Origin of the sequence: Streptomyces sp. NPDC051664 (genome assembly GCF_044453545.1) — a bacterium.
GTDB lineage: Bacteria > Actinomycetota > Actinomycetes > Streptomycetales > Streptomycetaceae > Streptomyces.
Genome location: NZ_JBITCU010000030.1, coordinates 1 through 57,204 on the forward strand (window position 1 = coordinate 1; position 57,204 = coordinate 57,204).

The 57,204-nt window shown below is 69.0% G+C and carries 47 protein-coding genes and 5 pseudogenes (1 of these 52 only partly in view); 30 read left to right on the top strand and 22 right to left on the bottom strand.

Features of this window, described 5'->3' with window-relative positions:
• Positions 1-180: 180 nt before the first annotated feature.
• On the bottom strand, positions 181-351 hold the full coding sequence (locus ACIA8E_RS33810; protein WP_399303949.1) for a hydrophobic protein: 171 nt from the start codon (positions 349-351) through the stop codon (positions 181-183).
• Between the two features lie 103 nt (positions 352-454).
• On the opposite strand from ACIA8E_RS33810, the pseudogene ACIA8E_RS33815 reads away from it, so the two are divergent.
• Both ACIA8E_RS33815 and ACIA8E_RS33820 read left to right on the top strand, forming a co-directional pair.
• A pseudogene (locus ACIA8E_RS33815) lies at positions 455-1,078 on the top strand (3-beta hydroxysteroid dehydrogenase); the annotation flags it as partial.
• 209 nt (positions 1,079-1,287) lie between these two features.
• Entirely contained in the window at positions 1,288-1,701 is a 414-nt protein-coding gene (locus ACIA8E_RS33820; RefSeq protein WP_399303951.1) for a contact-dependent growth inhibition system immunity protein, read from the top strand.
• Here the strand turns inward: ACIA8E_RS33820 and ACIA8E_RS33825 are convergent.
• From ACIA8E_RS33825 to ACIA8E_RS33855, 7 genes are all read right to left on the bottom strand, one after another.
• A complete protein-coding gene (locus ACIA8E_RS33825; protein WP_399303953.1) occupies positions 1,676-2,041 on the bottom strand; it encodes a hypothetical protein in 366 nt (121 codons plus the stop codon). The genes ACIA8E_RS33820 and ACIA8E_RS33825 overlap by 26 nt on opposite strands.
• Positions 2,042-2,105: 64 nt before the next feature.
• Positions 2,106-2,834, bottom strand: coding sequence for a glucose 1-dehydrogenase (locus ACIA8E_RS33830; protein WP_399303954.1), 729 nt, complete (start codon positions 2,832-2,834; stop codon positions 2,106-2,108).
• A 582-nt stretch (positions 2,835-3,416) separates the two neighbouring features.
• On the bottom strand, positions 3,417-5,468 hold the full coding sequence (locus tag ACIA8E_RS33835) for a TIM-barrel domain-containing protein (RefSeq protein ID WP_399303956.1): 2,052 nt from the start codon (positions 5,466-5,468) through the stop codon (positions 3,417-3,419).
• 34 nt (positions 5,469-5,502) lie between these two features.
• Complete coding sequence (locus ACIA8E_RS33840) at positions 5,503-6,339, bottom strand: carbohydrate ABC transporter permease (RefSeq protein ID WP_399303958.1); 837 nt, start codon at positions 6,337-6,339, stop codon at positions 5,503-5,505.
• A 5-nt stretch (positions 6,340-6,344) separates the two neighbouring features.
• Complete coding sequence (locus tag ACIA8E_RS33845; protein WP_399303960.1) at positions 6,345-7,295, bottom strand: carbohydrate ABC transporter permease; 951 nt, start codon at positions 7,293-7,295, stop codon at positions 6,345-6,347.
• Positions 7,296-7,315: 20 nt separating this feature from the next.
• Positions 7,316-8,536 (bottom strand): extracellular solute-binding protein, encoded by a 1,221-nt coding sequence (locus tag ACIA8E_RS33850; RefSeq protein WP_399303962.1) that lies wholly within the window; start codon positions 8,534-8,536, stop codon positions 7,316-7,318.
• Between the two features lie 106 nt (positions 8,537-8,642).
• Positions 8,643-9,632: a LacI family DNA-binding transcriptional regulator gene (locus ACIA8E_RS33855; protein ID WP_399303964.1), complete on the bottom strand. Its 990-nt coding sequence runs from the start codon at positions 9,630-9,632 to the stop codon at positions 8,643-8,645.
• A gap of 562 nt (positions 9,633-10,194) precedes the next feature.
• Here ACIA8E_RS33855 and ACIA8E_RS33860 point away from each other — a divergent pair.
• Positions 10,195-10,644, top strand: coding sequence for a MarR family winged helix-turn-helix transcriptional regulator (locus ACIA8E_RS33860; protein ID WP_399303966.1), 450 nt, complete (start codon positions 10,195-10,197; stop codon positions 10,642-10,644).
• A gap of 66 nt (positions 10,645-10,710) precedes the next feature.
• Entirely contained in the window at positions 10,711-12,435 is a 1,725-nt protein-coding gene (locus tag ACIA8E_RS33865) for an MFS transporter (protein ID WP_399303968.1), read from the top strand.
• A 74-nt stretch (positions 12,436-12,509) separates the two neighbouring features.
• Here ACIA8E_RS33865 and ACIA8E_RS33870 read toward each other — a convergent pair whose 3' ends face one another.
• From ACIA8E_RS33870 to ACIA8E_RS33890, 5 genes are all read right to left on the bottom strand, one after another.
• On the bottom strand, positions 12,510-13,184 hold the full coding sequence (locus ACIA8E_RS33870) for a hypothetical protein (RefSeq protein ID WP_399303969.1): 675 nt from the start codon (positions 13,182-13,184) through the stop codon (positions 12,510-12,512).
• A gap of 27 nt (positions 13,185-13,211) precedes the next feature.
• Positions 13,212-14,837 carry a hypothetical protein gene (locus ACIA8E_RS33875; RefSeq protein WP_399303971.1) on the bottom strand — a complete coding sequence of 542 codons (1,626 nt, stop codon included), beginning with the start codon at positions 14,835-14,837 and terminating at the stop codon, positions 13,212-13,214.
• 163 nt (positions 14,838-15,000) lie between these two features.
• Positions 15,001-16,515: a sodium:solute symporter family protein gene (locus ACIA8E_RS33880; protein WP_399303973.1), complete on the bottom strand. Its 1,515-nt coding sequence runs from the start codon at positions 16,513-16,515 to the stop codon at positions 15,001-15,003.
• Between the two features lie 21 nt (positions 16,516-16,536).
• Entirely contained in the window at positions 16,537-16,668 is a 132-nt protein-coding gene (locus ACIA8E_RS33885) for a hypothetical protein (RefSeq protein WP_399303975.1), read from the bottom strand.
• On the bottom strand, positions 16,665-17,591 hold the full coding sequence (locus tag ACIA8E_RS33890) for a 5-dehydro-4-deoxyglucarate dehydratase (RefSeq protein WP_399303977.1): 927 nt from the start codon (positions 17,589-17,591) through the stop codon (positions 16,665-16,667). The genes ACIA8E_RS33885 and ACIA8E_RS33890 overlap by 4 nt, the downstream gene beginning before the upstream one ends.
• Before the next feature lie 127 nt (positions 17,592-17,718).
• Here ACIA8E_RS33890 and ACIA8E_RS33895 point away from each other — a divergent pair, with 127 nt between their 5' ends.
• From ACIA8E_RS33895 to ACIA8E_RS33920, 6 genes and pseudogenes are all read left to right on the top strand, one after another.
• Entirely contained in the window at positions 17,719-18,717 is a 999-nt protein-coding gene (locus ACIA8E_RS33895) for a LacI family DNA-binding transcriptional regulator (protein ID WP_399303979.1), read from the top strand.
• A gap of 128 nt (positions 18,718-18,845) precedes the next feature.
• On the top strand, positions 18,846-20,474 hold the full coding sequence (locus tag ACIA8E_RS33900) for a hypothetical protein (RefSeq protein ID WP_399303981.1): 1,629 nt from the start codon (positions 18,846-18,848) through the stop codon (positions 20,472-20,474).
• Positions 20,475-20,705: 231 nt separating this feature from the next.
• Entirely contained in the window at positions 20,706-21,869 is a 1,164-nt protein-coding gene (locus ACIA8E_RS33905; RefSeq protein WP_399303983.1) for a hypothetical protein, read from the top strand.
• Positions 21,870-22,035: 166 nt separating this feature from the next.
• Positions 22,036-22,539 (top strand): annotated as a pseudogene (locus ACIA8E_RS33910) (amidohydrolase family protein); the annotation flags it as partial.
• 385 nt (positions 22,540-22,924) lie between these two features.
• Positions 22,925-23,740, top strand: coding sequence for a DUF899 family protein (locus ACIA8E_RS33915; protein WP_399303985.1), 816 nt, complete (start codon positions 22,925-22,927; stop codon positions 23,738-23,740).
• Between the two features lie 107 nt (positions 23,741-23,847).
• On the top strand, positions 23,848-24,366 hold the full coding sequence (locus ACIA8E_RS33920) for a hypothetical protein (protein ID WP_399303987.1): 519 nt from the start codon (positions 23,848-23,850) through the stop codon (positions 24,364-24,366).
• Between the two features lie 147 nt (positions 24,367-24,513).
• Here ACIA8E_RS33920 and ACIA8E_RS33925 read toward each other — a convergent pair whose 3' ends face one another.
• Positions 24,514-24,867, bottom strand: coding sequence for a VOC family protein (locus tag ACIA8E_RS33925; protein ID WP_399303989.1), 354 nt, complete (start codon positions 24,865-24,867; stop codon positions 24,514-24,516).
• 361 nt (positions 24,868-25,228) lie between these two features.
• Here ACIA8E_RS33925 and ACIA8E_RS33930 point away from each other — a divergent pair, with 361 nt between their 5' ends.
• A complete protein-coding gene (locus ACIA8E_RS33930; protein WP_399303991.1) occupies positions 25,229-25,852 on the top strand; it encodes a class I SAM-dependent methyltransferase in 624 nt (207 codons plus the stop codon).
• A gap of 140 nt (positions 25,853-25,992) precedes the next feature.
• Here the strand turns inward: ACIA8E_RS33930 and ACIA8E_RS33935 are convergent, their stop codons facing one another.
• Positions 25,993-27,081 (bottom strand): LacI family DNA-binding transcriptional regulator, encoded by a 1,089-nt coding sequence (locus ACIA8E_RS33935; RefSeq protein WP_399303993.1) that lies wholly within the window; start codon positions 27,079-27,081, stop codon positions 25,993-25,995.
• A gap of 193 nt (positions 27,082-27,274) precedes the next feature.
• On the opposite strand from ACIA8E_RS33935, the gene ACIA8E_RS33940 reads away from it, so the two are divergent.
• The 5 genes from ACIA8E_RS33940 (at position 27,275) to ACIA8E_RS33960 (ending at position 33,440) form a co-directional block, all read left to right on the top strand.
• The gene (locus ACIA8E_RS33940; RefSeq protein ID WP_399303995.1) at positions 27,275-28,201 is read left to right on the top strand and encodes a carbohydrate ABC transporter permease; all 927 of its coding nucleotides are present in this window, start codon (positions 27,275-27,277) and stop codon (positions 28,199-28,201) included.
• Between the two features lie 4 nt (positions 28,202-28,205).
• Positions 28,206-29,141 (top strand): carbohydrate ABC transporter permease, encoded by a 936-nt coding sequence (locus ACIA8E_RS33945; RefSeq protein ID WP_399303997.1) that lies wholly within the window; start codon positions 28,206-28,208, stop codon positions 29,139-29,141.
• A gap of 86 nt (positions 29,142-29,227) precedes the next feature.
• Positions 29,228-30,571, top strand: coding sequence for an ABC transporter substrate-binding protein (locus ACIA8E_RS33950; protein WP_399303999.1), 1,344 nt, complete (start codon positions 29,228-29,230; stop codon positions 30,569-30,571).
• A gap of 112 nt (positions 30,572-30,683) precedes the next feature.
• Positions 30,684-32,735: a beta-galactosidase gene (locus ACIA8E_RS33955; RefSeq protein WP_399304001.1), complete on the top strand. Its 2,052-nt coding sequence runs from the start codon at positions 30,684-30,686 to the stop codon at positions 32,733-32,735.
• A 294-nt stretch (positions 32,736-33,029) separates the two neighbouring features.
• A complete protein-coding gene (locus ACIA8E_RS33960; RefSeq protein ID WP_399304003.1) occupies positions 33,030-33,440 on the top strand; it encodes a VOC family protein in 411 nt (136 codons plus the stop codon).
• 340 nt (positions 33,441-33,780) lie between these two features.
• On the opposite strand, the gene ACIA8E_RS33965 is transcribed toward ACIA8E_RS33960, so the two are convergent.
• Positions 33,781-34,359, bottom strand: coding sequence for a TetR/AcrR family transcriptional regulator (locus tag ACIA8E_RS33965; protein WP_399304005.1), 579 nt, complete (start codon positions 34,357-34,359; stop codon positions 33,781-33,783).
• Positions 34,360-34,450: 91 nt separating this feature from the next.
• On the opposite strand from ACIA8E_RS33965, the gene ACIA8E_RS33970 reads away from it, so the two are divergent.
• From ACIA8E_RS33970 to ACIA8E_RS33980, 3 genes are all read left to right on the top strand, one after another.
• Positions 34,451-34,897 carry an anthrone oxygenase family protein gene (locus tag ACIA8E_RS33970; RefSeq protein WP_399304007.1) on the top strand — a complete coding sequence of 149 codons (447 nt, stop codon included), beginning with the start codon at positions 34,451-34,453 and terminating at the stop codon, positions 34,895-34,897.
• Positions 34,898-35,026: 129 nt separating this feature from the next.
• A complete protein-coding gene (locus ACIA8E_RS33975; RefSeq protein ID WP_399304009.1) occupies positions 35,027-37,132 on the top strand; it encodes a DUF4139 domain-containing protein in 2,106 nt (701 codons plus the stop codon).
• 8 nt (positions 37,133-37,140) lie between these two features.
• Positions 37,141-38,703 (top strand): DUF4139 domain-containing protein, encoded by a 1,563-nt coding sequence (locus ACIA8E_RS33980; RefSeq protein WP_399304011.1) that lies wholly within the window; start codon positions 37,141-37,143, stop codon positions 38,701-38,703.
• 164 nt (positions 38,704-38,867) lie between these two features.
• On the opposite strand, the gene ACIA8E_RS33985 is transcribed toward ACIA8E_RS33980, so the two are convergent.
• Positions 38,868-39,296, bottom strand: a complete 429-nt coding sequence (locus ACIA8E_RS33985) for a Fur family transcriptional regulator (RefSeq protein WP_399304013.1) — start codon at positions 39,294-39,296, stop codon at positions 38,868-38,870.
• Positions 39,297-39,903: 607 nt separating this feature from the next.
• On the opposite strand from ACIA8E_RS33985, the gene katG reads away from it, so the two are divergent.
• Together katG and ACIA8E_RS33995 are read left to right on the top strand one after the other, a co-directional pair.
• Positions 39,904-42,093, top strand: a complete 2,190-nt coding sequence (katG, locus tag ACIA8E_RS33990) for a catalase/peroxidase HPI (protein ID WP_399304015.1) — start codon at positions 39,904-39,906, stop codon at positions 42,091-42,093.
• Positions 42,094-42,282: 189 nt separating this feature from the next.
• On the top strand, positions 42,283-42,495 hold the full coding sequence (locus tag ACIA8E_RS33995) for a hypothetical protein (RefSeq protein WP_399304017.1): 213 nt from the start codon (positions 42,283-42,285) through the stop codon (positions 42,493-42,495).
• Between the two features lie 85 nt (positions 42,496-42,580).
• Here the strand turns inward: ACIA8E_RS33995 and ACIA8E_RS34000 are convergent, their stop codons facing one another.
• Entirely contained in the window at positions 42,581-42,925 is a 345-nt protein-coding gene (locus ACIA8E_RS34000) for a hypothetical protein (RefSeq protein WP_399304019.1), read from the bottom strand.
• 481 nt (positions 42,926-43,406) lie between these two features.
• On the opposite strand from ACIA8E_RS34000, the gene ACIA8E_RS34005 reads away from it, so the two are divergent.
• From ACIA8E_RS34005 to ACIA8E_RS34030, 6 genes and pseudogenes are all read left to right on the top strand, one after another.
• Positions 43,407-44,456 carry a LacI family DNA-binding transcriptional regulator gene (locus ACIA8E_RS34005; RefSeq protein ID WP_399304021.1) on the top strand — a complete coding sequence of 350 codons (1,050 nt, stop codon included), beginning with the start codon at positions 43,407-43,409 and terminating at the stop codon, positions 44,454-44,456.
• Between the two features lie 196 nt (positions 44,457-44,652).
• The gene (locus tag ACIA8E_RS34010) at positions 44,653-45,897 is read left to right on the top strand and encodes an extracellular solute-binding protein (RefSeq protein ID WP_399304023.1); all 1,245 of its coding nucleotides are present in this window, start codon (positions 44,653-44,655) and stop codon (positions 45,895-45,897) included.
• Between the two features lie 4 nt (positions 45,898-45,901).
• On the top strand, positions 45,902-46,900 hold the full coding sequence (locus ACIA8E_RS34015; protein ID WP_399304025.1) for a carbohydrate ABC transporter permease: 999 nt from the start codon (positions 45,902-45,904) through the stop codon (positions 46,898-46,900).
• A complete protein-coding gene (locus tag ACIA8E_RS34020; protein WP_399304027.1) occupies positions 46,897-47,784 on the top strand; it encodes a carbohydrate ABC transporter permease in 888 nt (295 codons plus the stop codon). Before ACIA8E_RS34015 ends, ACIA8E_RS34020 begins: the two co-directional genes overlap by 4 nt.
• Before the next feature lie 92 nt (positions 47,785-47,876).
• Positions 47,877-48,014 (top strand): annotated as a pseudogene (locus ACIA8E_RS34025) (SUMF1/EgtB/PvdO family nonheme iron enzyme); the annotation flags it as partial.
• Positions 48,015-48,151: 137 nt separating this feature from the next.
• Positions 48,152-50,740 carry a beta-galactosidase gene (locus ACIA8E_RS34030; protein ID WP_399304029.1) on the top strand — a complete coding sequence of 863 codons (2,589 nt, stop codon included), beginning with the start codon at positions 48,152-48,154 and terminating at the stop codon, positions 50,738-50,740.
• Positions 50,741-50,845: 105 nt separating this feature from the next.
• Here ACIA8E_RS34030 and ACIA8E_RS34035 read toward each other — a convergent pair whose 3' ends face one another.
• Positions 50,846-52,438, bottom strand: coding sequence for an alpha-amylase family glycosyl hydrolase (locus tag ACIA8E_RS34035; RefSeq protein WP_399304031.1), 1,593 nt, complete (start codon positions 52,436-52,438; stop codon positions 50,846-50,848).
• A gap of 45 nt (positions 52,439-52,483) precedes the next feature.
• Positions 52,484-53,287 (bottom strand): endonuclease/exonuclease/phosphatase family protein, encoded by an 804-nt coding sequence (locus ACIA8E_RS34040; protein ID WP_399304033.1) that lies wholly within the window; start codon positions 53,285-53,287, stop codon positions 52,484-52,486.
• Between the two features lie 215 nt (positions 53,288-53,502).
• On the opposite strand from ACIA8E_RS34040, the gene ACIA8E_RS34045 reads away from it, so the two are divergent.
• From ACIA8E_RS34045 to ACIA8E_RS34055, 3 genes and pseudogenes are all read left to right on the top strand, one after another.
• The gene (locus ACIA8E_RS34045) at positions 53,503-55,614 is read left to right on the top strand and encodes a glycoside hydrolase family 3 N-terminal domain-containing protein (protein ID WP_399304069.1); all 2,112 of its coding nucleotides are present in this window, start codon (positions 53,503-53,505) and stop codon (positions 55,612-55,614) included.
• A gap of 82 nt (positions 55,615-55,696) precedes the next feature.
• A pseudogene (locus ACIA8E_RS34050) lies at positions 55,697-56,008 on the top strand (DUF2264 domain-containing protein); the annotation flags it as partial.
• Positions 56,009-56,335: 327 nt separating this feature from the next.
• On the top strand, positions 56,336-56,935 hold the full coding sequence (locus ACIA8E_RS34055; protein ID WP_399304035.1) for a hypothetical protein: 600 nt from the start codon (positions 56,336-56,338) through the stop codon (positions 56,933-56,935).
• Positions 56,936-56,946: 11 nt separating this feature from the next.
• On the opposite strand, the pseudogene ACIA8E_RS34060 reads toward ACIA8E_RS34055, so the two are convergent.
• Together ACIA8E_RS34060 and ACIA8E_RS34065 are read right to left on the bottom strand one after the other, a co-directional pair.
• Positions 56,947-57,060: pseudogene (locus ACIA8E_RS34060) on the bottom strand (IS5/IS1182 family transposase); the annotation flags it as partial.
• A gap of 26 nt (positions 57,061-57,086) precedes the next feature.
• Positions 57,087-57,204, bottom strand: partial view of a phytanoyl-CoA dioxygenase family protein gene (locus tag ACIA8E_RS34065; protein WP_399304037.1) — the 3' portion only. It continues 716 nt past the right edge of the window; 118 of the gene's 834 nt are visible here — the last part of the coding sequence; its start codon lies off the right edge, out of view; the stop codon is at positions 57,087-57,089.

Genomic DNA, 57,204 nt, shown 5'->3' on the forward strand with positions numbered 1-57,204 from the left:
TCCCCGCCCCCCCCCCCCCCGCCCCCCCCCGCGGGGCGGGGGGGGCCCCCCCCCCGCCCCCCCCCCCCGCGGCGTGCCCCCCCCCCCCCCCCCCCCCCCCGCCCCCCCCCGGGGCGGGCCCCCCCCCCCCCCCCCCCCCCCCCCCCCCCCCCCGCATTACCGGGCCAGGACTGCATCTCTCTACCAGCGGTACCAGCGGCCACGACGACCACCGGCTCCGACGGAACGCATGGCAAATCCGAGCAGCCAGACGGCCAGCACGACCACGGCGACGATCCACAGGGCCTTCAGCGCGAAGCCGGCACCGAAGAGAAGCAGGGCCAGCAGGAGAACGAGAAGCAGGGGAACCATAGTTATCAACCTCCAGAGCATCGTGTGCCCTGGCACGACCCGGCCATGCGTCCCATCTTTATATGTTTCTTATTCGTCAGTATGGGCATTCGGTACCGTCCCCGCGCTCGCCGGCACTGATCGCCCCCTCGTCCTCGCCACCGGATTCATCGGCTTCCCGACGGGGCGCGCGGTGACCGAGCAGGATGCGCCCACCATCGACGGCTCACCGTATGTGATTCGGTCGGCCAACGCCCAGGCAGCGCTCGCGTTTGCCTCACGCGGCGTCCGCTCATCGGTGGTGCGGGTCTCTCCGACCGTCCACGGCGAGGGGGACTACGGCTGGGTGCCGCACCTGGTCGCCACCGCCCGTAGCAAGAACGTCTCCGCGTACATCGGCGACGGCGCCAACCGCTGGCCGGCAGTCCACCGCCTCGACATTGCACGGCTGTTCCGCCTGGCCGTCGAGAAGGCGCCCGCCGGATCGGCACTGCACGGCGTCGCGGAGGAGGGCGTCGCGCTCCACGACATCGCCGAGGCGATCGGCCGCCACCTCGACGTACCGGCGACCTCCGTGGCCCCCGAAGCCGCGGAGGAGCACTTCACCTGGCTGAGCCCCTTCATGAGCCTCGACGTCCCGGTGTCGAACACCCTGACCCGCGAACTGCTCGACTGGCAGCCCACCCACCCCAGCCTGCTCGAAGACCTCGCCAAGGGCCACTACTTCCACACCCCCGCCACCACCTGACCCGCCCCAAGGACGCCACCTGTCCGGCACCCGCCGACTCGCACGCAGTGCATGAACATCGGCACCGGAGCTGGCGGGTGGCACGCAGCTCGGCCCCATTTCCTGAGAGCTCCAGACAGGCAACACCGCCTGCCCACTGTGGTCGCTTGCCGCCCTGGGCGACAGCCGGCCGCAGTGGATGACGCCGATCCAAAGCGGAGAATCAACCCATGGACCACTTGCTGCACCTCGACCGCACCCTCGATGAGCTGGACCCGCCCCGCTGGCTGGCGCCGGACGCCGACGCGACAAACCTGATCCGCAGAGTGCATGAGTTGCGGTGCATGCCGCTGAGCGAACTCCGGCCGGCGGATCTGCGCATGCTGGTCGCCCAGAGGGTGGCATTGCCGTATGTCCTCCCACTCGCGGTGCACTTGCTGCTTGAAGAGCCGCTGCTGGACGCATCCTTCTACGAGGGGGACCTACTGCTCGCGGCCGTCAAAGCCCCGGCCTCGGCCTGGACCGTGCTGCCAGACCTCGCTACGCGGCTGCGCGCCGTGATCACAACTCTTCCGGAGGCGGCTGTCGCCGACCTGCCGCGCGGCGCCACCGAGGAACTCACCCGCTTCGTCGCGAGGTCCTGAACACCTTGCGGACCTGATGCACATGCCAGCGAGGGAAACCGAAACGCACGCCCGGGACTCTGAGCTGGGCGAAAACTTGGCGTTCACGAAAAGAACTGCGCGTCTGCTCCGTCGCCTGCTTGGTGACGTGCTGCGTCGGCAGCGCCAAGGCCGTACTCTGCGCGACTGCACCAGGTTCGCGGACGTCCACGGCGACCCGTACGTGGACGGGGACCGGCTGTGGCACCTCACGATCGGTGATCTCGAACGGCCCGCCGATGGAGATCACCTGCGCGGCCCGATTGGCACTCGCCTGTATCCCTGTCTTGAGGAGAGGGCCGGTCTGAATCTGATGCTCCACGCCGGCACGTGGTCCCGGCGGGCCCCGCGAACTGAACGACACTGTCAGATGCGCCGTCGCGGTATTAGATTTGCGCTCTGCCGCCGTCAACGAACAATTCGATTCCGGTGACGAAGCTGGAGTCATCCGAGGCCAGAAAGAGCGCCGCCTTGGCAACTTCTTCGGGCTCCCCCATGCGGCCCATCGGAATGGTAGACGCAATCCTCGCGATGGCGTCCTGAGGTTGCGTCGCTACAAGTGGCGTTTCGATCGGGCCAGGGCTGAGGACATTAGACCGAATACGGCGGTCCTTCAGCTCTACCGTCCACCCTCGAACAAAATTACGGATAGCAGCCTTGCTCGCGCCGTAGACCGAGAACGCGGGGGTTCCCTTGACGCTCGCAACGGAGCCCGTGAGGATGATAGATGCACCATCATTCAATAGCGGTAGGGCCTTTTGTACCGTGAAGAGCGCCCCCTTCACGTTGATGTTGAAAACTTTGTCGAAGTGCTCCTCCGTTACGTCTTCCAGTGAAGCGAACTCAGCGAGACCAGCATTGGCGAAAACGATATCGATTCGCCCCTTCGCCTTGACGGTCTCATAGAGACGGTCAAGGTCGGCCAGATCGGCCACGTCACCCTGAATGCCGGATACGTTGGCGCCGATCGCCTTCACGCCTTCATCGAGTTCTTTCTGCCGACGCCCCGTGATGAAGACATAGGCGCCCTCTCTGACGAAGAGCTTTGCCGTGGCCAGCCCGATCCCCGTGGTGCCGCCGGTAATGACCGCTACTTTTCCCTGCAACTTACCCATAGTCACTGCTCCCGATAGTGGCAAACACGGTGGGCCGGACCCGGATTCATCTCGGATGCCGCCAACAGCCTAGTTCGCACAAATCAGGTCGACCCGCCATATCCACGCCCAATGGCGGATTTAATCGCCGCCTGAGCGTCGGGATCCTTGGCGTGCTGCGTCCACCAGAGGTGAGTAACAAGTGACTCGAGACGCTACGCAGCGGTGCGTCGGCGTCTGCCGGAGTGGGCAAGTTGCCGGCATGGTCGTCGCGCCGGTGGTGGCGTCCTGGAGCCGCAGGTCGGGCAGCAGGAGCCGGGAGGCCACGGTGGCGAGTCCCGGCAACCCTGCTCTCCCGCTCCACGGACCAAGGAAAACTCCTCGCGCCGTCCCCTGCCGCGCCGACGGCGCCCCCACTCGCAGCCGACAGCCCTCTGCGAATGCGCCTGACCCCGGAGACCGACATCTGATGCGTATCGCTCGTGGGCAGTGAGCAGGATCGAGTCCTGACTTACCGTCACGTCCCGAACGGTTTTGTGCGCACTGCTCCAATACCCATCTGGTAAGTCGCAGGCCTTTCCGTCATCGGTCCGGCCCGCTCCGTCAGCCGACCGCCGGCAGCTGTGCGTCGTCGCGCAGCAGGAGCGGAATGCGGTCGAGTGGGGCATCGAGTGTGTGCCAGGTGCCGCCCTCGTACGTCGCGTCCGTCCAGGCGCACCTCCAGCGTGCTCGGGCCGGCAGGTACACCTCACGGCTCACCGCGCCTGCCGCCGTGACGGGAGCGACCAGGAGATCGGGGCCGAGCAGGAACTGGTCGGCGACCGTCCAGGCCGTCTCGTCCTCGGGGAACTCGAGGAACAGCGGGCGCATCGGGGGCAGGCCGTCACGGGCGGCGGCGGCCATCTGCTCGGCGATGTACGGGCGCAGGCGCTCGCGCAGCTCCAGGTAGCTGCACATGATCTCGTACGCCTCTTCTCCGTACGACCAGACTTCGTTGGGCCCGCCGGTCATCTCGCCGCCCAACGGCAGCCACGGCAGCCGGAAGCCGTGCAGCCGGAAGATCGGGCAGAGCGCGCCGAACTGGAACCAGCGGACGAGGACTTCGCGGTACGCCGGGTCGTCGGGGTCGCCGCCGTGGAAGCCGCCGATGTCGGTGGTCCACCAAGGGATGCCGGACAGGCCGATGTTGAGACCGGCTGCGATCTGAGCACGAAGGGCGGCGAAGTCGGTGCCGATGTCACCGGACCATACGGCGGTGCCGTAGCGCTGGCTCCCCGCCCAGGCGGAGCGGGAGAAGGACATGCCGTCGGTGTTGCCGGAGGCTGCCATGCCCTCGTGGAACAGGCGGGCGTTCTCGCGCGGGTAGAGGTTGGCGACCTCCTGGCCGTGCCCGGCGTGGTAGCGGAGGTTGGCCGGGTGGCCGGGTTTCATCTCCGGCTCGCAGGCATCCAGCCACCACAGGTTGATGCCCAGGCGCTGGTAGTTCTCCTGGACCTTGGACCACACGTATGCACGGGTCTCGGGGTTGGTCGGGTCGTAGAAGGAGACCATGACACGGTGGTCGGCGCCCTTGTCGATCCACGTGGCGTGAGCGGGGGTGCCGTACTCGTTGGCGGCGAACAGACCGCGGTGCTCCAGCTCGTCGTAGTTCTCGCTGGAGCGGTTGACCGACGGCCAGATGGAGACCATGAGCTTGACGCCGAGCTCGTCGAGTTCCCGGACCATGGCGGCCGGGTCGGGCCACTCGGCGGGATCGAACTTCCAGTCCCCCAGCCGGGTCCAGTGGAAGAAGTCGGCGACGATCACGGAGATCGGCAGACCTCGGCGCTTGTACTCGCGGACGACCTCGAGGAGCTCCTCCTGAGTCCGGTAGCGCAGTTTGCACTGCCAGAAACCGGTGGCCCAGTCGGGAAATGCGGGGGCGTGGCCGGTGGCGTCCGCGTACGAGCGGAGGATGTCGGCGGGCCGGTCGCCGGCGGTGATCCAGTAGTCGATCTGGCGGGCGCTGTCGGCGACCCAGCGGGTGCCGGTCCGCACCATTTCGACACGGCCTACGGCGGGGCTGTTCCACAGCAGGCCGTAGCCTCGGTTGGACAGCACGAACGGGATGGTGATCTCCGTGTTGCGCTGCACCAGGTCGATGACCGTGCCCTTCTGGTCGAGCAGCCCGTGCTGGCGTTGCCCGAGGCCGTACAGTCGCTCCGCCTCGTATGCCTGGAAGTTCTGCTCCAAACGGTGGTAGCCGTGCCCGACGGGAGTATGGACGCGGCTACCGGGCCACCAGAAGTGGGCGGGGCGCTCGGCGAGCAGTTCCGTGCCGTCCGGTGTGCGGACGAAGCGCAGTACTCCGTCGACGGTCAGCTCGGCGGTGATGCGGCCGTTGACCAGGCGGGCGGGGGGCACCGGGTCGGTGGGTGAGCCGAGGCCGTTCTTGAGGACGGTCAGGCCGGTCAGGTCCGGGACGATGATCTCGGCCTTGGTGTCGGGAAGCTCCAGGAGGGCGCCGGGGATGTCGTCGCGGAGCGGGCCGAGTGCGGCCCGTACGCGGATGGAGTCGGGCCCCCAGGGCTCGATGCGCAGCGACTCGTGCCGGCCGTGCCACTCCAGGCCGCCGTCGTGTTCCCGGAAGGTGTTCAAGGTACTTCTCCAGTGCATAAGAAGGGGTGCTCAGTCCTGTACCGGGGGTCGGTCAGTCCTTGACCGAGCCGCCGGTGATGCCGACCGCGATGTACCGCTGGGCGATGACCAGCAGTACCGCCGCGGGGATGGACGCAAGGACGGCCGAGGCCATCAGGGCGTTCCAGTCGGTGGCGTTGGCGCCGATGAAGCGGTAGATCCCGACCGTGACCGGGGTCACCGCGTCGCGCGAGGTGAGAGTGATCGCGAAGAGGAAGTCCGCCCAGGAGAATAGGAACGCGAACAGTCCCGCGGTGATCAGACCGTTGCGACTCATGGGGACGACGATGCGCAGGAACGTACGCCAGGACCCGGCACCGTCCAGCGCCGCGGCCTCGACGACCTCGGTGGGGATTTCGCGCAACTGGGCACGGAGCAGTACCGCGGCGAACGGCACGGACAGCGTGGACTGGGCCAGCATCAGCCCGATGGTGTTGTTGAGCAGCCCGATCTCGCTGTAGAGCGCGAAGAGCGAGTTGGCCTTCACGATGCCCGGCACCATCTGCACGATCAGCAGGACGAACAGCAGCAGGGCGGCCCAGCGCAGCCGGAACTTCGCCAGTGACCATGCCAGCGGAGCCGCAAGGGCGAGGGTGATCAGCACGTTGCCGCAGGCCACGAAGAGGCTGATGACCAGGTGGCGCCCCTGGGTGTCGAAGGCGGCGCGGTATCCGTCGAGGGTCGGGTCGGTGGGAAACCACTTGGGCGGGATGCTCAGCAGTGCCTGACCGGGCTGGAGCGAGGCGTTGACCATCCAGTACAACGGGAAGAGCAAAACGCCGACGATCACGAGGGCGATCACCGTGCTGCTCCAGCGGCGAGCAGCGCGCAAGGCGGCGGGAGACGACATCGGGACTACCTCTCGGACTGTTCGGCGCGCACGGCTCGCAGGTACACGAGCGCGAAGAGCATGGCGATGACGATGAGGACGTTGCTGACGGCGGCGCCCTGGCCGAACTGGAGGTTCGTGAAGGAGAGCGCGTACGACCAGGTGGACAGCAGCTGAGTGGAGTTCGCGGGGCCGCCTTGTGTGAGCACCATGACGACGTCGAACGCCTTGATCGTGTAGATCAGTCCGAGCATCACCACGACCGAGGTGGTCGGGCGGAGCAGCGGCCAAGTGACGTGGCGGAACTTCTGCCAGGTGCCCGCGCCGTCGAGCGAGGCGGCTTCGTACAGCTGCGGCGGGATGGACTGCAGTCCGCCGTACAGGATCACCATGTTGAAGGGGATGCCGATCCAGACGTTGGCGACGACGATGGCGGTCATGGCGTGGTCGGGGCTGACCAGCCACGGGACGGGGTCGTTGATCAGGTGCAGGTTGAGCAGCACCTGGTTGACCACGCCGTAGTCCTGGTCGAGCAGCCAGCGGAAGACGGTGCCGGAGACCAGCAACGGCAACAGCCAGGGCAGCAGGAGCAGGGCGCGCAGGGTGCCGCCGAGCGGGAAACGACGGCGGAAGAACAGTGCGAGACCGAGGCCGATGACGAACTGCAGGATCAGCGAGGCAATGGTGAACACGGCTGTGTTCCACAGAGTCGTGGAGAACAGCTCGTCACTGAGGATCGCCGCGTAGTTGGCGAGCCCGGTGAAGGGGGCACCGCCGTTGTAGAAGGATGTCACCGTGTAGTCCTGGAACGACATGACCAGGTTGGCGACGATGGGGTAACCGAAGAAGATCACCAGGTAGAGCACGGCGGGGACATAGAAGCTCATGCGTGCCAGCCGCGCCCGGCGGGCGGCGGTGGCGGTGCGGCTGTCCGGGCGTGCTGCGTTGTGGACGGGCTTGTCCAGAAGGATCGTCATGATGAGAGCACCTCGCCTGATCAGTGGTCTGCCGACTGGACCTGGCGCTGAGCGGCCGCGAGGGCCTTCGCCGGACTCAGCTGTCCGATCGCGGCCTGTTGGAGTGCGGTGTACAGCGCCTTGGAAGCGACTGGGTAGGCGGTGCCGAGTTCGGCGGTGCGGGAACGGGCGGTGGGTGCGCTGGCCACGAAGGGGGCGAGGTCCGGCTGCTCCTTCACCAGTTGTCCGGCGACTGCCGGGCTGGCGGGTACGTCGGCTCGCAGCCGGGCCCACTGGATCATGTGGTCCTGGCTGAGCACACAGTTGAGGAGCTTGACGGCCTTGTCCTGCTTGTCTCCCTTGGGCACCGCCCAGGTCTCGCCGCCGAGCGGGGTGACCGAGGAGCCACCGCTCTTCTGCGTGGGGAGCGGGACGACGCCGTAGTCGAGCCCCTTCTCGGCGGCGAGTGCGGCCAGCTGCCACGAGCCGTTGATCATCATCGCGGCGTGGTGACCGATGAACTGCTCCGCCACATCCGACTGCTGCCAATTCAGCGCCGATTTCGATATCGAGCCGTCCTGGAAAAGCGACGTCCAGTACGTCAGTGCGGACACGGACTGGGCCGAGTCCAGCTTTCCAAGGTCTGCACCTGCGCCCCAGAAGAAAGGTTCGTACTGCCAGGAGCCTTCCTCGGTGGCGACAGCCGACAGGGCAAGGCCGTAGCGGTGGCCCTCGGTGAGCTCGGCCGCGTTCTCCCGGAGCTGCTTCCAAGTGGTGGGCGGCTCGAGACCGGCCTTCTTGAAGACCGCCTTGTCGTAGAAGAGCGCGAGCCCGTTCACGCCGGGCGCGACGCCGTACAGCTTGCTCTTGTACGTGCCCGCCTTGAGGACGCTCTCGTAGAAACCGTCAGTCTTCACCCGGCCTTCGAGCGGCAGCAGGGCTCCGGTCGAGGCGAGCTTGGGCAGGTCCGGATTGTCGCTCAGCACCAGGTCCGGGAGGCTCTTCGCGGCTCCGTCCCGCAGCAGCTTGGGCACCAGCTGGGAGCGGGGCATGACCTCGCGTACGACGGTCACGCCGGTCTGGCGACCGCAGGAGCGGAGAATCTCGGTCAGCGCTGTGTTGCCCGGCTCCGCGGTGTAGTAGTCCGTGACGGTCAGGGTGTTCGGGGGCGTATCGGCCGTGATGAGGCTGCAGCCGCTCAGCGCCACGGTCAGGGCGAATGCGACGCAGGCGGCAGTGGCTGCGCGGGTACGGGGGGACAAAAGTGTGTCCTTCGGGGGCGTAGGGATGGCCGCGCAGACGACTGCGAGCGGCATGGCGAGGAAAGGCCGCACGGCTCAAGTGCCGTCGGCCACAGGCAGGGTGCGTTCAGGAAAGTGGGGGCGGCGCGGTGCTGGCCCGTACGGTGAGCTGCGGCTCCAGCAGGACGGGTGCCCCGCCGGAGTCCGTACCCCTTCGGTCGAGCCGCTGTCTGAGCAACTCGACTGCTCGCTCGGCGAGTGCGGCTGCTGGTACGGCGACCGAGGTCAGCTGAGGGGTGCCTGCGGTCGCGACCGCGTCAGAGCCCACGACGACGAGGGACATGTCCTCGGGCAGGGCCCGGCCGAAACTGCGCAGCAGCGGCGCGAGGTGCGGGGTTGCGGCTTCGTTCTGCACGATCAGCGCAGTGGCGTCCGGGCGCTCCTGGAGCACCCGTGTCAGGGTGCCGGCCGTGCTGTCCCAGTCCCCCTCGACCGACCGGTGCGTGAGCCGGACGCCTCGGGCCGCGGCCCGCTCGAGCGCGCCCGCGACGGTCCGTACAGCGAATCCGGTCCGGCGCCGGTACGCGGTCTCGGGCGCGCCGAGCAGGATCACCTCACGGTGGCCGAGATCGGCGAGATGGTCCACGCACAGACCGCCCGCCGCGCGGAAGTCCAGGTCGACGCAGGCGAGGCCGGCGGGATCGTGAGGCAGACCGATGAGCACCGTCGGGACCGGCAGCCCGCGCACGGTCTCCAGCCGCGGATCACGGATCCCGATGTCCATCAGGATCAGACCGTCGAGCAGCGCACCGTCCCACACGCCGTGCTCGGCGTGGTCGGTGAGGAGAAGGACGTTGCAGTGGTGGCGGCGCGCGGCGACGCTCGCGGACAGCATGAACTCGGCGAGGAGCGGCCGGTGAGCACCGTCATCGACCCGCACGGCCAGCCCGATGGTGTGCGAACGGGCGAAGACCGGCCGTTGGTAGCCCACGGCGGCGATGGAGTCGAGGACGCGGGAACGCGTCGACGGCGATATGGGGCGCTTCCCGCTGAGCACGTACGAGACGGTGCTGACCGCGACGCCTGCGTGCCGTGCCACATCGGTGATGCCGACCATGCTGTGCTGCCCGTCTTCCTGTCCTGCTGCTTCCGTGACCGAACCGCCGTCGAAGGATTTCGATGCGTGCGGCCATGCGCACTTACCTGCGTAACGACACCGGCGAGATTAGGTACGGAAAGTCAGGCCGTCCATACATGCCTGAGGTTTTCGACGAATTTCGACGACGACCTCACACCGGCGTCGGCGCAGCCGACCGGAGCAGGGGCAGGGTTCGCTGGACAGGACCGTCGCCCGCGGCCGCCCGCGTAGCAGGCGATCTGGACGGCGATCTGCCGCAGTTCGTCCGCGGCGGAGTCGCCGTCCAGTGCCGCCTTGATGTGCAACCGGTACGGCCCCGCTTGCGAAACGTGCCGACGGCACGCTTGGCACTGCTCCCGTTGCCGCTGCCGGTGCCGGACGTGTACGGCACCGGCCAGCACGGCGCACAGGCAGGTCCCCCAAGCAGCTCGGCGCGGGCTGCGCGACCGGTCCCGGGCCGCAGCAGCCACCGATGGCGCGTCGTCGAACTCGCCGGAGCCCGAATCTTGCTGCAGGGTACACGCTTATGCATAATAGGGTTATGCATAAGCGCGTTATGGACATCGACGCCCCGGCCGAGAACCTGATGATCGCCGTGGAGCAGGTGGTTCGCTACGTGCGTCAGAACGCCGTCACCGGCGGCCTGAGCACGGCGGCCTCCTCCGCGCTGGCCCGGCTGGGCCGCGAGGGCGCGCACCGGCTGACCGAACTGGCGCGGGCCGAAGGCGTCTCCCAGCCGAACATGACCCAGCTGGTCACCCGCATGGAGCGCGCGGGCCTCGTACGTCGCGTCCCCGACCGCCACGACGGCCGGGCCGTTCTGGTGGAAGCCACAGACACCGGTCTGGAAGTCTTCCGGCAGCGACGCGCCGAACGCGCTCAAGCCCTCGACCTACTCGTCGAGGCGCTCACCGAGCCGGAGCAGCAGGCCGTGAAGATCGCGCTGCCGGCCCTGGCACGCGCCATCCAGGACCGCCAGGCCCGCTCCTGACCCGCCCCGCAAACCTGTCCGCTCTCCCCCGTCACCTCTTCCTCAACCCCTTGGAGAGAAACGCACATGAGTGCTTCGCATGGAAAGGCCGCCAGTCCCTTCAAGCAGCCCAAGGCCGTCTGGGCCGTGGCGTTCGCCTGCGTGATCTCGTTCATGGGCATCGGTCTGGTCGACCCGATCCTGCCCGCCCTGGCCGACAGCCTGCACGCCTCGCCGAGCCAGGTCTCCCTGCTGTTCAGCAGCTACCTGATCGTGACCGCGGTCGCCATGCTGTTCGTCGGCTGGGTCTCCAGCCATCTCGGCGCCAAGCGCACTTTGGTCATAGGTCTGGCCATCATCGTCGTCTTCGCCGCCCTGGCGGGCACGAGCGGCTCCATCAACGGCATCGTCGGCTTCCGCGCCGGCTGGGGTCTGGGCAACGCGCTGTTCATCGCGACCTCGCTGGCCGTCATCGTCGCCTCCGCCAGCGGCGGCTTCGGTGGCGCGATCATCCTGTACGAGACCGCTCTCGGGCTCGGCATCGCCGTCGGCCCGCTGTTGGGCGGCGAGTTGGGCGGCATCAGCTGGCGCGGTCCGTTCTTCGGCGTCGCCGCACTCATGGCCGTCGCGCTAGTCGCCACGCTCGCCTTCGTGCCCTCGCTCCCCAAGCCGAAGCGCCCCGTCTCACCCATCGCTCCGCTCAAGGCGCTCCGTCACCGCGGGCTGCTGACCATGGGCATCATGGCCCTGCTGTACAACTGGGGCTTCTTCACCATGCTCGGCTACGCCCCCTACCCCATGGAACTCAACGCCCATGAGCTCGGCCTGGTGTTCACCGGCTGGGGCCTGCTGGTGGCCGCCTTCAGCGTATTCTTCGCCCCGCGCCTGCAGGCGCGGTTCGGCACCGCTCCGGTGCTGTACGCCAACCTGCTCGGCCTCGGCATCGTAATGGCCATCATTGCCGCCGGCGTCAGCACACCCGCCGTGGTGATCGTGGCCGTCATCGTCAGCGGCGCCTTCATCGGCATCAACAACACCCTCACCACCCAGGCCGTCATGCTCGTCTCCCCCGTCGAGCGTCCCGTCGCCTCCTCCGCCTACGGCTTCCTGCGCTTCATCGGCGGCGGTCTGGCCCCCTTCGCCGCCGGCAAGCTCGCCGACGCCACCGATCTGAGCGTCCCCTTCTGGCTCGGCGCCGCCACCTTCCTCCTCGCCATCCCGGTCCTGGCCAGTGGCCACAGCCTGCTGCGCCAGGCCGAGGCGCACACCGGCGACACCGAGCCCGCGACGCCGTCTCTCACCCCCGTGGGCATCCAGGCCCCCGCGAACGAGGCGCCTCCCGTCATCGTCGCCGTGAGCTCCCACGACAAGGCCCCTGCCATCGTCGACGCCGCGGCCCGGCTCGCTCGCGACACGGGCAGCCCTCTCGAGGTCGTCCACGTCCAGCAGACCGCCGTGGTCGAGGAACTGGCCGTCGACACCGAGACCGCCGACCAGGCACGCGCCGCCGTCACCGCCCACCTCGACCGGCTCGCCGCCCACGGCATCGCCGCCACCGGCCAGATCCTCACCAGCATCGGCAACCACGCCGCCGCCGGCCGGGCCCTCGCCCAGCACGCCGCAGACGTACACGCCCGAGCCGTCGCGGTCGGACACTCACCGCGCGGCCCGCTCACCCAGTTCGCCGACGGCAGCTTCACCAGTGCCCTCACCCACGCCGCCACGTGCACGGTCGCCCTCATCGGGCCCGACCACACGCCCCGGCACCTGACCATGGACACCCTGGCAGAACTGCGCAACAGCGCCGTCTGAGGGAGTCGAGGAGCGCGGGGAGGGCGGGCGCATAGCGCGCCCTCCCCGCGCTTGGGCCGGGGCAGTCCGGCGCCTCAGGGCAGCGTCGTCGGCAGGCAGCCGCGCGGGATGAAGTACCAGCTCTGCAGCCCCGTGCCGTCGGTGCCGCCACCGCGCGGGTCGCGCACCATCACGTAGTTGCCGTCCCTGGTCACATAACGCCACAGCACGGTCTGGCCGATGGCGACCTGGCTGTTCAGTGGCGCACTGGGGGTGGCGGGCACCTCCCACGGGCGGACGTTGCCGTACGCGGTGATGTGACTGCCGTCGTACGTGGCACAGCCGGAGCCGGCGACCGTCGTCACCGTCGCACCGTCCGACGTGCCGCCACCGATCTGGCCGTTGGTGAACTCGGACGTGGGCATCGTCACCGGGTCACCACAGCTGGCGGCGATCGCTTCGTCGCCGGAGACGGCTCCGCTGTAGATCCACAGGCACTTGTTGAGGTTGCCGTAGACCCGCGCCCAGCGGTAGCCGTCCTGCTGGTCGCCGTGGATGTCGGCGGTCCAGTCTCGGTAGGCGGTGCCGATGACGTACGAGGCGGGGGCGCGTCGCAGGAGGGTGTAGTCGGTGTCGACGTGCTTACGTACAGCGGCGTGCGCGGCAGGGGTGCCGCCGGTGGCCGGGACGGCGAGGCCCGCGGCCACCGCCGCCAGGACGGCTGTCAGTGCCCTTCTGCGGCGTGACCGGGTGTTTCGTGTTGTTCCCATGAGTTCTCCTGCATATGTGGGGGTGCGTCAGGGCCGGCTCGCCGAGGTCACGACGGCGGCTTCGCCGGCGGCCAGGGTGAGCGTCGTGCGATGTCCAGAAGCGTGGACGATGCTGGGGCGGAAGCCCGGCCAGATGCCGTCGGCGGCGACCTGGCGGCCGTCGATGCGGGCTTGAGGGGCGTCGAGGGTACGGCTCCCGTCCGGGTCGTACGGGGTCATCCGGTCGACGGCCGCCGTCGTCCCCTGGACGGGCACGGTGACAGTCGCCGGGCGGTCGGCCTTGTTGATGACGAAGAGGCGGTGCTCACCACCCTTCGCCTCGACCTGCCAAGCCTCGGGCTTGCGTTCGGCGTCGGTGGTGACGTGCGCCGGACGCAGGCCGTCGGTGTTCTGGGCGAAGCGGGCGAACAGGAGCATCGCGTAGTAGAGCGGGGCGGCGGTCGGCGGGCCCATCGCCTCGGTGGGGTCGTAGTCGACCGCGTTGTAGTACGCGTTGCCCTCCTCGGGTGAGAAGAACGCACGGACCTCGGCGTTGTGGAAGTTCAACCCCTGAGCCCCGGTGGTGCAGGCAGCGTTGGCGCCGGGCCGGTCCGGGGGCTGCGGGCAGGCGGTGTGGAACATGGCGGACAGCGCGTACGTGGCGGACGCAGCCACATTGCTGACGCCGTCCGCTCCGCGGTTGGCCGCGGTACTGGTCTCCTCCAGCCGGTAGCCCAGCCCGTGCCGAACGGCCTCGGTGGCGTGGGTGTAGACCTCGAAGTCGAGGCTCGCCAGGTGCTCGTCCGAGAGCAGTGCGGTGGTACTGGCGCAGCGGTACGGCTTGTTCACGCAGGTGCGGGCCAGCGGGTAGAAGTGGTCGGATGCGTACGCGCCGAACTCGCCGGCGCGGGGCCTCATGTACGGGGCTCCGGTGTCCAGGATCCGCGGCCAGTCGTGGAAGTAGCGGGTGGCGGCCGTCGGATCGGCGAGGGTGCTCCAGGGAAGGATGTCCTCGCTGGTGTTGGGCGCGATGACCGGGAACGGGCCGGTCACGGCCGGATCCGCGTACGTGGCCAGGTCGCCGAGGTAGCGGTCGAGGTTCGAGCCGTACGACAGGTCCGGCTCGTTGCCGAGTTCGATGCCCGCGATCTGCTTCGCGGCCTTGCCCGGGAAGGCGGGCTCGATTCCCTGCGTGACGAAGGTTCTTGCGTGCTCCGGACCGACCCAGGGCTTGGAGTCGCTGGGCGGGGACATGGCGGTGCCGAGGACGGCGCCCCAGCGGGGCTGGCCGCGCTCGTCGGCGTCCCCGGCCCCGTCGAGGGTGGCACGGATGTATGCCAGGTCCTCCGGCGTGATCACGCGGTTGGTGTTGGGCGCCGTCGCGTCGAACGGCATCTGGTCCTGGGACGATCCGCCGATGCGTAGCACGCCTGTTTGCAGATTGCGCAGCAGGTTGGCGAAGGCCGGCCGGGCGGCGGGATTCATGTACCGCTCGACCAGCGACCACTCGATGCTGAGGCCGACGAAGTGGCCCGGAATACGGCCGCCTTGGACGTGGGCTGCGGCCCGCCCGGGCGGGCCGACCGTGGCGTCGGCAGCACTCAGGGGCACCGTGGCGAAGGTGGCGGACAGGGCGAGAGTGCAGGCGAGGGCGCGTGCACTGAGGCGTTTCATGGAGGCTCCTTCCGGATGGTGCCGATTCGGAGGCGTGTTGCGCACGAGCACGTGGGCAAGGGCACGGCAGCGGGCGACGTGAACCGGCCCGTGCGAGCAACGGCGCGGGCCGGCTGTGCCGCTGCGGGGCCCGGGAAGCAACCCGGGCCCGGCCAAGCCGGCGTCAGTCGGAAGCCACCGGTACGGCCGCCGGAGTCACCCCACTCTGCGGCCCGTCCGAGCCGACCGCCGCGACGATTGCGTCCGCCTCTCCGGATGGCTCCGGCTTCAGCAGGCCGACGGCCACGTAGACGACGAGCGACGTCACCAGCGGCGTGGCCACCAGCCAGGTCTGGCTCGGCGGCTCGATGCCGTACTTCAGAAGGAAGTACGCCCCGAGTCCCAGCGCCCACGAGCCGAGCGCCGCGACCGGTCCGCAGCGTCGGAAGGCCGGCAGCAGGCCGAGCAGCATCGGGATGGAGATCGGCCCCATCACGGCGGCGACCAGCGCGACGATGATCCCGAGGACGCCGCCGAAGTGATCGGCCTCGACCGCCACGATCATGCTGACCGCAATGAACAGGACCGTGCACACCCGTGCCGCCATCAGCCCTGCCTCGGTGCTCCATGTGCGCGCCTTGGGCCACACCACCGGCATGATGTCCCGAGTGACCACCGCCGAGATCGCGTTGGCGTCGGACGAGGCCATCGCCATGGTGTGCGAGAACATCCCGGCGAGCGTGAGGCCGATGAGCCCGGCGGGCAGGTACTTCTCCGCCATCAGCGCATACACCTGCTGCGCGTCCACGACATTCGGCATCAGCACACCGGCGGCGACGGACGGGAAGAGCAGGACGGCCGGCCAGATCAGGTACAGCACCGCGGACAGCAGGGCCGAGCGGCGGGCGGAGTGCGCGGAGTCGGTGGCCATGTAGCGCTGGGCGAGGTTCCACATGCCGCCGTTGTACTCGAAGAGCTTGATGACGATGTACGCGGTGAGGAAGCCCGCGGTGTACGGGCCGACCAGCGGCTGCCCGTGGTCCTCGGGCAGCTTGTCCCACATCGAGGCGAGCCCGGAGAAGCCGCCCAGCTTGATGATCACGGCGATGAGCATGGCCAGCGCCGCGACACCCTGGATCACGAACTGCCCGAAGTCCGTGAGCGCGTCCGCCCACAGCCCACCCACAGTGCAGTACAGCAGGGTGACGACACCCGTGATGATGATGCCGGTGTTCATCGACATGCCGGTGAAGACGTTGAGCAGGATCGCCACCGACGCCCACTTCGCCGCGACGTCGAACACCTTGAGCAGCGCCCCGCTCCAGGCGAGTGCCTGCTGGGTGGGAACGTTGTAGCGCTTCGCCAGATACTCCAGCGGCGAGACCACGTTGAAGCGGGAGCGCAGGCGGTTCCAACGCGGGGCGAACAGGAAGGCGCCCACGCCGGTGCCCAGGGCGAGCGGCACGAAGGCCCAGAAGTACACCGTCACGCCATAGCTGTACGCGACGGCCGCATACGCCACGAACACAGCAGCGCTGTACCCGGACATGTGGTGGGAGATACCGGACAGCCACCACGGCATCTTGCCGCCGCCGGTGAAGTAGTCGCCGACGCTGCTCACTCGGCGGTGGGACCACAGGCCTATCAGCAGCATCACCAGGAAGTAGCCGCCGAGGGCTACCCAGTCGAGCCAGGCCATGAGAACTCCTTACGAGGGGACTCAGTTGAGGGGGGCCGAATGCCAGCGCGGGGAGCGGAGCCGGTATTCGGGGTGGAGGTGTTGCATGTATCCGGCGTCGTCCAAGGCGACCGGGATGACCGTGACGTCGTTGATCCGGAGCGCTTCCGTCATCGCAGCGCACCCGCTTCGGTGCACACGGCGAGGCCGGCCTCGGTGATCCGGTCCAGCTCGTCGAGGTGCTCGGGCGTCGGGTCGACGAGCGGCGGCCGCACCCCACCGACGTCCAGTCCGCGCCGGCGCACGGCGGCCTTGATGAGGGCGACCGCGTAGCCCGGCACCTGCTCACGCAGGGCGACGAGGGGGTGGAAGAACCGGGTCAGCAGCGCGTCGACGAGACCGTCGTTCCCATCGCGTACGGCCCTGTGGAAGGCCAGGGAGATCTCCGGCACGAAGCAGAAGACCGCCGAGGAGTACAGCTCGACTCCGATGCCCCGGTACGCCGGGACGGTGGTCTCCGCCGTCGGCAGCCCGTTGAAGAACTGGAACGGTTCCCCGTCCAGCGCCCCGCGGACCGCGGCGACGACGCGGGAGAGCAGGTCGAGGTCGCCGATGCCGTCCTTGAAGCCGGTGACCTGGGGCATGCGGGCGACGGCAGCGGCCGATGCGGGGTCGAAGCGGGCGTTGTCGCGGTGGTAGACGACCAGCGGCAGGTCGGTGGCGGCCGCCACCGCCTCGACGTAGGCCACCAGGCCCGCGGCGGGGGTGCGCACCAGGTACGGCGGCAGCAGGAGCAGACCGTCCGCGCCGGCGTCCCGGGCCGCGCGGGCGAACTGGCGGGCAATCGGCAGGGGTCCGCCGGTGCCGGCGTAGACGGGCACGCGGCCGGCGGTGACCTCGACGGTGGTGCGAACGACGTCGGCGTACTCACCGGGCTCCAGAGCGTGGAACTCACCGGTCCCGCAGGCGCTGAACACGCCGCCGAGACCCGCCGTCACGCCGGCGTCGACGTGCTTGGCGAGCACGGCCGTATCGACCGCACCGACGGCATCGAAGGGAGTCACAGGGAAGGACAGCACGCCGTCGAGATTCTGCACGTCAGAGCTCCTCGGACCCAGCAGAACAGATATATGAACGCAAATTATGTCTGCGAACTGAGCGTGGACTGTAGGGACTTGTTCCGGACCGGGTCAACCCCCTTGCACGTGCCTTAAGGTCCTCGCCATGTACGAGGTGATACGCAAGCCGACCATCGTCGATGTGGCGCGCGCGGCACGGGTGTCGACCGCGACCGTCTCCCGAGTGCTCAACGGCCGCCGGGTGGACCCCGAACTCGTCCGCCGGGTGCGGGCGGCCGCGGCGGAGCTGCACTACCGGCCCAATGGCACCGCACGCAGCCTGCAGGCCGGCGCCACCCGGCTCATCGGCGTTCTGGTGCCCGATCTGGGCAACCCGTCCTTCTCCGAGCTGCTGCGCGGGCTCGCCGACGCCACCGGCGCACACGGCCACCGGCTGCTGGTGGCCGACTCCAAGGAGAGCCAGGACGAGGAGCGGGCGCTGATCCACGAACTCGCCCTGCACTGCGACGGTTTGGTTCTCTGCTCGCCGCGGCTGCCGCTGGAGGAGCTGGCGCGGTTCGCCGTCGGCCCGCTGGTGTGCACCAACCGCGAGGTCGGCGGCCTGTCGATGAGCTCGGCCGGCGTCGACTCATACGCCGGGATGACCGAGGTCGTCCGCCACCTCGCCACGCTGGGCCACCGCCACATCGGCTACCTCGCCGGTCCGCCCGACTCCTGGTCGAACGCGGAGCGCCAGCGTGCCCTGGGCGACTCGGCGGCGGCGCTGCGGCTCCAAGTGACGGTCGTGCAGGCCGGATCCACCAGTGACGACGGCCATCGGGCGCTGCCCGCACTGCTGGCTGCCGGGGTGAGTGCGGTCGTGGCCTTCAACGACCTGGTGGCCATCGGCTTGCTGGCCGGCCTGCGCGAGCAGGGGCTCGACGTGCCGCGGGACGTCTCGTTGGCCGGGTTCGACGACATCCCCGTCGCACAGTTCCTCGCGCCGCCGCTGACCACCGTACGGCTCCCGACCGAAGAGGTCGGGCGGCAGGCGTGGGAGCTGCTGCGCGTGCAGCTGCAGCGGGCCGGCCGGCACGGCACGGTGCGCCTGCCGACCGAGCTCGTGGTGCGCGGGTCGACAGGACCCGCGCCCGACACACCGTGACCGCGCATTTCTGTCACGGGCGTTGACAAGCACTGCTGCGGCGCCGCAGTGTCCACCGATCGAGAAAACGTTTACCAGATCGATCTTGCTCATCGAGGCGTACTCAGCCCCGCTCAAGGAGCCCAGCCATGCGTACTCGCCCCAAGTCCGCAAGAATCGCCACACCCGCCGCCCTCGCCACCGCCGTCGCAATGCTCGCCTGCAGCGGCGTTGGGCTCGCCGAGCCCGCGGCCGGCGTGCCGGCCCGGGCGCAGACCGCCTTCGCACTCGACGCCCACGGCTCCCCGGCCGGCGCCAAGCTCAACCCCGGCATGCAGGGCTTCTCCGTCGAGTCCGCGGACTTCGCCCACGGCTACTTGACCAAGGAGCTGCTCGCCGCGCGCCTGAAGACCCTCGGCCCGCACGGCGTGCTGCGTCTCGGCGGCTACTCCATGGACCTGGTCTGGCCCGCTTTCGGCCCGCACGCCGACGCCCCCGCACCGGCCCAGGCCATCGGCGGCACTGTGGACCAGGCGGACCTGGACGGCCTCAAGAAGCTGCTCGACGCGACCGGCTGGAAGGTCACCCTCGGCGTGCCGCTGAAGTCCCTCATCGACCAGGCGAAGTTGAAGAACCCGGCCAAGGACCCGGCACCACAGGTCACCATGGACCAGGTGATCGAAGAGGTGAAGGCCGCGCACGCCACGCTCGGCAACGACCTGCTCTCCGTCGAGGTCGGCAACGAGTACGACAACGTCACCACTCTCACCCCGGCCGAAATGTGGAACACCGTCAGGCACTACCAGGCCGCCATCGACGACGCGCTTCCGCACGCCCATCTGAAGATGACCGGCCCCTCGGCCAACACCGCGCTCACCAATTCCGTCATCGACGGCTTCGCCGACGCCGCCCTCGCCGACGGCGCCAACGCCCCCGAGCGCACCCTCGCCGAGATGGCCTCGCACCTGTACGCGGGCAGCCACTGCGGCACCTCGACCGCCACGATGACCCAGTTGGTGTCGCCGGACACGTATATCAAGGCCCGCACCAAACTGCAGGGCATCAGGGCGGTCGGCGACAAGTTGCGCCACACCGTGCCGATGACCCTCAACGAGTCCAACAGCGCCTCGTGCAGCGGCCAGCCGGGCGTGAGCGACGCCTACGGTTCCTCCCTGTGGGCGCTCGACCACCTGCTGGAGACCGCCCAGAACGGCGTCAGCCGCCTGCTGTTCCACACCAACACCGCTGCGGTCTGTGGCGACTTCAAGCCCCGCGACTCGGCCGACTACCCCATCTCCTACCGCTACTACGGTGCCTTCTGCGCCGCCGATCAGGCACAGCTCGACTCGCATCAGCTCTCCGCCGCCCCGCTCTACTACGGCCTGTGGGCCTTCCGCCAGCTGCCCGAGGGCCGCTTCGTCGACCTGGGGCTGCCGGACGAGGCCCTGGGCAAGCTGCGCGCGTACGGCATCCGGGGCGAGGACGGAAGGCTGCACGTGGTGCTCATCAACATCCAGGACCCCGCGGCCGCGGACGCCACCGACGACACCGTCACTCTCAAACTTCCCCATGGCTTCCCTGGCGGCCGGCAGACGACCCTCGCGTCTTCGGCGGCGGGCGGTCTGTCCTCACTGGACACTTCGGCCATCACCCTCGGCGGCGCCTCGGTCACCCCGGCGGGCACCGCCGACCGGGCACCGCAGAGCACCCGCCTGCCCTCCGACGCGCCCATCACGGTGGCACCCGGCACTGCGCAGATCATCACGATCACCCGCTGACGCTCGCGCATCCGAACGACCGGGTCTTCCACGCCGTGCATGTGGTCAGGGCGGCACCCGTTCCCGCACGGGCGCCGCCCATTCGGTCGGCCGGCACCGTGACACTCTCGCCATCGAACTGAGCGTTGTCCGGGGCAAGTCACCGAACGACCGTGATCCGTATGTGATCAGTGCCTCGTACTCTCCATGACCAGGGGATTCACGGGATGAGCGGTCAAGGCGGGGACAGTGATGACATACCGGCGCGCGGCGATACCGGCACTGATCGGAGGGCTGCTGCTCACGGCACTGCTGTGGTGGGCAGGGGCGAGTGCGCAGGCACTGCACCTGCCGGGCACAAGCGGCGTGATCGGCAGCCAGGCCGCCGCTGACCTCGAACGCTGGCTCGCCCCCTGGTCGTACGACCCTCCGGCCTCGGTTCAGGTCGGCGCCGAAGTGTCCGGCGGGATCGGGGACACGGCCGAGACCGACAGCACCCGCTATCTCGCGCTGTACGCCACCGCGCTGCAGATCCGGTTCTTCGCGGTCTTCGCCTTCTTCGTGCCCGTGGCGCTGCTCCTGGTCCGCAGGCTGCCGCCGGTGCACGGCCGGACGACGGCCGCGCTGCTCGCGCTGTGGGCCTGGGGCCTCGTCGCCGGGACCCTGGCGGTGACCGTCTCCGCGCCGTGGCTGATCGCCTCGCACGGGCACGGCAGTTACCGCTTCCTGCCGCAACTGGCGAGCACGATCTCCTCCGGGCGACAGGTTCTGGTGGCGACCGCGCTGGTCGCGGCGGCGGGGACAGTGCTCGCAGCGCGGGTCACCGCCAAGGGCGCCGGTCCGCTCCCGCAGGCCGTCGTCCCGGCTCGCGCCGCCCGCCTGGCAGCCACCGCCGGGACCGCGACGATCGCGCTGTCCCTGGTGGTCCTCTCGTACCAACCGGTCGCCGCCGCCCTCCAGACGGTCTCCCCGGACGGCGGGCTGTTCGCCGAACCTGGCGAACTCCTGCGCCAGTGGCTGCTGCTCGGCGCCTGGGCGGGCCCGGCGGGCGCGCCGCTCGGCGGCTGGCTCCTGCATCGCGCCGGCGACGTGCTGCTGCTGGCCATCGTGTGGTGGGCACTGCGGCGGTTGCCCGGACTCCTCACGCGAGCCACTGTTCCGACGATGGCGATCGGCGCAGTCTGCGCGACCGTCCTCGGTCTGCTGGCGAGCCAGCTGCTGCGGGTGACGCTGGACGGGGCGGACCTGCGCTGGGGACTGCTGTCCCTGTTCGCCGGCATTGGCGACGGCGTCCCGGCCGCACTGACCTGCGGCCTGGTGGCAGGAGTCGCGGCTGCCATCACGCTGCGAGTCGCCGTGGGCCGCGCGGAGACCACCGCGGCCACGGCTTCCGTCCAGGTCGCCGCCCGACCCTAGTACTGCAGGCCATGCAATTCTCCGCAGCGTCCGCACGCTGCCACGTATTCTCGCCCGGAGCATATCGAGCGAAGGACAGCGCACGTGGTGGACAGCAGCAAGGATCACGGCCGCACGTTCCCCGGCGGTCCGGGTGTGGAGGCGCCGGAGCGCATCTCGCTCGGCCTCCCGCGCGCTGTCGCTTCAGGGCAAGGTCGCCGTCAGCCATGTCTTCTGCCTGTCGGAGCTGACAGCCCTCGAACTCGGTCGGATCGCAGATGACTTGGCCGAGGCGGGTATCTCCCTGACGACGGTGGCGCCCGACTCGAAGCTGGTCCTTCCCCTCGACCGGCTGCGGGACCACGGAGTCCACGTCGGCCTCGGTACCGACGGCGTACGCGACGCGTGGAGCCCCTTCGGCAACGCGGACATGCTGCACCGTTCGCACCTGCTGGCCTGGGTCCAGGACGTGCGCCTGGACGAAGAGCTGGAAGCCGCCTTCCGGGCGGGCGCCGACGGCGGCGCCCAGCTCCTCGGCCTGCCCCGGGTCGACTTGAAGCCCGGCTCCCCGGCCGACTTCTTCCTCGTGCGCGGCGAGTGCCTGCCCCAGGTCGTGGTGGACCTGCCCGCGCGGGACATGGTGGTGCGCGCCGGACGGATCATCGCCAAGGACGGCGAACTGACCCACTAGCGAGTCCCCCGGGAAGCATGCCCGCTCCCGCCTCGGTCGCCGCGCTGCGGCCCGGGGCGGGAGCGTACGAGATCACCGCGGCGCAGGATGCGTTCGGTATGGCGGTCCCGGCATCTCCGGAGGTGGGTCGGCGTGTGCATGCGGGCGTCCGGGGTGGTGGTCCCGTGTCTCCGTAACCAGTGCCTCTCGTTCGGATCATGCTGGGCGGACTGAGTCGCAGCGCTCTGAGAGTGGCTGTGAACGTGCCGGCCCGACGTGGCCCGTGCAGGCTCGGCAGAGGGCGCCCCCTGCCGCGATGAGTTCCGGCCGGATCGCGAGTCTGTTCTGGTGAGCGTCGTAGGACGTCGTACGACGCTGCCCGGCACGAGACACCACGGAGGACACCATGACGACCCCGCCCGGCAACGCGAGCAGCAACCTCCCCGGCAAGCCGCCAGTCGTCGACCTGGCCACATGGCAGGCGGTACGCGACAAGCTGCTGGTCCGCGAGAAGGCGCACACCCGTGAGGGCGACGCGATCGCCGCGGCCCGGCGGCGGCTGCCGATGGTCGAGCTCGACGGCACGGTCGAGGTCACCGGTGTTGACGGGCCGGTCCCCTTCTTCGACCTGTTCCAGGGCCGCGACGAGCTCGTGGTCTACAAGCACATGTGGTACGACGGCGCGCCGCACCAGGGGCAGTGCGAGGGCTGCACCACCACGGCCTGGCACGCGAAGGACGCCGTCTACCTCAACGCCCGGGGCGTCTCGTTCGCCGTCCTGACCTCGGGACCGTGGGACGAGGTGGCTCCCTACGTCGAGTTCATGGGCTACACGCAGCCCTGGTACTCGGTGCGGGACGTGGACGCGCCGGTCGGCGGAGCAATGGGGCGCATCGTCTGTTTCCTGCGCGACGGTGACCGCGTGTTCCTGACCTACTCCACGACGGGCCGTGGCAACGAGCCGGTCAACGGGTCCCTCAGCCTGCTCGACATGACGCCCTACGGCCGCGGCGAGGCGTGGGAGGACAACCCCGAGGGCCGGCCCGTGATCGGCGATGTCCGTGAGGGGCACCCGGCCGAGGGCCGCCAAGCCTGCTGGTACTGGCGCTCGGACGCCGACGGCGTCGCCACCTGGGGGCCGACCAGTCGGCCCGTGCCGCAGTGGACCCGCCCCGGCGCGACCCCCGTGGAGACCCTCGGCCGCCAGGGCCACCACCACTGACGCGCCTTCGTCGACGGCGTCGGCAAAACGTGTTGGGTGCCAGGCGGAAACTCCGGACGATGTGAACGGCCACCGCGCGCTCGATCGGCGGGCGGTTCGCCCGGAAGGTGAAGGACGCCTGGCCGACTTCCCGCCGCAGCGGACCGTCCAACGCCCTGTTCCGCCGGTGGACCCGCACGCGAGGCTCGACGGGGCGCGGTCGTCCCTATGATGGTGCGCTGACCAACGCCGCCGCCGAATACCCGATCCGGCCCGGCATCGCCGCGTTCATCCATGCAGAGGACCTGCCCATGCCCATCCGCCGGATCGCCACTCTGGCCGCGGTGCCCGCGACCCTACTGCTCCTGGTTGCATGTGGGAACAGCAAGGTGCACGGCACCATAACCGAGAAGGAGTACAAGCCCGCCCGCACCACGTGGAGCACCGAGTCGGTCACGAAGAAGCAGTGCACCACGTCTCGTAGCGGGGGCAAGACCAAGAGGTCGTGCCACACGGTGCAGACCGGTACCCATCGCGTCCCGCACCGCCATCCCGCGTGCTGGCAGATCGAACTGGACGACGACGCACACGAGCTGTGCATCGCCAAGGCCCGGTGGGACAAGGTGCGTGTCGGCGACCGGTGGTGAGCCGCCGCGATCGGTACCGGATGGCCGGCGCTGTCCGCTTACGACCTCCCCGTGGTCGTTTGCGCAATTGGGGCATGGTCACGCGGGCCTGACCAAGGTTCATGCCTCGACAACCTCGTCGGTCACCAGCACGTCACCGTGACGCGGTCACGCGGGTTGCCACAGCTCGACCCGATTGCCCTCAGGATCGGTGACCCAGCCGAATCGACCGACACCGTCCATGTCCTGCGTCTCTTCGGCCACCTCCGCTCCCTTGGCGCGCAATTGCGCGAGCATCGCATCCAGGTCGCGGACCCGGAAGTTGAGCATGGTCTGCTGGGCGCGGGACCCGAAGTAGTCGGTCTCGGACTCGAACGTCGCGAACACCGTCGGCCCGGCCCCCTGACGCCACAGACCGTTCTCATCGGCGTCCAGGCCGAGGCAATCGCGATACCACGCGCCCAGGGACACCGGGTCGGCCGCCCGCATGAAGTACCCACCGATTCCAAGTACACGTTCCATGCCGCTATCTTGCCAGGACGGCGATCGGGCGAGCCGGCACCACACCATCGCCCGCTTCACACCGTTCCTAGCCGGCGCACATAAGCGAGTCCTGGACCCACGGCTGTGTACTGGGCGCATCCCGAACGATTTTGGATGCACTGGTCCCCCGCTTTCGCTTCCCGCTCGGCGACGACCCTCCAGGGGGCCGGTCCGTGGTGGGCGGGCGGGTGCTCGCAACCCCCGCCCCGATCGCGGGGGAGCTCGTCAGCACTCCCCCTCCAGGGATTCCGTGAGGCGGCCCAGCAGCCGGGCGATGTCTTGATCTGGGTCCGGAAAATCGTTCGCACCCTCTCGGCGCGGGTGGCTAACGTTCCTCGACGTGGACTACGAAGATCCCAAAGACCTGGTCCGGCGCGGGTACGACGCGCTCTCGCTCCGCTATGACCAGGCGTACGGCTCCGAGACGAAATACCAGCCGTGGATCAGCGAACTGATCGGTCGGATCCCGGCTGGAGGCACGGTGCTGGATCTGGGGTGCGGAAGCGGGGTACCCGTCGCCCGGACCCTGACGACCGCAGGTCATCGCGTTACGGGCGTCGATATCAGCGAGGTGCAGATCCGCAGGGCACGGGAGCTCGTGCCACAGGCCGAGTTCATCCGCGCCGATGCTACGGCCATGGACTTCGAACCGTCCTCGTTCGACGCGATCGTCTCCTTCTACGCACTGATCCACATCCCCCTTGATGAACAGCTTCCACTGCTGGAGAAGATCGCCGGATGGTTGCGCCCCGGCGGTTGGTTCCTGGGCACCACCGGCAACCGGGCTTGGACCGGCATCGACGAGGACTGGCTGGGTGGCGGGACGGCCATGTGGTGGAGCCACGCGGACGCCACCACCAACCGAGCCTGGATCACTCAAGCCGGCCTGGTCGTCGAGCAGGAAGAGTTCATACCTGAAGGCGATGGCGGGCACGCTCTGTTCTGGGCCCGCCGCCGCCACTGAAGTTGAACTCGTGGCGTCGCAGGGGCTGGCGCCCCCAGCTGGGGGGAACTGCTTCTCGCTGAATCGCGGCGGCCTCGGGAACTACTCAGACTCCCGATCCGGTTCTGTCACCGCCTGTGGCGGTCACAGCCTCGACCGAACTACTTGTCCGCAGCAGCAGGCGGCGGGGCAGTGCTGTCGCGGATCACGAGTTTCGTGGGTACGAGCGTTGTGCCGTGTTCCGCCCCGACATGGCGCATCCGCCGCAGGACACCCTCGACGCACAGGCGTCCCACTTCGGCGAAGTCCTGGTGAACCGTGGTCAGCGGAGGCAGGAAGGAGCCGGCCTCGGGGATGTCGTCGAAGCCGATGACGCTGACGTCATCGGGAATCATCCGGCCTCGCTCGTGCAAGGCACGCAAAAGCCCCAGTGCCATCTGGTCGTTGGCGGCGAACACCGCCGTACAGTCCTTCTCGTCGGCAAGTTCCACACCTGCCCGATAGCCGGACTCCGCCGACCAGTCGCCTCTCACAACGTGCGGCAGGACGCAGCCCGCCGCGGCGAGTTCGGCGCGCCAGGCATCGGCACGGCGTTGTGCCGCAAAGGACTCCTCGGGACCGGCCAGATGCCAGACCGTGCGATGGCCGAGGTCCAGCAGGTGCCGCACAGCAGCACGGGCTCCCCCGGCCTGGTCGGTGTCGACCACGGTGTATCCGTCGCCCGCGTCCGAGTCGGCGACGACGACCTGGACATGAGGGGGCAGCGAGATGGTCGCCGCATCGAGCAGGTGCACTTCCATTATGACAATGGCTGCGTCGACGGCGAGCTCTCCCAGCCGGGAGAAGGCGCCACGCACCTCGTCCTGAGTGGGGACGGCGACGGGCAGGAGCGTGACGGCGTAGCCCTCCTGCGCCGCGGACGTGGCGATCGCCTCCAGGGTGCGCATGTTGCCCGTGGTGGAGAGGTTGAAGGTGATGACTCCGATGGTGCGGAATTCGCCGCTCTTGAGGGCCCGGGCTGCGCTGTTGGGCCGGTAGCCCAGCTCGTTCATGGCCGCCAGCACCTGCTGGCGGGTCTCTTCGGTGACGCCCGCGTATCCGTTGGACACCCGGGAGACGGTCTGTGAAGAGACGCCGGCCAGGCGGGCGACATCCGCCATGGACGCGCGCTGTGTGCGACGCACGGTCCGCTTGCCCGTGCGCGTGCGTGCTCGGTCCTTGCCCGTCGAGGCGCTGTCCGCGGTGTCCACCCGTCTCCCTTCTTGCCTGAGTCGCAGTTTCGGCAGGCGACCCTTGACCACCAACATTGGCGCAGTGTAGACATGCCGCCATCAGATGTTTACGTAAACATAACAGCCCGGGGTTCTCTTCGGCGCGGCATGTTTACGTAAACATCGCGGCGGCGGGCGACGCCGGTTCCGAGAAGGACGAGCGAGGAACGACATGACGACGCTACAACCCCCTGCGGCCATACCCCGTCATCCGGCCCGGCCTGCGGCGAAACGGGACCGCCGTTCGTGGACGGGGTGGGGGTTCATCGGACCCTTCGCGGTGGTCTTCGTCTTCGTCTTCCTGGCCCCGATCGCCTATTCGATCTACCTGAGCCTCTTCCGTGACAAGCTCATCGGCGGCACGTCCTTCGTGGGCCTGGACAACTACCAACAGGCCCTGCACGACACCCAGTTCTGGGACTCCCTGGGGCGGGTGTCGCTGTTCCTGCTGATTCAGGTGCCGATCATGCTGGGTATCGCCCTGCTCGTGGCACTCGCCCTGGACAGCGGGCGGCTGTACGGCAGGGACTTCTTCCGGATCTCGATCTTCCTGCCGTATGCGGTGCCCGCCGTGGTCGCCACGCTGATGTGGGGCTTCATGTACGGCACCCGCTTCGGTCTGGTGAGCGACATCAACGACGCCCTCGGCGTATCGCTACCCAACCCGCTCGGGCCCAATCTGATCCTGGCGTCGATCGGCAACATCGTGACCTGGGAGTTCGTCGGCTACAACATGCTGATCTTCTACTCCGCGCTCCGCGTCATCCCGGCATCGCTGTACGAGGCCTCGCAGATCGACGGCGCCGGGCAGATCCGCGTGATCACCGCCATCAAGCTCCCCGCCATCCGCGGTGCCCTCGTCATCGCGACGATCTTCTCGATCATCGGCACCTTCCAGCTGTTCAACGAGCCGAGCATCCTGCAGAAGCTCGCGCCGAACTCCATCACCACCGACTACACCCCGAACTACTACACGTACTCGCTGTCCTTCTCGGGCCAGCAGCACAACTACTCCGCGACGGTCGCCATCGTCATGGGCCTGATCACCATGGTCATCGCCTACGTCGTCCAGCTGCGCGGCATGCGCAAGGGAGCGTGAAGCGATGAGCAGCCCCGTCACCACCCTCACTCAGCCATCAGTTCCTTCGGCCGGCTCCACCCCCCGCCTGCGCACGCCGCGCCGGCACAGCCCGGGGCGCCCACGGCGCAGCGTGGAGCTGACCGTGCTCACCGGTCTGGTCCTCCTCTACTCCCTGGTGCCGCTGGCATGGCTGATCATCAGCGCCACCAAGACCCAGGAGGGGCTGGCCCATTCCTTCGGGCTGTGGTTCAACGGCGACTTCGCCCTGTGGGACAACATCCGGGAGACGTTCACCTACAGCGATGGCGTCTTCACCCGCTGGCTGCTGAACACCGTGCTGTACGTCGTGGTCGGGGCCGGTGGCGCCACCTTGCTGGCGGTCCTGGGCGGCTACGCCCTGGCGAAGTTCAAGTTCCCCGGCAAACGAACCGTCTTCGCCGTCGTCATCGGTGCCGTCGCGGTGCCGGGAACCGCCCTGGCCGTCCCCACTTTCCTGATGTTCAGCAAGATGGGGCTGACCGACACCCCGTGGTCGGTGATCATCCCGTCCCTCATCTCACCGTTCGGCCTCTATCTGATGTGGGTCTTCGCCTCCGAGGCCGTCCCCGACGAACTGCTGGAGGCCGCCCGCATCGACGGCGCGGGCGAACTACGCACCTTCTTCCAGGTCGTCCTGCCACTGCTCGCACCCGGCATCGTGACCGTCTCGCTGTTCACGATGGTCGCGACCTGGAACAACTACTTCTTGCCGCTGATCATGCTCAAGGACCCGGACTGGTATCCGCTGACCCTGGGCCTGAACAGCTGGAACGCGCAGGCCGCCACCGCCGGCGGCACGCCCGTCTTCAACCTGGTGATCACCGGCTCGCTGATCACCATCCTGCCGCTGATCGCCGCGTTCCTCCTGCTGCAGAAGTACTGGCAGTCCGGGCTCGCCGCCGGAAGCGTCAAGGAGTAACCCCGCAGCCCCACACACCCGGTCTCCCCCACAGATTCAACCCTCATCAGGCACGGTTTCGGCCACGACGAAGTGGAAGCACTCCCATGCACATGAACCCCCGCCGCCTGCTGCGCGGCCTCGCCCTGGTCTCGGCCCTCGCCTTGGGGGCGACCGCCTGCGGCGGCTCCGAAGACAACAGCTCCAGCACGAAGGCGGTCTCCTCCAAGGACATCGATGCGGCCTTGAAGAAGGGCGGCACCCTCACGGTGTGGGCCTGGGAGCCCACGCTGAAGCAGGTCGCCGCCGACTTCCAGAAGGAACACCCGGCCGTCCACGTCAAGCTCGTCAACTCGGGGACCGGCAACGACCAGTACAAGGCCCTGCAGAATGCCATCTCCGCGAAGAAGGGCGTCCCCGACGTCGCGCAGATCGAGTACTACGCACTGGGGCAGTACGCGCTGACGAAGGGGCTGGACGACCTGACCCCGTACGGCGCCGACAAGCTCGCGAGCAAGTACTCCCCCGGCCCGTGGAACTCCGTGAAGTCCGGCAGCAAGAACGTCTACGCGCTGCCGATGGACTCCGGGCCCATGGCCCTCTTCTACAACAAGAAGGTCTTCGACAAGTACAAGATCAAGGTGCCGACGACGTGGGACGAGTACCTCACGGCGGCCCGCACCCTGCACAAGGCCGACCCCAAGGCGTACATCGCCAATGACACCGGCGACGCCGGTGAGACCACCAGCCTGCTGTGGCAGGCCGGTTCGCGCCCCTACAAGGTCGACGGCACGAACGTGAAGATCGACTTCTCCGACGCCGGCGCCCAGAAGTACACCGCCGTCTGGCAGAAGCTCCTCGACGAGAAGCTGCTCGCGCCCATCACCGGCTGGAGCGACGACTGGTACAAGGGGCTGGGCGACGGCACCATCGCGACCCTGGCCACCGGAGCCTGGATGCCCGCCAACTTCGCCACGGGCGTGCAGGGTGCCTCCGGCGACTGGCGCGCCGCACCGCTGCCCGCGTGGACCGCCGGCGACAAGGCCAGCGCGGAGAACGGCGGCAGCTCCCTGGCGCTGCCCACACTGGGCAGGAACAAGGAACTCGCCTACGCCTTCACCGAGTACGCGAACGCCGGCAAGGGCGTGCAGACCCGGCTCAAGGCGGGCGCCTTCCCGGCGACCACCGCCGATCTCCGGTCCAGCTCGTTCCAGAACACCGCGTTCCCGTACTCCGGCGGACAGCAGGCCAACAAGATATTCGCCGAGTCGGCCGCGAACGTCGCCTCCGACTGGTCGTACCTGCCCTACCAGGTCTACGCCAACTCGATCTTCAACGACACCGTCGGCAAGGCCTACATATCCGGCACCAAGCTGACCGACGCTCTGAAGAGCTGGCAGGACGCCTCCGTCAAGTACGGAAACGAGCAGGGCTTCACCGTTCAGAAGTAACCGCTCAGAAGCAGCCGCCCGGAGGCTGCCGCTGAGGAGCAAGCTCGCAGCGGCAGCCTCTCCGAAGCAACCACGCATCACCTCGCGCCACCCGTGCAGCGGAAGGACCACCATGATCTCCACCCTCCTGTCCCAGTTGAAGCACGGGCCGGACGGTGATCGCACTCCCCGCCTCGCCTACGGAGCCGACTACAACCCGGAGCAGTGGCCACGCGAGGTGTGGGCGGAGGACGTACGGCTGATGCGTGAGGCCGGCGTCAACATCGTCTCCGTGGGGATCTTCTCCTGGGCCCGCATCCAGCCGGCCGAGAACGAGTGGGACTTCTCCTGGCTCGACGAGGTCATGGACCTGCTGCATACGGGAGGCATCGGAGTCGACCTGGCCACCGCCACCGCGTCTCCGCCCCCCTGGCTCACCACGGCGCATCCGGAGATCCTCCCGGTGACCGCCTCCGGTGAGACGGTGTGGCCGGGGGCGCGGCAGCACTGGCGTCCCACCTCGCCCGTCTTCCGCGAGCACACGCTGCGCCTGGTGCGGACGATGGCCGAGCGGTACGCGAACCATCCCGCGCTGGTGGCCTGGCACGTCTCCAACGAGCTGGGCTGCCACAACATCTACGACTACTCCGACGACGCCGCCCGCGCCTTCCGCGACTGGCTGCGCGCCCGGTACACCACACTCGAAGGACTCAACCACGCCTGGGGCACCGCGTTCTGGTCCCAGAGGTACAGCGACTGGAAGCAGATTCTGCCGCCCCGGCTGGCCGCCTCCCACCCGAACCCGACGCAGCAACTGGACTTCAAGCGCTTCTCCTCCGACGCGCTGAAGGAGTATCTGCGCGCGGAGCGGGACGTGCTGCGCGAGATCACGCCCGATGTTCCCGTCACCACGAACTTCATGGTCATGGGCGGCACCAAGGGGATGAACTACGCCGACTGGGCTGATGAGATCGACTTCGTCTCCAACGACCACTACGTCACGCCAGGCCCCCAGGACCGCGACGAACTGTCCTTCTCCGCCAACCTCGTCAGCGGTATCTCGGGCGGACGTCCGTGGTTCCTCATGGAGCACTCCACCAGCGCCGTCAACTGGCAAGCCGTCAACCTGGCCAAACGTCCTGGCGACCTCGCCCGCGACTCGCTGCTGCACGTCGCGCACGGCGCCGACGCCGTGTGCTTCTTCCAGTGGCGACAGTCGGCGGCCGGCGCCGAGAAATACCACTCGGCGATGGTGCCGCACGCCGGGGCCGACAGCGACGCCTTCCGCGCGGTGACCGACCTCGGCCGGACCCTCAGGACACTGGCTCCGGTCGCCGGGTCCGAGCGGGAAACGGCACGCGTCGGAATCGTCTTCGACTGGGAGTCGTGGTGGGCGAGTGAGCAGGACTCCCATCCCACTTCCCTCCTCGACTACCGCAAGGAGGCGCTCGACTGGTACTCCGCCCTCCTCGCCCTCGGCATACGGGCAGACGTCGTCACCGCGCAGGCCGACCTCGACCGATACCGGCTCCTGATCGCGCCGGTGCTGCACGTCGTCCCCGCCGCGCTGGCCGAGGAACTCACCCGGTACGCCGAGAACGGCGGCCACCTGGTCACCACGTACTTCTCCGGCGTCGTCGACGAGAACGACCACATCTGGCTCGGCGGATACCCGGGAGCCCTGCGCGATCTGCTCGGTATCCGCATCGAGGAGTTCGGCCCCCTGCTCGACGGCGACACGGTCGAAGTCGCGCTGGACGGCAACACGTTGGGCACTCTGTGGACCGACCTGATCACCGTCACCGACCCCGAGGTGGAGGTGATCGCCGAGTATCGCAGCGGTGCGTACGCCGGCCGGCCCGCCGTCACCCGCCGCACCGTGGGCCAGGGTTCGGCCTCCTACATCTCCACCCGGCTGGGTGCGGAGGGTCTCACCGTTCTGCTGACGAAGCTGCTCGCCTCTGCCGATGTCAGCAGTGAACTGCCCGACGGGGCAAGGGGAACTGTCGAGTTGATCGTGCGCCGCGACGACGACAGCCGCTACCTCTTCCTGGTCAACCGGACCGACGAGACGGTGCCGGTGACGGGACTCGCCGGAGACCTCCTGATCGGTCGGGTAGGCGATGACGATGGCCTCGTTCTGTCCCCCAGGGGCGTCGCCGTGCTGCGGCAGCCCGCGACCTGACGACGGGGTTCATCGCATGCAGCACGGCCCCCTGACACCCCCCTGGGCCTTCAGGCAACCCGTTCGAGATTCACTACGTCGCGCGGCATCAAGGGGTGGGTATCGCCGCACCTTGAATCCCGAGCCGGGGCCGGTTGCGAGAGTGCTGGCCACAGCCGCTCGCCGGTCGCTGTCACGAGCACTTCTGCGACGGACCTAGGACCAGCGCCCGATGGGCGCGTGCTCGTCTGCTCGCTAGGGTCCTCGTGATGAGCAGTCGGCGTACGGCAGCTCCGTTCCGACCGGGGGTAGCACATGCCGGCCAATGCCACAGCCCATGTACGCATCGCTCGTCCGTCACGTGACCTGGGTGCGGCGGAACAGTTCTGGATCTCGGGTCTGGGTCTCGACGTTCTGTACCAGCATGCGGCGGATGGCACGCCGGGCGGCCACTCGCTCCTGATGGTCGGCTGGCCGGGTGCCGGGTGGCATCTGGAGCTCGTGCATGATCCCGCCGCACCCGTGGATCCACAGCCGACCCCCGAGGACCTGCTGGTGATCTACCTCGGCGAGCCGGTGCCTGCTTCCCTGGTCGAACGCCTCGAACGGCACGGCGGGAAGCGGGTAGCGGCGCACAATCCGTATTGGGATACGTGGGGCGTGACGCTCCAAGATCCGGACGGCTACCTGCTGGTCCTTTCCACCAGGGACTGGTCCAACTCCTAAGGGCTGTCCCGTAATCCCCGGTGGATCAGCGCGCGGCGTCGGATGCGGTGCATCGCAAGGCGGAGGAGCGTCCTCATACTGGGCGTATTCGGGCGTTCCGACAACGCAGCGAGGTGCCGTAGCTGTCGTCGTGCGCCCGCCAGGGGTTACGGGACAGCCCTTAGGGCGCGTATCGGGTTGTGATCAATGAGCACCGCGGCTTCCGGGGCGGGCGCCCCGTCGGGGGTACGGGGCCCGGCGGTCTGCGGCTGTGCCGTGTGGGCGCGAGTGACCGGAAGCGATGCCGGAGGCAGGCAGCGAGGTCATGGGACCCCGGCTGCGTGCCCGGCGGGACGGTGTGTCAGACCATGGCGAGCCGGTCCACCAGCAGTTCCACCCTGCGCTCGGTGTCCTCCGGCGGGAGCCGTCGCGCCCGGGTCAGGGTGGCCAGCCCGTGCAGGGCCGCCCAGAACGTCTCGGTGAACAGTGCCGGGTGGACGCCGTCCCCGGCGACCTCGCCGAGGTTCTCCAGCAGGGCGGCGAAGGCGTCCTTCAGCGGCTCGGGGGTGTCCTCGTGTGCGAACGCCAGGCCGCCGTCGAGCTGGAACATGGCGTCGTAGACCGCCGGGTTGAGTTCGGCGAAGTCGAGGTAGGCACGGGCGAGGGCGGCGACCCGGGTGCGGGGGCCGTCCGCGCCGGAGGTCGCGGCCCGCAGCGCCGCGGCCATCTCGGCGGCACCCTCGAGGGCGACGGCGCCGATGATCTCGCGCTTGCCGCGGAAATGGCTGTAGAGGACGGGCTGGCTGTATTCGATGCGCTCGGCGAGCCGGCGGGTGGTGACCGCGTCCCAGCCCTGCTGCTCGGCGAGTTCGCGGGCCGTGGCCACGATGAGGCGCTCGCGGCCCGCCCGTTCGCGCTCCTTGCGTTCCTGTACCGACATGATTCGATCCTAGCACTGCTAGACAATCGAGCGGCAGAAGCCTTAGCGTTGCTTCATCAGCTAGCAGCGCTAGATCCCAGGAGGGGTCATCATGCTCAACGCACTCCAGGTCTTCACCACCGTGGTCGTCGGCGTGATGGTGGGGGTGGAGTTCTCCGTCGCCTTCGTCATCAATCCGATCCTCAACGCACTCCCCGGTGACAGTGGCCAACTCGGCCGCGCCCACGGGGGCCGGATGCTCGGCGCCGTGATGCCGGTCTGGTACATCACCTCGCTCGTCCTCGTCGCGATCTGGGCCATCGCCGGATGGCACCACCACGGCACCGGCCTCGTCGTCACCGCCGCCGCGCTGCTGATCCTCAGCGTGATCATGTCGATCCTGCTGCTCGTCCCGATCAACAACCGGGGCAAGACCTGGACCCCTGACAACCGGCCCGCCGACTGGAAGCAGCAGATGAACCGCTGGGACCGCCTCCACTACGTCCGCGTCGCCGTCATCATCGCCGCCTTCGCCCTGCTGGTCGCCGCCCTCACCTGAGCCCGCGGGCCGACACCGCGCTGGTCGGCAATCGCATTTTCCCCGGAGCTGTTCGCGGACGGTGATCGCGCGCGCAGACCGCCCGGGCGTAGGCTTCGCCCAGCATGGACGCGGCGGGGGGCGGAGCACATGACGGCTGAGTCAACACCGAGGTGGGGGTCGACCCTCGATTCGGTCGTGGTGTACGCGCAGGGCGCGGTCTGCCGACGGCTGGCCCGGGGCAGTGTGTCGCCTGACGGCCGGGTGCGAGTGACGGGACTGCCCCGCTCGCTGGACCCGGGCTCGCTGCGGGCCCGGGTCCTGGGCGCCCCCGCGGTGCGCGTCACCGAGGCCCGGGTGGAGGTCGAGGCCGAGCCGCTCCGCACGGGCACGGCCGACGAGTTGCGGCGCGAGGTCGAGCGGCTGAGCGACGAGTACGCGGCGGCACAGGGACGCCGGGACCGACAGCTGAGCCTGGTCGAGGAGGTCGAGGCCCTCCACCCGGTCCCACCTGCCCGCAGGCGCGAGGACCCGCACCGCCGCACCCCGGTCGACGCGTGGCTGGAGCTAGCCGACTTCGTCGACGAGCGGCTGACGGGACTGCACAACCGCCTCGTCGAGCTGGAGGAGGCACTGCGCAACGTCGAGCACGAGCTCACCGTCGCCGCCGACAGGCTCGCCCGCGCCTCCACCGATGCGCCGTCAGCACACGTGGAGACCACGGTCTGCGCGGTCCTGACCCTCGACGGCACGGGTGATGCGGAGGTGGAGCTGGAGCTGGAATACGGGGTGCCGGGCGCCGTCTGGGTGCCGGCCTACCGCCTTACTCACCGTCAGGGCGACGGCAGCGGCCGTCTGGTGCTGCGCGCCTCGGTCGCCCAGCGGACCGGCGAGGACTGGACCGGCGTTCGCATCGCCCTGGCCACCGCCGATCTTCGACGCCGCACCGACCTGCCGAGGCTCCGCTCGATCCGGATCGGACGCAGTCAGCCCGCCCCCGCGCCTTCTGGCTGGCGCGAGCCCCCGGCCGGGCTCGTCGACCTGTTCTCCGGTTACGACGCGGCAGGCCCCGGCCCGGCCACGAGCGTCGCACGCGCGGCTGTCGGGGCCGGCCCCGCGCCCATGGGTGTCGCGGGTGGCTCCGCATCCGGTCCCGTTCCGCCGCCACCGCCTCCCCCGCCGCCCGCACCGCAGAGCTACGGCGGTCCGCCGGCCGCGGTGCCGGTGCCCGGCGGCGCAGACGGCGCTCCCCCGGAAGTGTTCGGCGGCGGGATGCCCGCCCTCGCGCAGCCAGGCGGGTCGCGACCGGGCAACAGGCCGCGTACCGGCGGCGGGTCCTTCGCGGGTGCCCCCGCAGCCATGGCGCCCGCGGCTCCTGGCCGGGCTGCGCCGCCACCCCCTCCGGCACCGGTAGCCGGTCCGCCGCAGCCGAGCGGCGCCGAGCTCGACTATGCCGCCCTGGTTCTGTGCGGCCCCGGCGAACAGGGCGGTCGCAGAGGCCGGCTGTTTCCCGACTCCCCCTTCGACCCGGTGGCGGCCGAGTACCGGCGCCGCGCCGAAGCGGTGGTCGCGCTGCCGTTGCCCGGACGGGCCGTGCGGCCTCGTGAGTCGGCGGGTTCCTTCGACCACCGTTTCGATGCCACCGCCCGCGCCGACATTCCGTCGGACGGCACCTGGCACACCGTCACCGTCGGCGAGATCCCGGTCGGCCTGCGTACCGAGTACCTCTGCGTGCCGTCCGTGGAGCAGACCGTGTACGCGACGTTGGTGCTCTCCAACGCCACCGACCAGGCACTGCTGGCCGGCCCGGTGGAGGTCACCGTCGACGACGACTTCCTGCTGACCGCCGCACTGGCCACACTTGCCCCCGGCGGTGTCCGCCGGGTGGGGCTCGGGCCGGCCGAGGGCATCCGGGTCACCCGCCGTACGAACCTGCACGAGTCGACCTCGGGCCTGCGCAACAACACCACCGTGCTTGACCACCGCGTCCACGTGGAGCTGGCCAACCGGCTCGCGAGGCCCGTCACCGTGGAAGTCCGCGAGCAGGTGCCGGTCACCTCCGATCCGGACGTCCGGATCGAGGAACGGGCCGACTGGACGGCACCCGAGGAAGGCACGGGGCCCGATCGCCATGCGCCGGGAACCCGCGTCTGGCGACTGGAACTGCCCGCAGGCGACACCGCCGCCCTCGACGGCGGCTACGAGATCCGCATCCCGACCGGCAAGGCCCTGGTCGGCGGCAACCGCAGGAGCTGACACACGCCATGTCCACGGCCCCGAAGCCGATCGCCCTCCCCGTCACCGCCGTCACGTGCCTCGAGGATCGCGCCCACATCGAGCGCACCGTCGTGCTCGACCTGGAGGCCGGAGTCCAGCGGCTGCGTCTCGGGCCGGTCAGTGCGCTGGCCGTCGACCGGACCCTCCATGCCGAGCTGACCGCCGATCACCCCGCTACCGTGCTCGACGTGCGCATCGTCCGCAGCTGGACGCCGCGCGGGCCGCTGCCGTCCACCGACGACGACTCCGCCCTGCGCCACCGCGTACACATCCTCGAAGAGGAGCAGCTGGCCCTGGGACAGCGACGCGACCGGCTGCAAGCGCGCCTTGACCTGCTCGGCCGCCTCGCCGCCGATCTGCTGCGGGAGATCGGCGAAGGCGCCGGCTCCGGGGAGACCGAACGGCCCCGCTGGGCTCGCGAACTGGACCGGGTGGACGACGAGCGCGACGCGCACGGCGAGCAACTCCGAACAGTGGAGGCCCGGCTGGCTGCCCTCGCCGTCGAACTCGGGGAAGCCCAGCGGGCCATGCATCTCTCCGAGGATGAGCCCGCCGAGCTGGTAGGCCATATCGAGCTGACCGTGGAGGCCGCGGTCGCCGGGCCGGTCGGGCTGCGTCTGAGCCACCTCACCCCGTGTGCACTGTGGCGGCCCGCCTATCGGGCCGTGCTCGACGGGGACTCACTGACACTGGAGACCGACGCGATGGTCTGGCAGCGCACCGGTGAGGACTGGTCGGACGTACGGCTGACATTGTCGACGGCCCGCTCGGCGCTGGCCACCGATCCACCACGGCTGGGCGAGGACCGGCTGACGCTCAAGGACCGCACCGCAGCGGAGCGCCGCACGGTCGACGTCGAGCTGCGCGAGGAGGAGATCGGGGCCCTCGGCCCGGCCCCGGTGCTCGGGCTGCCGGGGGTGGACGACGGCGGAGAGGCGCGGGTGTTGAGATCCCCCGCGCCGGTCTCGGTGCCCGGTGACGGCCGCGCCCACCGAGTGCTGCTCTCCGCATTCACCACGGCCGCCCGCAGTGAGTACGCCTGCTCACCGGAGTTGTCCCCCCTGGTCACCCAGGTGGTGCGGTTCGACAACGTGTCCGGCCACGCGCTGCTCGCCGGGCCCGTGGACCTCGTCCGCGGCAGCGGATTCAGCGGCCGCGGCACGCTGGACTTCACTGCCCCCGGCGCCCCCGTTGAGCTGGCTTTCGGCAGCTGCGACGACTACAGGGTCGTCCGGCATGCCGAGGAGTCCCGCGACTCCGCCGGTATCACCCAGCGGACCGTGGTCACCCGCACGGTCCGGCTGCACCTGTCCCGGTTCTCCGCCCCCGGGGAGCACAGCGAGCGGGTGGTCGTCCTTCGGGAGCGGATCCCTGTCTCCGAGGTCTCGGCGGTGGAGATACACCTGCACAAGGATTCGTGCTTCCCGGCGCCCGATGTGGTCGACGCCGAGGGCATCGCCCGCTGGGACATCACCCTCCCGCCCGGCAGCCGCCGCACGGTCACCCTGGTCTACGAGCTGTCGGCGAGCGCCAAGGTCACCGGACTCTGAGTTCGGCAGAGGGGCACTGGACCGGACCGGGCGCCGCTTCGCGTCGGCACGCCGACGGGCCGCCCGTCAGGCCGGGCGCCTGCGGCTGGGAACTGGCCGCGCTTCACCTCACCGGCATCATCCAGGCCGCACGTTGATGCCCGGTTATGACCTACGGACCGAGATCACACCTGCGTCAGACCGGCGACACAGGAGGGGCACAGCCCACGGTAGGTGATCCGGACCTCGGACACCGTGAAGCCGAACCGCTCCTCCGCCGGGAAGTCGGCCAACGGGTCACCGGCCGGGTGGACATCGCGGATGATGCCGCAGCTGGAGCACACCAAGTGCTGGTGGGGGCGGTGAGCGTTGGGGTCGTAGCGCTTGGCACGGCCGTCGGTGGAGAGCTCCATGACCTCGCCGAGGGAGACCAGTTCGCCCAGGGTGTTGTAGACGGTCGCCCGGGAGATCTCGGGCAGCCGCTCCGCCGCGCGGACGAGCACCTCGTCGGCCGTGAGATGCACATGTTCACCATCGAGGACCTCCGCAACGACACGTCGCTGGGACGTCATCCGCCAACCACGCCCTCGCAGTCGCTCCGGCAGGCCACTCATATCGGTTCACCTGTTCAGGTTCGATGGGACAACGGAAGATCACCCGCTGATGTCCGGCTCTTGTCGGGAAGCGGATGAGGTGACCTTCTGGACCTGGCCTCCGACCTTAACGGCGGTGGTACCGGCAGAGCCAGCTTCACACACATTGTGGCGAGGTCGCCTCTCCGTCATTTGTCAGGCCGTCATATGCCCTTACCATTCTGCTCGTCACTTCGGTGGGGTGAGCAGGATGATAAGAAAAGGCCGCCTCTCTCACATTTCCCAGAGGCCGGAACAGCCATCAGCCGTCGATCCGGAGACCGGGCCCGAACGAATTGGGCTTTCGATTTCTTGTTGCCAGGGATGCTCTGCGTGTTCTCGTAGCAGTGCGGTCCGCGGTGCGCGACCATACGGACGCCGAATCCGCACAATCACCGGTGTCATACGCGAGAAAAGGTTCTTGCCGGCCGAAAGCCCCACGTTGCCGGCCGCGGGCCCGGTAGGCGTCCGGCCGGCGGGCGTCATGGCGTGCCACGAGCGCGGGTCGCTGTGCTCGACACCAGAGACGCGAACAACGTCACGAGCAAGAACCAGCAGATGGAACACCGAGACAGGAAGAAGGACGGACGTGTCCGGCAGCGAAAGCGAGAACCCGGCGATCCCCTCCCCGGCCCCCACGCAGACCGGCCCCAGGACGAACCGGGACTGGTGGCCGAATCAGCTGGATCTTCAAGTGCTCCACCAGCACTCACCTCGATCCAAGCCACTGGATGAGGATTTCAACTACGCAGAAGAGTTCGCGACCCTCGACCCAGACGCGCTCAAGCAGGACGTCTTCGAGGTGATGACGACGTCGCAGGACTGGTGGCCCGCCGACTACGGCCACTACGGCCCGCTCTTCATCCGGATGAGTTGGCATGCCGCGGGTACGTACCGAATTGCCGATGGCCGGGGCGGTGGCGGCTCCGGCGCTCAGCGCTTCGCCCCCCTCAACAGCTGGCCCGACAACGCGAGTCTCGACAAGGCGCGCCGTTTGCTCTGGCCGATCAAGCAGAAGTACGGCCGGAAAATCTCCTGGGCCGATCTTCTGGTCTTCGCCGGCAACTGCGCCATGGAATCCATGGGGTTCAAGACGTTCGGGTTCGGCTTCGGACGAGAGGACATCTGGGAACCCGAGGAAATCTTCTGGGGCCCCGAGGACACATGGCTCGGAGATGAGCGCTACACCGGCGACAGGGAACTCACCGGTCCCTTCGGTGCCGTGCAGATGGGACTGATCTACGTCAATCCGGAGGGGCCCAACGGCAACCCGGATCCGATGGCTGCCGCCAGGGACATTCGCGAGACGTTCGGGCGTATGGCGATGAATGATGAGGAGACGGCTGCGCTCATCATCGGCGGCCACACGTTCGGCAAGTGTCACGGTGCGGTCGATCCCGAGTACATCGGCGCGGAACCCGAGGCCGCCCCCATCGAGCAGCAGGGCCTCGGCTGGAGGAACACTTGCGGCAGCGGCAAAGGCGCAGACGCGCTCACCAGTGGGCTCGAAGGCGCATGGACCTCCGAGCCGACGAAGTGGGACAACGGGTACCTGGACAACTTGTTCAGGTACGAATGGGAGCTGACGACGAGCCCCGCCGGTGCGAAGCAGTGGACTCCCACGGATCCCTCGGCCAAGGACAGTGTGCCTGATGCTCACGATCCGTCGAAGAGGCACGCTCCCATGATGCTGACGACGGATCTGTCGCTGAAGTTGGACCCGATCTACGGGCCGATCGCGAAGAGCTTCCACGAGAGCCCGGAAAAGCTCGCAGTGGCGTTCGCCAAGGCGTGGTACAAGCTGCTGCACCGTGACATGGGACCCCGCTCGCGCTACCTCGGCCCGTGGATTCCCGAGCCGCAACTGTGGCAGGACCCCGTCCCCGACCTCGATCACGAACTCGTCACGGACGAGGACAGTGCCGCCCTCAAGGACAGGATTCTCACCTCGGGACTGTCCGTCTCCCAGCTGGTCACCACCGCTTGGGCGTCGGCGGCGAGCTTCCGCGGCACCGACAAGCGTGGCGGGGCCAACGGGGCACGGATTCGGCTCGCGCCGCAGAGGGACTGGGAGGTCAACGACCTGCCCGAGGTGGCTGAGGTGCTGCAGACCCTTGAGCAGATCCAGCAGGACTTCAACCGCTCGCAGGCCGGCGGAAGGAAGGTTTCACTCGCCGACCTGATCGTCCTGGGCGGGTGCGCGGCCGTCGAGCAAGCCGCGAAGAACGCCGGGTACGACATCTCGGTACCGTTCGCGCCGGGGCGCACGGATGCCTCGCAGGAGCAGACGGACGTGGAGGCGTTCGCCGTGCTCGAACCCAGGGCGGATGGGTTCCGCAACTACCTCCCGGCAGGAGAGAAGCTGTCGCCGGAAACTCTCCTCCTGGACCGCGCCAACCTGTTGGCGCTGACCGCTCCCGAGATGGCGGTTCTGATCGGCGGCATGCGGGCCTTGAACACCGGCTTCGGGCGATCCCCACATGGCGTCTTCACACACCGGCCGGAGGCATTGACCAACGACTTCTTCGTCAACCTGCTGGACATGGGCACGGAGTGGAAGGCGTCGACTTCGGACGCGAACGTATACGAAGGCCGGGATCACGCCACGGGCGAAGTCAAGTGGACCGCCACCGCTGTCGACCTCGTCTTCGGTTCACACGCCCAGCTCCGAGCCATCGCGGAAGTTTACGCATCAGGGGACGCGGGAGAGAAGTTCGTCCGTGATTTCGTGGCAGCGTGGGACAAGGTGATGAACCTCGATCGGTTCGACCTGCGCTGAGCCGGAGGTCCCGGTCGCCGCGCATCGGCGGCCGGGACACCCCGGGGAACCGGGCGGCGTATCGGGGAAAGCGGCGTCTTCCGCTCGCAGGCACTGCTGGACAGCCTCCTGGAGATCGGCTCCGACCGCCTGCTGTTCTCCGTCCAATACCAGTGCGAGTCGATGATGAGCTCTCTCCTGGTTCGGCGAGTGCCCGACCGGCCGGGCTCCATCGCGGTGTTCTCGGGCGTCGTAATGCTCCGCAGCGGACCCGCCTTCACCGACCGCAGCCGGCGGGTCTACATCGCGCATTACTCCAAGGAGATCATCACCGCCAAGGACGACGCGGCCACGCCGCAGGGAGCCGTCGAGCGTTTCCTCGACGGCGGCCGGGTCGTCGCGGAACTCCGACCCGGGAGGTGAGAGGCGATGCGCGACGAGCGAAGCCGTGTGGCGTCCCACCCGCTGTCGTACTACTCGATCCGGATATCGATGCTCTGACCGCCGGTCAGGGTGCGGGTCGCGAGCGGGCGATCACGGCGGCTTCATGGCGCGGGGTGTCGTCTCCGCTTCCGCCCCCGGTCGCGAAGTCCGCTCGCCCGATGAGGTGATAGGTGACGGTCGCCGCCGACAGCGGAACGTTCAGGCTCCGGTGGGTCGCGACTGTCTCACCCGGCAGTACGGTCCCGAAACGCGCCGCGTCCTGCGCCTGTGCCCGGGATGAGCCGAGGTCGGCTGCCGAGGCGGCGGTGAGCTGGAGGCGTAGGTCGTGGACGGAACGCTCGCCCGTGTTGCGGTAGCTGGTGACGACCGTGTTGTCGTCGAGTCGGCGCAGCTTGGCGCGCGCCTGCACCCTGATGCCCTGGGCCGGGGGACGAACTGGATCTCGCCGACGCTGGAGTAGCCGCCGTCGGGTCCGACGTAGCGCAGGCAGCGGTAGCGCGTGGGGGCGGTGACCGCGAACTCGTTCCAGCCGGACGCGGGCTCGTCGGTGATCGTGGGCAGGGTGCGGCAGCCGACCGAGGGACCGTCGGTGCAGCCCTCGAAGCGGCCGCTGTCGTACGCGGATCTCCACGACCCGCCCTTCCTCCGCCGACCGCTTGCTGGCCCGCACCGGACGCCATGACCGTGTGCGCCGCATCTTCTTCGACAGCGTGCCGCGGGAGGTCAGCGACGCCGTCCTGTTTCTCGGTTCGGGCGTGTTGTCCCTACGCTCCGGCCCTCCGTCCCTTCCCCCGTACGGCGCCCGACCATAGGCTGAACGCGCTTTCGGGCAGGTGACACGGGTTGCCGGATACGCAGGGCCAGGGATACGGGAGAGGCAAGGCAGCACCATGAGTACTCCGACGGTGTACGACGTCGCCGAGCAGTCCGGCGTCTCCATCGCGACGGTGTCGCGCGTGTACCGCAACCCCGACTCCGTACGCGCCTCCACCCGGGAACGGGTGCTGGCCGCCGGTCGCGAGCTGGGATACGTGCCCAGCGGGAGTGCTCGGGGGCTGGCCAGCCGTACGACGGGAGTCCTCGGCCTCTACTTCCCCGACATCCACGACGCCGTCGCCGAGAGCGTACCGACGGCGGACGACACCGAGCTGATGCTCTATGCCGACCAGGTGATCCGTGGCATGGAACGCGCCGCCCGGCAGCACGGCTACGCGCTCCTGATCGCCGCGGCGCAGGCGGAACCTACGAGTGAGCAACTCGCCGAGGTCGCCGGGCGGGTGGACGGGCTCGCCCTGCTCGCCCAGACCGGAATAGCGAGCGAGGACCTGGAGGTCATCTCGAGACGGCTGCCCGTCGTCATGCTCGCCGGGGACCGGGACGCCGACCACGACCACATCGAAGTGGCCAACTTCGACGGCCAGTTGGAGCTCACCCGGCATCTGATCGCCGACCATCGCCTGCGCAGACTCGCTTTCGTCGGCGGCCCGTCGGACTCCCCCGACGGCGAGGCGCGCTTCCGCGGATTCCAGGCGGCCCACCTCGAGGCGGGGCTACCGCTTCCGCAACAGCCCGATATGCGGGGCGATCTGACCCAGGATGCCGGCCGCCGTGCCGTCGAGGCGCTCCTCGACCTGCCGGGGCAGCGCCCCCAGGGGCTGGTCCTCGCCAATGACCAGATGGCCGTGGGTGGGCTGCATGCACTCGCGTCGCACGGCATCAGCGTGCCGGGCGACATGGCCGTGACCGGCTTCGACGGGATCCCGCTGAGCCGCGTGGTACGGCCCGCACTGACGACCGTACGACAGCCGATGGGCCGGCTCGGCCAGGAAGCGGTCGAGCTGCTCGTCGCCAGGATCGCGGACCGCCAACGGCCCGGCGTGGCACGGGTGTTGCCGGTGACGCTGATGCGGCGGGCCAGTTGCGGCTGCGCGACGCCGTGAGCACCGCAGCCGACCGCACCGCGAGTGGGGCGAAACACCCCTGCGGCACACGGAATCCCGCACGTTTACGAAAGTGTTACCGACGCGCCCCTTGAGGCCACCCGAGGCATGCTGCAGGGTCATCCGTGCGCCAATGTGTAAGCGCATACATGAAGCGCATACACGAACTGCACACATGCACTCGAGGAGGAGTCACATGTCACGCATCGCCAAGTCCGTCGGTCTGGCCATGACAGTGGTCTCGGCCATCGGTCTGACCGCCTGCGGCAGCAGCGGCGGCAACGGGGTCGCGGCCGACGCCAAACAGACCGTCACCGTTTGGGCCATGGGCGAGGAAGGTGCGCGACTCCAGTCCGTCACCGAGGAGTTCACCAAGGAGCATCCCAACATCACCGTCAAGGTGACCCCCGTCGGCTGGGATGTCGTCCACCAGAAGCTGGTGGCGGCCGCGGCTGCCGGCAAGCTGCCCGACGTGGCGCAGATGGGCTCCACGATGATGGGCGAGTTCATCTCCCTCGACGCCCTCGAGCCGGTGGACACCGGCACCTTCGACAAGGACGACTTCTTCCCCGCCGCCTGGAACGGGAACGTCCAGGACGGCAAGGTCTACGGAGTGCCGTGGTACGCCGACACCCGGGCGCTCTACTACCGCACCGACCTCGCCGACAAGGCCGGCGTCACCAAGGCCCCGACCACCTGGAAGGAACAGAGCGACCTCGCCTCCGCGTACCAGCACAAGGCCGGGGCCGACTGGGGCACGGCCCTCCAGCCCGGCAGTACCGGCGCCTGGCAGGGCTGGCTGCAGTACCTCTACTCGGCGGGCGGCGAGCTGCTCGGCAAGGACGGCAAGCCCGCCCTCGACTCCCCCGAGGCCATCAAGGCGTTCACGGAGTTCGGTCACTACTTCGGCGCCGGGCTCGCCAAGAAGAACTTCGTGCCGGGCGAGGACGTCCTCAAGGGCTTTGCCTCGGGCAAGACGCCGATGTTCCAGTCCGGCCCCTGGATGGTGCAGAACATCACGGACCAGGCGCCCCAGCTGAAGGGGAAGTGGAAGGTGGTGCCGGTGCCGGCCGACAAGACTTCCACGTCCTGGGTCGGCGGCGCCTCCCTGGTCACCTTCAAGGACAGCGACCACAAGGCGGCCGCGGAAGAGTTCACCAAGTTCCTCAGCACGCCGAAGATGCAGGCGCACTGGTACGAGATAGCCAAGTCGCTCCCCGCCAACAAGGCCGCATGGAACGAACCCGCCCTCAAGAGCGGCGGAGAGTCCCTCAGCGCCTTCAAGCAGTCACTCGACACGGCCGGAGCGGTCCCGCCGATGGCCAAGTGGAACGAGTTCGCCGCCCAGATCGAGAGCGCCCTCGAGAAGATCGCGCGGGGTGCCGACCCGGCCGCAACGGCCAAGCAGCTCCAGAAGTCCACCGAGGGCCTGGTGGGCTGACCTCATGAACAGCACCGCCGCCGAGGCCGGCGCGCCGGAACGGGCACCGGGCACCGCACAGCACCCGGCGGTCAAGGGCGCGCGGGCCGAGGAGCCGGGGGCGACCCGGCCCCGCCGGGACCGGCTGTCCCGGCAGAATCTGGCCGGCTGGCTCTTCTCCACACCGTTCCTGTCGCTCTTCCTCACCTTCATGGCGTTTCCCATCGTCGCCACGCTGGTGATGAGCTTCACGGACTTCGGCCTCCGCAATGTCACGGACCCGCTCTCGGTGAATTTCGTCGGCTTCGACAACTACACGAAGCTCTTCGAGGACGAGAAGTTCGTCCGGGCGCTGTTCAACACCGGCTACTTCGTGGTGCTCGGCGTGCCGCTGACCATCGGCAGCGGACTGCTGGCGGCGGTGCTGCTCAACTCCGGCATCGACCGGATGCGCACCTTCTTCCGTGTCGGCTTCTATGCGCCCGTCGTCACCGCCATCGTCGCGGTCGCTGTCATCTGGCGCTTCGTCCTGGACCCCGGCGAAGGGCTGGTCGCGGGGCTCGGACACCAGATCGGCCTGGACACACCGGACTTCCTCGGCTCGGAGGCGCTCGCCATGCCCTCCCTGATCGTGATGGCGGTCTGGCGCAACATGGGCACCGCAATGGTCCTCTTCCTCGCCGGACTGCAAGCCATCCCGACCGACGTCCGGGAGGCGGCGAGGATCGACGGTGCGGGGGTCTTCCAGGAGTTCCGCAGGATCACGGTCCCCCTTCTGCGGCCGACCATGCTCTACGTCGCGGTGATGACCTCCATCGGCTTCCTCAACGTCTTCGAGGAGCCGTTCGTGATGACCGACGGCGGCCCGTCGGACAGCACGTTGACGATCTCCCTGCACATGTACCGGGAGGGCTTCAACTTCTTCCACATGGGTTACGCCAGCGCCATGGCGTACGTCCTGTTCGTGATCGTCCTGGCGGTCACGCTGCTCCAGCTCCGTCTGCTGAAGGACAAGACCGCATGAGCGCCACCGAGACCCGAGCCCATTCCGCACCCACGGTCCGCGCCGTGCCGCAGGCCTCGGGCGCCCGCAGCCGCAAGGCGCTCGTCTACGTCCTGCTGAGTGCCGGTCTGCTGGCCATGGCCGCGCCTTTCCTGTGGATGGCGCTGTCGGCCTTCAAGACTCCCCAGGAGCTGGGGGCCAGCCCGCCGGTGTGGATTCCGACCGAGTGGACTCTGCAGAACTTCAGGGATCTGCTGGCGAAGATGGACGTCGGCCGGGCCTTCTTCAGCTCGGTGCTGGTGGCGGTACTCGTCACGGTCTGCAATCTGCTGTTCTGCTCGATGCTGGGATATGCCCTGGCCAAGCTGAACTTCGTGGGAAAGAAGCCGGTGTTCGGCATCGTCCTCGGCGCGCTGATGGTGCCGGGCAACCTCATGCTGCTCCCCAAGTTCGTGATGATGAGCCAGATGGGGCTGATCGACACCTACACGGCGCTGATCCTGCCGTTCGCGGCAGGTGCCTTCGGGGTCTTCCTGATGCGGCAGTTCATGATGGCCATTCCGGACGAGCTTCTCGAGGCGGCCCGCATCGACGGAGCCCGCGAGTGGTTCATCTTCTGGCGGATCGTGCTGCCCCTGGTCAAGCCGGCCCTGGCGACGCTGACGATCTTCGTGTTCCTCGGTTCCTGGAACAACTTCCTGTGGCCGTTGATCGCCACAAACGACCCGGACAAGTACACGCTGCCGGTGGCCCTGGCCACCTTCGCCACCGATCCGACCAAGGCGGACGGCTCCAACGGCGTCCTGATGGCGGGGGCCTTCCTGGTGGTGCTGCCGGTACTGCTCGTCTTCGTCCTCCTCCAACGCTTCTTCACGCAGGGCATCGCCACGGCGGGTCTCAAGTAGACCCCGGGCCACGATGCTCTGCCTCCCCTGAGCCCGTGCGGGACCGGCCGTTCCTGACGACGGCCGGCCCCGCACGGCACCCACAGTCCCCCGTCGGTCAGGCCCGTGTGCTCCGCGGGGGCTCCCACCTGTGCCACGACTCGTACTGCTTCCGCTACCGCACCTCCGCCCGGATGGGTAACACGCCCGACAGCACGAGTGGCAACACGGGCTTCCGCTGCGCGCGTTGACGGGCACGGCCGCTCGACGAGAGGGCCGCGGCACTCTGCCACGGAACCCTGCACGTCCACTTCGCGATGCCACCACTCGATCAGGCGATCGGTCGACCGCTCACAGCATCCAGACCACTTCACCTCTTGGAGTCACAATGCCCCACGCGTTGTCCCCTGTGCCGGACGAGAACCACGCAGCACCCACCACGGCACGCCGCAGAACGGTCCTCGCTGCGCTGGGGACGGCCGGCAGCGCGCTGGCGGCAGGCGTCGAGCCCGCGACCCCGGCCGCGGCAGCCTCTTCCGGCATCCCCGCCGGGGGCGCGGGCGCGAAGAAGAACGCCGCGGCCTCGGTCACGTACCAGGACAAGCAACTCTTCATCGACGGCGCGCCCTCAGTCGTACTGGCCGGTGAGATCCACTACTTCCGCCTGAAGCGCACCGACTGGCAGTCCCGCCTTGACCGGGCCAAGGAAGCGGGGCTCAACACCATTGCCACGTACATCCCCTGGATGTGGCACGAGACCACCGACGGCAGCATCGATGTCACCGGCAGGACTCGGCCTGAGCGCGACCTGGGCGCCTTCCTTGACCTCTGCATGACCAACGGCTTCCATGTCATCGCCAGGCCGGGACCGTTCACCATGGGCGAGCTCAAGGGCGAGGGCGTACCGGCCCGGGTGCGCAAGGAGCATCCGGAGATCAACCCGACCGGCTGGAACAACGCGAAGGCGACCACTCCGACCGTCGACTACCTGGCGCCCGCCTTTCTGAAGGAGGTGGAGCACTGGTACGCAGCCGTGATGCCGGTCATCGCCGAGCGGCTGCACCGCGAGGGCAGGCCCGGTGTCATCGCCTGCCAGCTGGACAACGAGATCGGCATGCTGGCCTGGGTCAGCAACTCCCCCGACCTCACGGACCACTTGCTGGCGGACTTCAACCGCTGGCTGGACACGACCTACGGCGAACGGCTCGGCGACCGCTATCCCTTCGCGGGTCGTCCCACCGGTGAGCGCAACGCGGCCATCCGAACCCCCGAGGACGGCTACGCGCCCGCGCTCATGCACGACCTGGGCACCTTCATGCGTGGCCGGTTCGCCCGCTACGTCACCCGGCTCAGGGCGTACGCCGAGGCGGGCGGCGTGCGCGGCGTCCCCTTCCTCATCAATATCCACGGGACCGGGGGCGGCAACGCCGAGAACTTCCCCATCGGGGTCAGCCAGCTGATGGAGACGTACGCCGGAAAGCCCGGCATCCTCGCCGGCTCCGACTTCTACCTCGGCGATCTCACCGTCAGCAACGTCACCGACCTCTATCTGATCAATGTCCTCATGGACGCGGTCGGCGACAGTGACCAGCCGCTGACCACTTTGGAGTTCGACGCCGGACACGCAGACTACGGCAATGACATGTCCGACCAGACGGATGCCGAGAGCACCTGGCTCAAGACCCGCCTCTGCCTCGCCCAGGGTGTCAAAATGATCAACTACTACCTGTTCGCCGGAGGCTTCAACCCCAAGCTCGACGAGCCGGTGGGCGACGGCAACGACCGTATCGGCATCACCGGCGAGCGGCATGGCTTCGCCGCCCCGGTCGATCCCGAGGGCAGGCGGGGAGTCAGTTTCGAGCCGACGAAGCGCACGGCGCGCGCGGTGAACGGCCTCGCCGCGGCCCTGGCGCCGATGAAGGCGGAGTACGACGACGTGGCGCTGGCCTTCGTGCCCGACCACTACCTCACCGAGTACCACCCGCCGAAGAGCGACGCGGTCGCCGCGGTGCTCGCCGACGTGCAGGGCACCCGCGGCTTCGGCCCGCGCGGAGCCCTGTCCCGCGGCATGCTGTTGGGCGGCTTCCGGTACCGCAGCGTCAACCTCCAGGCCGGGGACGTGGATCCGGCGAAGGTGCCGGTCCTCGCTCTCGCCACCGGCGAGTACCTGACGGCCGGACTCCAGGAGCGCCTGCTGCGCTATCTCGAGGCGGGCGGCAAGTTGCTGCTCTCGGGGATGGTGCCGGGCAAGGACATGGCGGGCACGTCCTGCACCGTGCTCCAGGACGCCCTGGGTCTGAAGCCGGAGAGGACACTGACCGATTCGGGCACCTTCTTCCTGTCCGTGTCGGTACATGCCTGGGCGAAGTCCATCGCTGAAATCCGTGTCGCCAAAGCCCAGTTGTGCACGGCGAGCCGGGGCACGACCCTGCTGCGCGAAGTCTCCACGGGCAAGGGCTGCGGCTTCGACATACCCGTGGGCAAGGGCCGGGCCGTGGTCGTCGCCACGCACTACCGCTGTGACCTCGACTTCTGGCTGGGCGCCTTCCGTGCTCTTGGCGCATCGCCCTCGCTCACCCACACCTCCACCGACCCCGGCGTCTTCCTGCTCACGACGAAGGACGATGACGGCGGCCGCCTGCTGCACGCCTTCAACGTCTCCTCGGGTTACGACGAGTCCTTCACCGTGGCGGAGAAGGGCAAGAGCCTGTTCGGCGGCGAGCGCCTGCACATCGCCGGACGCAGTTCGGCGATGCTGCCCCTGGGGCTCACCACGGGCGGACTGAGGATCGCCTACGCGACCGCCGAGATCACCGGCGTCGTCGGGGACGGCCGGGTCTCCTTCCGCAGGCTCGGCGACGAGGCGGTGGTGGCCGTCGAGGGCCGGGCGCACTGCGAGGGCGCTGCGTCCTCGTACGAGGGCGGGCGCACGGTGCTGCGCGTGCGGCGCGCGGAGTTCACCGTCCGCAAGGGCTGAGGCCTGCCCCCACGACGGGCCCCTCCGCCGGGTGCGGAGAGGCCCGTCGTCGTGCGAGGAGCCTCGGTCAGGGGTTTCGAGGATGCCCTGTGTGAGGAGCCGCGTTCAGAGCTCGAATATGCCGTATCCGAAGCCTTCGGCCCTGATCCGGTCGCCGGTCACAGTGACGCCGTTGGCCTCCAGAGGGGCGGCCCTGCCCACGGGGGCGGCAGTCTCGGCGGCGTCGCGGCGCGGGTTGATCACCACGAGGTAACGGCCGCCGCGGATGTACACCAGCGGGTAGTCGGCGTGCAGGATCTCTGTGCTGCCTGCGGCGCCCAGCTCCCGGATGTCCTTGCGCAGTGCGATCAGGCGGCGCACCAGGTGCAGGAGTGAGCCGTTGTCGGCGCGCTGCGCGGCGACCGTCGGACGGCCCGGGTCCGGGTCGACGGGGAGGTAGAGGCAGTCGGCCGGGGCGGTGGAGAAGCCCGCGTTCGGCGAGTCGTCCCACTGCATGGGGGTGCGGGAGCCGGCGCGGTTGTAGCGGGGGCCCAGCCGGCTGCCCTCGTGCCCGGGGAGGCCGGGCACGTAGCGCATGCCGATCTCGTCGCCGTAGTAGATCGCGGGCAGCGTGGGCCAGGTGAGCTGGAAGACGAAGGCGGCGGGCAGCTGTTCGGCGGTGCGCGGACCGCAGGCCAGGCGGGAGAAGTCGTGGTTGGCTGTGGGCAGGGAGATGAAGCCGGCGTCACCGACGGCGTCTGTCGCGTCGCGCCAGTCGGCGAGGAAGGTGCGCGGGGAGCCCTTGCCCTCGGCGTCGAAGTAGGGCGCCTGCGGCTCCCATTGGTCGCTGACGGTGCCCTCGAAGTTGTTCCACAGGGAGCGCAGCGCGAGCCCGTCGTCCTTGGGGCCGAACTGCAGGAAGAAGTCTGCGTGGAAGCCGGCCGGGACGGACGTTGCGGGATCCCCCCATTCGGAGAGCAGCGCCGCCTGCGGGTGCTTGGCATCCAGCCAGCTGCGAAGTTCCCGCCAGACCGCGGCGGACTGCGCCTGGCCGGGGTCGTCCTTGACGAGAGAGGCCGCCATGTCGACGCGGAATCCGGACAGGCCGATGGTCAGCCAGTGGTCCATGATCTCGCGCAGGGCCTGGCGGTTGGCGCGCGGTCCCTCGGCGTCGACGGGCAGACGCCAGGGTTCCGCCTCGTTCATGCGGGCGTAGCCGAAGTTGAGGGCGGGCTGGGAATCGAAGAAGTTCGGCAGGTAGAAGCCTGGCCGGGTACCCGGCGAGGCCACGAATCCTTCCGGCAGTGCGGCAGGGTCCGTCGGGTCGGCCCAGACGTAGCGGTCGTCGGACGGGTCGTCGGCCGAAGCGGTGAACCAGGGGTGCTGGTCCGAGGTGTGGCCTGCGACCAGGTCGAGCAGCACGCGGATGCCGCGGCGCGCCGCGGCATCGGTGAGCCGGGCGAGGTCGTCGTTGGTGCCGTAGCGCGGCGCGACGGTGAGGTAGTCGCTGACGTCGTAGCCCGCGTCGAGGAACGGCGAGTCGAAGCACGGGTTGAACCAGACGGTGTTCACGCCCAGCCAGGCGAGATGGTCCAGCCTGGCCTCGATTCCGGCGAAGTCTCCGATGCCGTCGCCGTTGGAGTCGGCGAAGCTCTGCGGATAGATCTGGTACAGGACGGCGTCGGCGAGCCATTCGGTGGCGGGGCGGGGGGACATCATGACGGTGGGGTCCTTCGCGGGTCGGGGTGACGGGCGGGGTGGGGATCAGCGTGCGGTGCGCAGGATTGCCTGTACGGGCAGATGGTCGCTGGGGTAACGGCCGTTCGGCGCGAAGTCGTTGAGCATCGCCCGGCGCACGCGGGTGCCCCGGGACGCGAGGATCCAGTCGATGCGGTCGCCGCCGGGGACCGGCGGCCGGTAGTCGTGGAAGGTGCCGTGGGCCGGGCCGCGTTCCTCGGCGGCTTCCCAGGTGTCCACGAGATCCGCCCGGGTCAGAAGCGCCGCGTGGACGGTGCTGTCGCCCGCGGGGGTGTTGAAGTCACCGGTGACGATGCGCGGAACGTCGGGCGCGAGCGTGTTGAGCCGCTCGGCAAGGAGCTCGGCGGACCGCTCCCGAGCGGATGCGCTCGCGTCGTCGAAGTGGGTGTTGGCGGCGAAGAGCTCGCCGCCGCCCGACAGGTCATGGAAGCGCACCCATGTGACCATCCGGGTCCAGCCGCCGCCCCAGGTATTGGAGCCGGGCTCCTGCGGGGTGCCGGAGAGCCAGAAGTGGTCGTACTCCAGTGGCCGGAGCCGTGTGCGGTCGTAGCCGATGGCCATGAACTCTCCGCGACTGCCGCCCTCCCTGCCCTGGCCGATCCAGCCGTAGCGCTCCGGCCCCAGGTCGGCCTCGAGATCCCGCAGGGGTCCGTGGAGCCCCTCCTGAGTGCCGATCAGATGGGGCCGCTCCATACGCAGCAGGTGAGCCACCACGTCCCGCCGTTCGCGCCAGGGGCGGGGCGATGCGGGCCAGTCGACATGCAGATTGAAACTCATGACCCGCAGCCAGGGCGGATCGTCGTCCGTCATGCGTTCGCCTCCGAAAGCGACTTCGGGGTGGAGTCCGGCAATTCCCTCGGTATCCGCGAATCGGCTCTGCTCAGGGGCTTGTCCGCAGTTGATGAATGCGCTTTCATTCATGCCGCGCAAAACGTTAACTTCACGGGTAGCGATACGGCAACAGGTAAAGAGGTCACGACGTGCTTCGAGCGTACGAAGACAAGGTGAAGGACCTGCTCGGCCGGATGACGGTCCAGGAGAAGCTGGGGCAGATCCAGCAGTTGACCTGGACCGGCGACACCGGCCCGGGCGGCGGTCAGACCGAGCAGACGGAGGCCGCGGCCCGTGCGGGACTGCTCGGCTCGGTGCTCAACATCCACGGTGCCCGCAGCAGCAACTCCCTCCAACGCATCGCTGTCGAGGAGTCCCGGCTCGGCATCCCGCTGCTCTTCGGCCTGGACGTCATCCACGGCTTCTGGACCGCCTTCCCGATCCCGCTGGCCCAGGCGTCCAGCTTCGACCCGGAGGTGGCGCGGCGGGACGCCGAGGTGTCGGCGAAGGAGGCCCGATCCGAGGGTGTGCGCTGGACCTTCTCCCCCATGATGGACGTCACCCACGAGCCGCGCTGGGGCCGGATCGCGGAGAGCTGCGGCGAAGACCCCTATCTCAGTGCCGCCTTCGCGGTGGCCAAGGTGCAGGGTTACCAGGGCCCGGCCGACGGCAGCGAACTGTCGCGCATGGACCGGATCGCGGCCTGCGCCAAGCACTTCGTCGCCTACGGCGGTGCCGAGGGCGGCCGCGACTACAACACGGTCGACGTCTCCGAGCAGCGACTGCGCAACCTCTACCTGCCGCCCTTCAAGGCGGCAGTCGACGCCGGGGTGGCCACCGTCATGGCCGCGTTCAACACGATCGGCGGAGTACCCGCGCACGGCAACGCGCACACGATGAACTCCGTCCTCAAGGAGGAGTGGGGCTTCAAGGGCTTCGTGGTCAGTGACTACACGGGCGTCGAGGAGCTGATCGCGCACGGCTTCGCCGAGGACGGCGCCGAGGCGGGCAGGCTCGCGCTCACCTCCGGCCTCGACATGGAGATGGTCTCCACGAACGTCGCCGACCACGGCGAGGCACTTCTCTCCGAGGGCCTGATCACGATGGAGCGCCTCGACGATGCGGTCACGCGGATCCTGCAGCTGAAATTCGACCTGGGACTGTTCGACGACCCGTACTCCGACGAGTCGGCGGCTGTCGCCGAACCCACCGCCGCCGCGCGGGCCGCGTCCCGTGCGAGCGCCGCCCGGTCGATGGTCCTGCTCAGGAACGAGGGTTCCGTCCTCCCGCTGAGCCCGGCCGCCGGCTCGATCGCGGTCGTCGGTCCCTTCGCCGACTCCACCGGCCTGCACGGCACTTGGGCGGGACCCGGTGCGTCCAGGTTCCCCTCCGTCAGCATCCTGGACGCCGTGCGCGAGGCGGTTCCCGGCGCGGAGGTCACGCACGCCGGTCAGGACCTGACCCAGGCAGTTGCCGCTGCCGCGGCCGCCGAGGTCACCGTCGTGGTGGTCGGCGAGGACCCCGAGCTCAGCGGTGAGGCGGCCGTACGCAGCGACATCGGTCTGCCCGCGGGCCAGGAGGAACTCATCGCGGCCGTCGCCGCGACCGGCAAGCCCTTCGTGGTGGTACTGGTCAACGGCAGGCCGCTGGTTCTGGGCGACTGGGTGAACTCCGCGCCCGCGGTACTGGAGGCCTGGCACCCCGGCATCGAGGCCGGTCACGCGGTGGCGGATGTGCTCTTCGGCGCGGTCGACCCGGGGGGCAAGCTGCCCGTCACCTTTCCGCGGGCCGTGGGTCAGATCCCTCTCTACTACAACCACGAGAGCACGGGCCGCCCGTACAACCCGGCACACCCGGAGGCGAAGTTCGTCTCGAAGTACCTGGACCTGGCCGACGGACCGCGCTTCCCCTTCGGATACGGCCTCAGTTATACGACCTTCGCCGTCTCACAACCGCAGTTGAGCCAGGAGAGCATCGCAAGGGAAGCCCTGGAGCGAGGCGAGACGGTCGAGGTGTCGCTGACGGTCACCAACACCGGCGAGCGGGCGGGCGACGAGGTCGTCCAGCTCTACGTCCACGATGTGGCGGCCAGCATCGCCCAGCCGGTGCGCCGACTGCGTGGCTTCGAGCGGGTCACCCTCGAGCCGGGCCGGAGCACCACCGTGTCCTTCCGTCTCGGTGCGCAGGACCTCGGGTTCTGGACCAACGACCCGGCGGGGACGTTCACCATCGAACGCGGCCGCACCGACGTCTACACGGGCACGAGTTCGACGACGCGGGACTGCTGCCCGCTGACCGTGGTCTGACCTGTGCCCGTGCACCGCCGCCGCACCGATCGGTCCGGCGGCGGCCGCCCCTCCCCCTCTCAGCGCGCCCGAGGCGCCCCCGGTGCAAGCCCGCCCCGTCCCCTGGCCGCACCCGCCCGAGGACCGCGCGGCGAGTCCGTACGGCTGGTCCCGCGCCCAGCGGGAGGCCACGGCGGACGGTCTGCTCGACGCGGTCGGCCGCCGCGCGTCGCCGGGCCGCGGGCTCATCCTGCTGCCCGGCAGGCACAGTTGGTCGGGGGCGCGCTCCGACGGACTCGAAGGCTATGCCCGCACCTTCCTGCTCGCCGCCTTCCGCCTCGCCGGAGCCGCGGGCGACGACCCGCACGGCATCCTGCAGCGGTACGCGGACGGCCTCGCCACGGGCACGCGTACCGTTCCTGACAAGTGTCCGTAAGTGAGTCTTGGACCCACTGCTGCGTGCTGGGCGCATCCCGAACGGTTTTGGATGCGCTGGTCCCACGCTTTCGCTTCCCGTTCGGCGCTGGCCCTTCAGGGGGCCGGTCCGTTGTGGGTGGGCGGGTTCCCTCACGCCCCCGGGTGCCCGGTAGGGCCTGGACGTTCCGATGCCCGCACGATCACTCCGTTCGTGTGGGGGCGGTACCGTCCTTCCCCAAGCTCTCAACTCCGTTCGAGCAGGGGAGACCCCATCCCGGATCAGCTGCAATCCCGATCTGTCAGACCTCAAGGGCAAGATCGAGCCATGGATCACAATGGCAAGGCGAGAACGCTGACAGGCCCGGCGGAGCTACAGAACGTCCTCTCACTGCTCCTTGATCAGGTCGATCCGGACGCCCTGGGGCTTGATTATCGGTTGGTCGGCACCGGCGCGGCTCTGGCGCAGGGCGTCCAGCTTCCTGCCAACGATGTGGACATCCTGATGATCCGGCGCGGCGATGTCGACAGGGCTGCGGCTGCTTTGTCTGGATTCCCGTGTCGGGATTCGCCGGTCTGGCTTCCTGACGCTCGGCAGTACTTTGCACGGTTCGAGGTTGCGGGCATCGAGGTGGAGATCAGCACCGTCGAGAGATCGGCCGACACCGACACGCTCGAATGCGTGGGGCGTGGCCCCTGGGAGCACTTCGTCGGCGTCGGGGTGGGCAGGCACCTCGTTCCCGCGGTCGGCCTCGAGCTGCGGTTGGTCACTGAGCTTGTCCGGGACCGACCCGATCGGTATGAGCCGTTGATGGAGCATATGCGGCTGCACGGCGCCGATCTTCCCCTACTGCGGAAGGCTATGGGTGAGCGCGCAGTGGACCCGGCGTGGCAAGAGCACATCTTTGAGCAGCTGCAGCCGCACTGAGCCCTGTCCTCTCAGGCGGACGTGGCGAGACGGAGGGCCAGGACGACTTGGCCGATGCCGGTGAAGGTGGTGCTGCAGCGGAGTTTGCGTAGGAGGCGCCAGGTTTTGAGGGTGGCCATGGCCTGCCTCCCCGGCGACCCTGCGCGACCCCCTACTGCGAACGGCGGTCGAAGAGGACCGGGTTGCGCGGGGTGTCGGGAATGGCGCCGACCTCCGCACCCGGCATCCACCCGCGGTCCGCCACCTGGTGGTCGTTGACAGGATCGGCG

Coding starts and splice junctions, on each gene's coding strand:
- ACIA8E_RS33870 (WP_399303969.1), bottom strand. CDS start 13,184: ATGGGAACAACACGAAACACCCGGTCACGCCGCAGAAGGGCACTGACA.
- ACIA8E_RS33945 (WP_399303997.1), top strand. CDS start 28,206: ATGAGCAGCCCCGTCACCACCCTCACTCAGCCATCAGTTCCTTCGGCC.
- ACIA8E_RS33925 (WP_399303989.1), bottom strand. CDS start 24,867: ATGGAACGTGTACTTGGAATCGGTGGGTACTTCATGCGGGCGGCCGAC.
- ACIA8E_RS34045 (WP_399304069.1), top strand. CDS start 53,503: ATGACGGTCCAGGAGAAGCTGGGGCAGATCCAGCAGTTGACCTGGACC.
- ACIA8E_RS34035 (WP_399304031.1), bottom strand. CDS start 52,438: ATGATGTCCCCCCGCCCCGCCACCGAATGGCTCGCCGACGCCGTCCTG.
- ACIA8E_RS33940 (WP_399303995.1), top strand. CDS start 27,275: ATGACGACGCTACAACCCCCTGCGGCCATACCCCGTCATCCGGCCCGG.
- ACIA8E_RS33895 (WP_399303979.1), top strand. CDS start 17,719: ATGTACGAGGTGATACGCAAGCCGACCATCGTCGATGTGGCGCGCGCG.
- ACIA8E_RS34040 (WP_399304033.1), bottom strand. CDS start 53,287: ATGACGGACGACGATCCGCCCTGGCTGCGGGTCATGAGTTTCAATCTG.
- ACIA8E_RS33985 (WP_399304013.1), bottom strand. CDS start 39,296: ATGAGTGGCCTGCCGGAGCGACTGCGAGGGCGTGGTTGGCGGATGACG.
- ACIA8E_RS33885 (WP_399303975.1), bottom strand. CDS start 16,668: ATGACGGAAGCGCTCCGGATCAACGACGTCACGGTCATCCCGGTCGCC.
- ACIA8E_RS33970 (WP_399304007.1), top strand. CDS start 34,451: ATGCTCAACGCACTCCAGGTCTTCACCACCGTGGTCGTCGGCGTGATG.
- ACIA8E_RS33865 (WP_399303968.1), top strand. CDS start 10,711: ATGAGTGCTTCGCATGGAAAGGCCGCCAGTCCCTTCAAGCAGCCCAAG.
- ACIA8E_RS33950 (WP_399303999.1), top strand. CDS start 29,228: ATGCACATGAACCCCCGCCGCCTGCTGCGCGGCCTCGCCCTGGTCTCG.
- ACIA8E_RS34015 (WP_399304025.1), top strand. CDS start 45,902: ATGAACAGCACCGCCGCCGAGGCCGGCGCGCCGGAACGGGCACCGGGC.
- ACIA8E_RS33845 (WP_399303960.1), bottom strand. CDS start 7,295: ATGACGATCCTTCTGGACAAGCCCGTCCACAACGCAGCACGCCCGGAC.
- ACIA8E_RS33860 (WP_399303966.1), top strand. CDS start 10,195: ATGCATAAGCGCGTTATGGACATCGACGCCCCGGCCGAGAACCTGATG.
- ACIA8E_RS33905 (WP_399303983.1), top strand. CDS start 20,706: ATGACATACCGGCGCGCGGCGATACCGGCACTGATCGGAGGGCTGCTG.
- ACIA8E_RS33855 (WP_399303964.1), bottom strand. CDS start 9,632: ATGGTCGGCATCACCGATGTGGCACGGCACGCAGGCGTCGCGGTCAGC.
- ACIA8E_RS34030 (WP_399304029.1), top strand. CDS start 48,152: ATGCCCCACGCGTTGTCCCCTGTGCCGGACGAGAACCACGCAGCACCC.
- ACIA8E_RS33955 (WP_399304001.1), top strand. CDS start 30,684: ATGATCTCCACCCTCCTGTCCCAGTTGAAGCACGGGCCGGACGGTGAT.
- ACIA8E_RS33960 (WP_399304003.1), top strand. CDS start 33,030: ATGCCGGCCAATGCCACAGCCCATGTACGCATCGCTCGTCCGTCACGT.
- ACIA8E_RS34010 (WP_399304023.1), top strand. CDS start 44,653: ATGTCACGCATCGCCAAGTCCGTCGGTCTGGCCATGACAGTGGTCTCG.
- ACIA8E_RS33875 (WP_399303971.1), bottom strand. CDS start 14,837: ATGAAACGCCTCAGTGCACGCGCCCTCGCCTGCACTCTCGCCCTGTCC.
- ACIA8E_RS33965 (WP_399304005.1), bottom strand. CDS start 34,359: ATGTCGGTACAGGAACGCAAGGAGCGCGAACGGGCGGGCCGCGAGCGC.
- ACIA8E_RS33980 (WP_399304011.1), top strand. CDS start 37,141: ATGTCCACGGCCCCGAAGCCGATCGCCCTCCCCGTCACCGCCGTCACG.
- ACIA8E_RS33915 (WP_399303985.1), top strand. CDS start 22,925: ATGACGACCCCGCCCGGCAACGCGAGCAGCAACCTCCCCGGCAAGCCG.
- ACIA8E_RS34055 (WP_399304035.1), top strand. CDS start 56,336: ATGGATCACAATGGCAAGGCGAGAACGCTGACAGGCCCGGCGGAGCTA.
- ACIA8E_RS33835 (WP_399303956.1), bottom strand. CDS start 5,468: ATGCACTGGAGAAGTACCTTGAACACCTTCCGGGAACACGACGGCGGC.
- ACIA8E_RS34020 (WP_399304027.1), top strand. CDS start 46,897: ATGAGCGCCACCGAGACCCGAGCCCATTCCGCACCCACGGTCCGCGCC.
- ACIA8E_RS33810 (WP_399303949.1), bottom strand. CDS start 351: ATGGTTCCCCTGCTTCTCGTTCTCCTGCTGGCCCTGCTTCTCTTCGGT.
- ACIA8E_RS34005 (WP_399304021.1), top strand. CDS start 43,407: ATGAGTACTCCGACGGTGTACGACGTCGCCGAGCAGTCCGGCGTCTCC.
- ACIA8E_RS33840 (WP_399303958.1), bottom strand. CDS start 6,339: ATGTCGTCTCCCGCCGCCTTGCGCGCTGCTCGCCGCTGGAGCAGCACG.
- ACIA8E_RS33820 (WP_399303951.1), top strand. CDS start 1,288: ATGGACCACTTGCTGCACCTCGACCGCACCCTCGATGAGCTGGACCCG.
- ACIA8E_RS33880 (WP_399303973.1), bottom strand. CDS start 16,515: ATGGCCTGGCTCGACTGGGTAGCCCTCGGCGGCTACTTCCTGGTGATG.
- ACIA8E_RS33900 (WP_399303981.1), top strand. CDS start 18,846: ATGCGTACTCGCCCCAAGTCCGCAAGAATCGCCACACCCGCCGCCCTC.
- ACIA8E_RS33975 (WP_399304009.1), top strand. CDS start 35,027: ATGACGGCTGAGTCAACACCGAGGTGGGGGTCGACCCTCGATTCGGTC.
- ACIA8E_RS33830 (WP_399303954.1), bottom strand. CDS start 2,834: ATGGGTAAGTTGCAGGGAAAAGTAGCGGTCATTACCGGCGGCACCACG.